We start from the raw sequence: 57,671 nt of genomic DNA, 5'->3' as shown, positions 1-57,671 counted from the left end.
GGGGTCATCAATTCATGAATAATATACCTCTATTTCAACAGTTGGCACATGATAGCTGGGTAAAGCCGTTCTTTAAGCAGTATCGTTGGACACTAGCACTTGCTATCTTCTTGGGCTTTTGCACATTCTTCTGTGCTGGTGCTTTGATGTTTAATTCTGGTTATTTGATTAGTAAATCAGCGTCTTTGCCAGAGAATATTTTGTTAGTGTATGTGCCTATCGTATTGACGCGAGCTTTTGGTATCGGTCGCCCTGTATTTCGCTATGTAGAGCGATTGGTAAGCCATAATTGGGTTTTGCGTATGACCTCGCATCTTCGCGTTAAGTTGTATAAAGCGGTTGAGCAAGACGCTATTTTCTTCAAGCGTAAGTATCGTCTTGGTGATGTGATGGGACTGTTGTCAGAAGATATTAACCATATTCAAAACTTGTATCTTCGTAGCATCTTCCCCACGCTGATTGCCTGGCTGCTTTATGTTGTTATTGTGATTGGTCTCGGCTGTTTTTCTTTGGGTTATGCACTGCTTGTGGCACTGTATTTCCTATTAATTCTTTTGGCTATGCCATTGTGGTCTATTATTGTTAATGGCGCACGCCAAAGTAAAGAGAAAACGTTAAAGAACGATCTGTATACTGATTTAACTGATAACGTGTTGGGTATTGCTGATTGGATTTTCAGCCAGCGTGGTCAAGAGTATGTTGCACTTCATGAACAGTCCCAAGATAAGCTCTCTCGTGTGCAATCATCCATGCGTAAGTTTAACCACTTACGTGATTTGCTATTCCAATATGCATTTGGACTTTTAGCACTACTCACGTTGGTATGGTGCAGCACTCAATTTATTGGCAATCATGGAGGGGCTGCCAATTGGATTGCAGCATTTGTCCTTTCGATTTTCCCACTAGTTGATGCTTTTGCTGGGTTATCTGCTGCAAGTCAAGAAACGAATACCTATGCTGATTCTATTGAGCGATTGAATGCGCTTCCTGAAGAGACTGAAGAGCAAACTTGGCATGAGACCCCTTCGCAACCTTTGCAGTTTGATATCCAAGATCTAACCTTTAGGTATGAGACAAAGGACGTACTTAATCATTTGAGTGTAACTATTCACGCTGGAGAAAAGGTGGCAATTCTCGGGCGGAGCGGCTCAGGTAAAAGTACTTTAGCAAGTCTGCTACGAGGAGACCTTATACCTAGTGATGGAACAGTTTTGCTCGGTGGCGTACCAGTGCATCATCTGCAATCCACAATTTCACAATATATTGGTGTTATTCAGCAAGAGCCGTATTTATTCAATACCACAATTTTGAATAATATTCGGCTGGGCAATGAACAAGCCAGTGTTGAAGAAGTCTGGGATGTTTTGCAACGTGTAGGACTTAAATCCATGGTTGAACAGTTGCCTGACGGGTTAGCAACTATTGTTGATGAAGCTGGATTACGTTTTTCCGGTGGTGAGCGTCATCGCTTGGCTCTGGCCCGTATTCTCTTGCAAAATACGCCTATTATCATTCTCGATGAGCCAACGGTAGGTCTTGATCCTATTACTGAACAGGCTGTGCTGCACACATTTATGCATGAGTTGCAGGATAAAACGCTTATCTGGATCACACACCATTTGCAAGGTATTGAGGCAGTAGACCGAGTGCTCTTTATTGAGGATGGTCAGCTTGAGATGCAAGGTTCCCCTGAGTATCTACAAGCGACTAATCCTCGCTACCAACGCCTCAAAGCTATCGATGATGGTGAGTGATTGCGAATCAGTGCCTAGGTATCGATACTGATAACCATATACGATATGCCGCATAGAGTGATCTGTGCGGCATATCGTATATAAACGCGTATTCCCAGCAAAAATGCTTATTTTCTGTAAATGAGTACTCTCACGCCCACACTAGCGAGTGCGATGCAACAGTTGGCGTGTGAGCTTCATGAGATTCTTACGTGCCGGAGTATGAGGTAATTGCTCAATATCATCAAGCGCACGCTGAGTAAATGATTGAGCTAATTCACGAGCCTTGTCTACTCCATGAAAATCACGAACCATACGCGCTACAGTGCGAATATCCTCATGTGAAATATTGAGCCCTTTGTCAAGATACGGCTTAAAATCCTGAGCATGACCTTCATACGCAGCTAGTAAAGGCAATGTGTAAACACCTGTTGCCAAATCTTCTAGCACAGGCTTTTGTACTTCACCTTCTTGTGCAGTGTAATCCAAAATATCATCAAGAATTTGAAATGCCAATCCAATATTAATCCCGATGCGCCCCGCTCGTTCAACAGTTGCTGTATCTGCACCACCAAAGTATGCGCCTTCTTCACAAGCCAAGCGGAATAGCTCAGCCGTTTTGCCAGTGCAGCTTTGCAAATAATTATCAACTGTCTGCTCTTGATTAAACCGCAAATACATTTGATCTAATTCACCAAGCAAAATTCTCTTCATTGCCTGCGCATTAACTGCTAAATATGGAGAGCCCTGCATGGTTTCGATGACGAGTTCAAAAAACACGGTAAACAGGAAATCACCAGTATATACAGCTACATCTTTGCCATAATGTGATTGAATACTCACTTGCCCACGACGTAACGGCGAATCATCAATAATATCGTCATGGATAAGCGTTGCCATATGGAGAATTTCTAGGGAGGCAGCAACGGCTATACGCTCGTCATCGCTATATTGCTTATGCTCCGTAAATCCTGTAAACATGAAGAAAAAAGCCGGACGCAGATATTTACCACCGGCTGCATTCATGGCAATAATAGCTGATTCAATATCGGTATTGCTTATCTGTACGCGTTGTTTAATAAACTCACGAACTGCTTGCAGCTTCACTTCAATATCCGGATATTGTCGCCAATACGATACCATGGTACTCCTCTATCACGCTTACTTCATAAGTATGCACCAGTGTTCCTACATATAACAACATAAGAATAGAGAGAAATATCACATTCCCCTTACATTATTGCGCGTACCAGTATAGTATGGTTGTGGAGATTCAGGTGTGTAAAGGAGTCGTTCATGACCATTCCAGTATTTATGGAGTTGGTAGAAATGAAGGCGAAAATAGCCAGCGTCTTACCCTGCCTTATTGGCGTGTGTTTTAGCTGGTATTATTACGGTTCCATACACTGGTATCTCACGATTGGCTTTTTTATTGCCATGTTCCTGTTCAATATGTTTGTCGATATTTGGGATAATTACAACGATTATCAACATGCTGACAATGATGTCTATCAACAACACACCAACATTATTGGGCGTGAACATCTTTCACTACGTACTATCCGCAGTTTACTTATTATATTTTTTATAGTTGCCATGGTTATTGGTTTAGCATTGGTATGGGTTGTAGGTTGGCCAATGCTGGCAATGGGAGTATTCTGTTTTGCTGTAGGGCTCGCATATTCAGCAGGCCCTCGCCCACTGTCAAGTTTGCCTTTGGGCGAGCTGTTTTCTGGTTTTACTATGGGTTTTATGATTACGCTTATTTGCGTTTATCTCAACACTTACCAGATGTTTACTTGGGATATTGCAACCCTAACAAAAATTTTCCTTATTGCTTTACCAAATACCTTATGGATTTCAAATTTAATGTTAGCTAATAATCTGTGTGATAAGGAGGAAGACGAGAGTAATCATCGATACACCATCGTCAATTATATCGGCATCAAAGGTGGTTTATATGCGTTTGCAAGTGCGAATGTGCTTGCTTTAGTAGCGGTAGTATGTCAAGCAATGCTAGGTCTTGCTCCTTATAGTGTGCTATTGACTCTATTGTTAATACCGTTTATCTACCATCAGACACGCCTGCTATGGCAACGACAAGTAAAAAGAGAAACCTTTATTTGTGCAGTACGAATTTTAGCTGTTAGCTCAGTTGTACACGCAGCAACGTACTGTGCTGGAATTATTATAAATAACTGGTTAGAGTAGGGTTTGGAACATTAGGGTAAAGGAGCCTTAAATGAAAGAAATACTAGTATTGGGGGCCGGCTACGCAGGTTTGAAGACTGTTCGTAATCTGCAAAAGCAACAGGGTGATTTCCACATCACATTGGTTGATCGCAATGACTTCCATTATGAAGCAGCGGAGCTTCATGAGGTAGCTGCAGGCTCTCAACCACGCACCAAAATTACCTTCCCAATCCAAGAAGTATTAAACGATAAAACCACGTTTGTTCAGGACGAGGTTGTTACTATTGACAGGGATGCCCAGAAGGTAACACTACGTAATCATGATGCATTACACTATGACTATTTGGTTATTGCCCTCGGCTTTGTTTCTGAAACCTTTGGCATTCCAGGTGCTGCAGAGCATGCTTTGCAAATGGTTACTATTCCAACTGCTGAACGTATCCATGAGCATATTGTTGAGACTATGAAGCATTATCGTCAGTCTCATGATCCTAACGATCTGCGTTTGCTCGTCTGTGGCGCTGGTTTCACCGGTATTGAATTGGCTGGTGCTCTCACCGATGAACGCAAAAAGTATGCTGAGCTTGCAGGGGTTGCTCCTGAGCAGATTGAAATTGTCTGTGTAGAAGCCGCAACACGTATTTTGCCAATGTTCGATGATGAACTAGCACAATATGGTTTGCAACTTATTGAAAAGCTTGGTATTAAGCTGATGACTGGTTGCAAGATTAAGGGTATCAACCCTGGCGAAGTGCTCTACACCGCTGGTGATGACGAGCAGCCTCAGACAATTAAGGCTGGTACTATTATTTGGACGACTGGTGTAAGTGGTTCTCCAGTAATGGGTGAATCTGGATTTAGCCAGCGCCGTGGTCGCGTTATTGTCAATGATGATCTTACCGATCAAGAGCACAAGAATGTGTATATTATCGGTGATGTTTCCGCATTCATGGACAAGCAGTCCAACCGTCCATATCCAACTACAGCACAGATTGCTTCCCGTATGGGCGCTCACGTAGCCAAGAATCTTGCCCACCAGTTGCGTGGTGAAGCCACTGAGCCATTCTCCTTCGTGTCTCAAGGAACGGTAGCTTCTGTAGGTAATACTCATGCTTTTGGTGTTGTAGGTAAAACTAAGGTAAAGGGCTATCCTGCATCTGCTATCAAGAAGATGATTAGGAATAAGTCCCTCAATGATTTGGGCGGCTTGAAAGAAGTACTCTCACTCGGGTGCTTCGATCTGTATCACTAAATCGTAAATTATAGGTAGTTATAGTATTGGCTCTACATCCCTCGCGGTGTAGAGCCTTTGTATTTTGAGCTTAAATCTATTTTGTATGTATGTTGTATTGAGTCCACTCACATACAATCTCTTGAGGTGCTATAGCACTTCCATCAATAGCGGAATCTCCATTTCCATCTGCGTGCGCGATCCATGCACTGCTGGAAGAGTACGCTCTTGCTCGCGCTGTGTACGTGAATCTACAATAGTATGTTGCCCTTGAGTAAGTACGAATACATCTGCAAGCCATGGCAATGTATGGGGTTGTACTGCACCAAATATACCTTGGTTGAGTGCCTCTTCTTGCGTTAGTACTACTGCCCTATCGGCTAATACTTCTTGCCATCGTTGCGCAACAGCATCTTGTTGACCCAAAGTAGTATATAGCATTGGCGCACGAGGCTCACCCGCAACAAGTTCAACTCCTTCTTGGAGCATCGGATTATCAGCTATATCAATTTGATCCTGCTCGACCATATTGACCACGCCATGATCAGCAGTAATTACTAATAATGTTCCAGGCGCAAGCATACGACGTAATGTACCAATAATCGTATCAATTTTTTCTAGCTGTGCTACCCAAGCATCGTTATCCCACCCACTTTTATGGGCTGTTTTATCAAGGTCACGAATATATAAGTATGTTAGCCCTGGGGTTTCGTTAGCAGCAAGTGCATGTTTGAGACGCATACGAGGGCTTTCACTACCAATAAACGCTCCTCCCTTAAGAGCAGCCTCAGTAAGCGCAGAGTGTTCAAAACGAGGCAATCCTATGGAAGTAACCCGCATTCCCTGCTGATCAATTTGAGAAAATATTGTCGGCTGATGCTGCACTTCACGCGGTGCAATATCATCAGTAAAGGTGATCATTTGTGCTTTGTTGCCGGTGCGTGGATTACGCTGTGTATACCCAAACATGCCAGTAAATCCAGGTGCTGTACCTGTTCCAAACGTTGGAATAGCTACACTTGTGGTACTTGGTTGTGTGGTCCATATTGGTTGGTCGTTATATTGCTGACGCAACATAGCCCGCATATTTGGTGTATGTCCTATACGCAGCACCAAATTCCAAAAACCTAAACCATCAATAAACACAACTACAGCTCGCTCACAGCTAGGAATGTGTAGGCTCTGAGCCAGTTGCTGAGGATGCGGATGCACTGGTGTTGGAATAGGGACGCCCAAGGCAGCACTTAATGCTGGAAGAACCGAAGAAAGATGCCTTTGTTGTTCTTGTCTGCAATCTATGGGGTCAAGCAAAGTATGCAGCGTTGATAATGTTGGCATCTCAAAGTTCATAGTGCTATTGAACCACTGGGGCGTGTCAAGTGCAAAACATAGTCAGGTCAATATCTCCATAAATTAGGACACGCCAGAAAAATATTTTTTTATGTGATATATATCACTTTTTATAAAAATACGTTAGACCTGAATTGCTGTTATCCACACTATGCGCAAAGGAGCACATTATGAAAGCAGCAGTTTATGAATCAGCTGGGGTTCTCAAGCTTGCTGATAAGGAACGCCCACATGTTGTGAAGCCAACTGATGCCGTAGTGCGAATGCAGAAAACCACTATTTGTGGCACTGATTTACATATTCTTGGTGGTGACGTACCAGCATGCAAACCAGGAACAACATTAGGTCACGAAGGCATCGGTATTGTCGAAGAAGTTGGTGATGGGGTCAACAACTTCAAAGTCGGCGATAGAGTTATTGTTTCCTGCGTAACTGCATGCAACACTTGCTATTACTGCAAGCACAATCTACCAAGTCATTGCGAGAACGGGGGTTGGATTTTAGGTCATTTAATCGAAGGCACTCAGTCCGAATATATTCATATTCCTCAGGCAGATGGCAGCCTGTATCATGCACCAGATTCTGTAAATGATGAAGCCTTGGTGATGTTGTCTGATATTTTGCCAACGGCATATGAGATTGGCGTACTACCATCACACGTCAAGCCAGGCGACACCGTATGTATTGTGGGTGCAGGTCCTATCGGATTGTCTGCACTGCTTTCCGTACAGTTCTACTCACCAAGCCGCATTATTATGGTTGATCTTTCACAAGCTCGTCTTGATGCTTCTCGTGAGTTTGGTGCAACCGATACTGTACTGTCAACAACTACTGAAGAAGTTAAGGCGAAAATTGCCGAAATGACTGGCGGACGAGGTGTTGACGTAGTATTCGAATGTGTCGGCTACCCTGCAACCTTTGATATTTGCCAGAATGTTGTCAGCATTGGCGGACATATTTCTAACGTAGGTGTTCATGGCAAGCCAGTTACCTTCAATTTGGATGATCTGTGGATTAAGAACATCACTCTATCCACTGGTTTGGTCAATGCCAATACCACAGAGATGCTTTTGGATGTTTTGAAGAGCGGCAAGATTGATGCCTCTAAGCTAGTAACGCATCATTTCAAGCTCTCCGAAGTAGAAGAAGCATACCACGTATTCAAGAATGCAGAAGAGAATCATACGCTCAAAGTCATTATTGAAAACAACATTACCGAATAAACACGAATACACTTTCTCAGCAGTGCTATACATCCATGTTTGTGTTTACCGTATAGCCGTTTGAGAATGAGTTACCTGCCATATTCTAGGTTTTGAGACTAGATATGGCAGGTATTTTTATGCTCGTTTCCAAGTGCAGACACGCATTAGGGCTAGTTTGTCGTATTATAGTGAGGTTGGCAATGGAAGGAGCACGCGTGGCTAGAAAGCACCGCACAACACCATCGTATGATCCACGTTCAGTGAACGAGCATATTATTGAAACCCCACTCAATGAGGAATTAAGTACCTCGTTCCTCGAATATGCATACTCTGTTATTTATGCGCGTGCTTTGCCCGATGCTAGGGATGGACTCAAACCTGTACAGCGCCGTATTATTTACCAAATGGGGCAAATGAATCTTTCCCCAACACGCCCTCATATGAAAAGTGCTCGTGTTGTGGGCGAAGTCATGGGTAAATTGCATCCTCATGGTGATTCAGCAATTTATGAAGCTATGGTTAGACTTGCGCAACCGTTTGCTATGCGCATACCCTTAGTTGATGGGCATGGTAATTTCGGATCTCTCGATGACGGTCCTGCAGCTTCGCGATATACCGAGGCTCGACTCGCTCCCCCAGCACTCGGTATGAATGCCGACATTGATGAGCATACTGTGGATTTTTCACCAAACTACGACAATCGTCTCCAAGAACCAGAGGTGCTCCCCGCAGCTATACCGAATCTTCTTGTTAATGGCTCCTCTGGTATTGCTGTTGGCATGGCAACAAATATGATTACACATAATCTTGCTGAAGTTGTTGCCGCAGCACAGTACCGTATGGCGCATCCTGATTGTACTTTAGATGAGTTAATGCAATTCGTTCCAGGTCCTGACCTGCCGGGCGGTGGCATTATTATGGGGCGCGATGGTATACGCGAAGCCTACGAGCATGGACGTGGCTCTTTCACTACGCGCGCAGTTACCCATATTGAAAATGTTACAGCACGAAAAAAAGGTATTGTTGTTACTGAGCTGCCGTATATGGTAGGTCCTGAAAAAGTATTAGAGCGCATTTCTGAAGGAGTGCGTAATAAGAAGCTCGATGGTATTAGTTCCGCAATTGATTTAACAGACCGTCATAATGGCACGCGCCTTGTTATTGAAGTAAAAACTGGCTTTAGTCCAGAAGCTGTACTCTCACAGCTTTTCAAACACACGCCTTTAGAAGATTCCTTTACTATCAATAATGTGGCACTTGTGCATGGTAGACCGCATACTATGGGTTTGGCAGCATTGCTCGATGTGTGGATTGAGCACCGTCGCATGGTAATACGACGCCGTAGCGAGTATCGCAAACAACGCGCTCAAGAGCGTTTGCACTTAGTTGAAGGTTTGCTCTTAGCACTTGTCGATATTGATGAGGTAATTCAGGTTATCCGTACCAGTGATAATGCTGATATCGCTTTAACTAGGCTGATGGCTGTATTTGATCTCGATGAAGTACAAGCACGTCATATTCTTGATTTGCGTCTGCGTAGGTTGACTAAGCTGAGCAGAATTGAATTAGATGCTGAGCGCGACGAGCTACAACGTACTATTGAAGAGCTTGACCGTATTCTCTCATCTCAAGAAGAATTAGATGCTGTTGTCAGCCAGTCAATGGATGAAGCTGTCAAACAATGGGGCGATGCTCGAAGAACGGTTATCCTCGATCAGGATGAAAACGGCGTGTGGAAACCTGTATCTTCAAAAGCACACGAGACGAGTCCTGCACATATTGCTTCTACTGCTGCCCTTGCAGTGCAACAGGCACATGTTGTGGAACATGCAGCCTCAGCTATTAAAGAGGCACGTCATGATAGTGATACGCTCCAAGAGGCACTGACAATAACTGATGAACCATGCGCAGTGCTACTCCTTGCTGACGGTCGTATTGGTCGAGTTCAAAGACAAGTTTTGGAAACTGGTAAGCTCAGCCTTCCGGTACGTAGTTTGTTTGCTACACATACTACTGCACAATTCGGGCTGATTGCTTCTAGCGGTCGCTTAGTGCTAGCGCAGGTAAGTAGCTTGCCTTTGCTTGGACTTTCAACTTCCATGAATGCTAATGAGCTGAAATCAGCTATGGCCAACGCAATTGACGCGCACGAACTGCTTCTTGGCACAGAGCACACTGATCCTGTTACTGGTGAACGAGTTATTGCTGCAGTAGATATGGAAGATACCACACCATTGGCTCTAGGTACTGCCTCAGGTGTAGTTAAGCGGTGGAATAGGCAATCGCCAACAACTATGGATTCGTGGTCTATTATCGATTTGAAAGATCAAGACGAGCTATTGGCTGCAGCGCCTGCTGATGATACCGCTCGACTTGTTTTTATCTCATCAGATGCTTCATTACTTACTTTTGAAGCAGAAAAAGTTCGTGCGCAAGGGCGTAACTCTGCTGGTATGGCTGGTATTCGTCTTGCAGATGATGCATCCTGCATATTCTTCGGCGTAGTGCGCGCTGGCACTATTGCTTGGACTACAGTCCAAAGCGAGGATGGACTTACTACACATCAATCAGGTGCTGTAGTGGTGACGATTGCTGGAGATAGTGACTCTCTCGAAGGATTGGATACGGGGGCAGCAAAAGTAACACCACTTGAGCTATTCCCAGTCAAGGGACGAGCAACAGGTGGTGTGCGTTCTCAGCGCTTCCTCAAGGGGCAAAACACGCTTCTGAATGCGTATGTTGGCTCATATCCAGTTTTCGCATGCACAGCAACGGGCACACCAGTAGAATTACCTAGTGTCGATATGCGACGTGATGGCTCTGGTATTGAGCTTACTACTTCTGTTGCTTTCCTCAGCTAAGACGCCCATACGACTGTATGTGCGGGAACATGCATGGTACTGTGTTACAACTGCTGCACAGTACCGTGATCTTGAAGGTGTACTGGCAGTATTTGCACGCGTGGATCGCGCGCAATGTGCTGGCTTGTCTCTTGTAAGCGTTCCACCATCAACGCCATTGAAGTTGTCGCCATTGAAGTTACATCTTGCACAATAGTTGTCAGCATTGCACCCAACATAAAACGCTGAGCAATAGCGTCATATCCAACAATCGATAGATCCTGTGGGACGTTAACCGCACGTTCTGCGCATCGTTGTCGTATCCCCATAGCCATATTGTCATTGCAGCAAAATACTGCGGTTATATCACTATCAATAATAGAGTCCGCACATGCATAACCACCCTCAAATTTATAGCCGCCTTCAAAAAGTTGCACTGTAGCAGGATCGTGTTTATGATTGTGCGAAAATTCTTGTACTGTCTGTACAAAACTCTGCGCCCGCTCTGCTGCACTAATAATGTCATGTTCAGCAGTAACACAAGCTAACTTTCGATGCCCATGCTCAAGCAGTGTTCGCGCAGCAAGACGACCTCCCTCTCGATGGTCAAGTCCTACTGCATCACATGGTAAGTCTGCAATCACTCGATCAACGCAAACCACCGGAGTTGTCATGGAGTTTATAGCTGCAATAAGCTGATCGCTATGATGGCACGATTGTAATGTGGGAATGATAAACGTTCCATCAATGCCTCGGGCGCTCACCTGCTGGAGTAAAGCCTGTTCCTGATCCTGCTGCTCATCAGCATTGGCTACAATCAACAAATATCCATAGTCACGTGCCGCATCCTCAAGCTGTTTTGCAAACGATGCAAAAAACATATTTTCAATATCAGGAATAATGAGCATAAGTAACTTGGATTGATGAGTAACCAATGCCTGAGCATTGACATTAGGTACATACCCAAGCTCTGCAGCAACTTCTCGAATACGTGCTCTTGTTGCTTCTGTGATGCGCATTGGCTTATTATTCAACACACGAGACACAGCAGCAACTGAAACATGTGCTTGCTGGGCAACTTCGCGGATAGTTACACGCTTGGGCAATGTGACCTCTCTATACCTATATAACGTAATACATTAGTATGTATTTACTCATTAAATAATGCAGTAATCTGTTCGACTGTACCATATGATGCTTGTGCACCATGCCCCGTAGCAGCAAATCCAGCAACATAAGATGCACAATGTGCACTGTCTTGTAATGAATATCCTGCAGCAAGACCAGCCAAAATAGTACCCATAAACGCATCACCGCACCCAGTGGTATCCACTGCTTGTACGCGAACAGAATCGATACGAGTACACGTACCATGATCGATTACTACCGATCCTTGCGCACCTAATGTGATGACCGCACACTCAATCTGAAGAGCCTGTAGTGCTTGAATAGCGCCATCCCAATCAAAATTATGCCAGTCCTCATCACTTGGTTCATCGATATGCAGCATTTGACACATTTCATGTTCATTTACTAGTAAAATATCACATGCCTCTCGCAATGCTTCTGGCAGATCTTCATGGAATGGCGAGTTATTCACTAGTACCGTCGTGTTATGAGCATGCGCAATACGTGCTGCTTCAATAACCGAATCCATAGGACTTTCTAGGCATAAGCCCAAAACAGCACTTTGAGCAATGGTCTCACTATGTTTACGCACCAACGAAGGAGTTACCTGACCGTTTGATCCTGGAGAATAGACAATTGTGTTTTCCCCTTCACTGTCGACAGTAATCACCGTTGTTCCACTTGGAGCCTCGAGGCGCTCTATAGCCTGCGTATCTACTCCAGCGTTGTGTAGGTGTGCTAACAAGAAATCTGCATTACTATCATTACCTACTGCACCTATCAGGGAAACATGGGCACCAATTTTTGCCGCGCTCGCAGATTGATTTCCAGACTTTCCTCCCGGCAAAATCACCAGTTGTCCGCCCTCTACAGTCTCTCCAGGCTGTGGCAATCGTTCAGTAAACACAGTGTAGTCTGCATTCATTGAGCCAACAACACTAATTGATTGATTATGAGTACCAATATTAACTAGTAACTCATGAATATGCTGATCCATCATATTTCAACTCCATTGTCTTATCTAGTTTCAATAGTGTTTGTATTATGGTAAAACGTTTAAGCATTCTATGCAAGCCGACGCGCTTTCAACATACCGCTTCTAGAAAACTCCACGCTCCAAAAGCTCCACTATAACCACTGATCGCCAATGAATATATCGCAAATACTCCGCTTCGCGCATTTCATTGATATTTTTTCGTGCTGCCACTACTGTATTACAATATTGCAATACCCCTTTAAGCACAGGTATCGGCACAGAATGTGCATAATAATGTTCTGCTGCAATATTGCCATCAATTTCTCGTAATTGAGTCATACATTGTTGCACTTGTAACATATCTCCAGAACATGCAGCCATATACGGACTATAGTCCGTGGACAAGTCAAATAAAACAGAACAGACTGTGCAATCATGGATAACTCACCACAATTGCACACAACCAATGTATCTAACGTACCAACATCACCTGCTCTATCAGCTCCATCGGCTATAGCACGTCGTCAAGCATTTGCACAAGCCATTCGCTATTTCCGTCATGAGCGAGGCCTAAGCCAAGAAGCACTAGCACACGCAGCAGAAATCGATCGCTCATATATGGGCAGGATTGAGCGAGCTGAACGCTCTATTAGCCTTGATAAAATTGGCGCACTCTGTGATGCCTTGCATATTAGTGAACTCGAGCTCTTCCAGCAATATACCTTGAATTTACACTAAGAGCTTGGTTAAAAGCATGCGATGGCACACCATTACTGCATATACACCTGATCTAATGGCATTGCAGAATCAATTGGACAATCCAAAGGACTTGGAGCACAGCCAGCTTCTATGAGATTGACACCAAGTTGAGCAACCATAGCACCGTTATCGGTACACAGCTTCAATTCAGGAAGCCTCACTTCAATACCGTGACGTTCACCGTACTGCTGCAAAGCAGCACGCAACTGCGAGTTTGCGCTAAATCCGCCACCAACAACTAGCGTATAGACATCAGCATCCACACATGCTGTAATTGCTTTTTTTGCAAGCACATCGGCAACAGAATATGCTAATGACGCGCACACATCATCAACAGGAATCTCATGACCTTGGGCAGTTTCTTGTTCAACCCAACGTGCAACAGCAGTTTTTACTCCAGAAAAGCTAAAATCAAATGGATGCTCAGCACCCGCCCTTCCTTGTGTCAGTCCTTGTGGAACACGTAAAGCATGTGGATCACCTAAACGCGCATGTCGATCAATATACGGACCACCTGGATATGGGAAACCCAACAACCGTGCCACTTTATCGAAGCATTCGCCTGCAGCGTCATCAAGTGTCGTACCTTTAACGCGCACATCACGAGCAATATCATGCACCTCCAACAGTGAAGTATGCCCACCAGAGACAATAAGGGCCATGGTGCGCTCTGGAAAAGCGCCAAACTGTAATTGAGTTACCGCAATATGACCAATAACATGATTAATACCATAGAGCGGCTTATTTGCAGCCAGTGCGAGTGCCTTAGCTCCGGAAACACCTACTGCCAGGCATCCAGCTAATCCCGGGCCTGCTGAAACGGCAATAGCATCAATATCATCAAGTGTAAGATGCGCATCATGCAACGCTTGTTCTACCACAGGAATAAACGATTGGGCATGTGCACGTGAAGCGATTTCAGGAATCACTCCACCATATCTCGCATGCTCCTGCATAGAAGAAGCAACCACGTTGCTGATAAGTTCTCTACCCTGCACTATTGCTGCAGCAGTTTCATCGCAAGTTGATTCAATGCCGAGTACTCGGGGTGCTTGAGCCATTTTTCCTCTATTCATATTGCCGTTAACAGTACGGTGTGGTGCGGTTATTCTACTGATGTGTTTATGGTTTCTTTATGCTGCTCACTCTACTTGAAATCCTACACGCCGAGTGTTGAGCTGTACACTCATTGTGTAGGCGTCAATACCTTCTGGCTGATAGTACCGTTTACGTATTCCCATAGTCGTAAACCCAAATTTACGATACAGACCAAGTGCAGGCTCATTATCTACACGAACTTCTAGTAACATACGATACGCTCCAAGTTGTCGAGCATAATCTACTAGCTGTTGCAGTAGTGTGCTTCCTACTTGTTGTCCTTGCACACTTTGACTTACTCCGATGGTCATGAGTTGTGCATCATCACCGTCGTACCAAAAGCCTGCATACCCAACAAGCTCTTCTTGGCGTGTGGCTACCAGATAATATCGAGCCGGCGCATGGATTTCTTGTTCTATTGCTGCTTTGCTCCACGCTTCCATGCCAAATAACTGCTGCTCAAGCTTAGCAATAGCGTCAATATCCTGATCTGTTAAAGTGCGAATAGTAAACATGGTACGTATCCGAATAAGTAGTTCCTTGTGTTCAATATAGCGTTAGTAGTAATTCCATCTGAAGTCACCATCTGAAAGCCCAGTCGTTATTCATGATGATGGACATTACCTGAACCCAACACATGTTTCAGCGGGTTTGGCACAGCAACATCTGGACGGCGCACATACAAGGGCTCAGTTGCGCACGTTCCCCCCTGTTGATGATGCGCATACGCGGTAATGGTCATATACAATGCTGCCTGTTGAGGATCAATCTGCCACAACGATTCGTCATAAATCTGCCCAAAGGCTATATCGGTATAAGCATCAATCAGGCTTGCTCTATACCGTTGCACGCCTTGTCCCATCACATGCACACAGTAAGTAGGAGCATCGGCAACAGCCGCATTACTGCCGATGTTCTCTCTTGGGAACGAGCCAAGAGCAGATGCTAGCTGTGGCATAATATCTTCAGGTTTACTAATATCAATCGCTGTAACTGGATCTGGTAATTTCAGCGACGTCTTATCAACATGATTGTCATCTGGTAGTGCTGGTATACCTGTAATATCGTATGCTCTCCAATATAGTTGCTTTCTTCTTGCATCATTTACAATTAATGCAATATCGCGCACTGTATGAGTGTGTTCCTGCTGTCCAGAACGCATTCGGTTGAGCTGCTGCGCCAACCATAATGCTTGCGGCTCTAGAATATCCTGACCAAGCAACGGCACATGCTGTGAGAACGCAAGCGCTCTCGCTGCAACAATTCCTGCTCGAAGTCCGGTAAAAGGTGCAGGCCCGATGCCAACCACGATATTGTTCAGGTCTTGAAGTTCCACATGATTGTTTTTCAATACCGTTTGAATATGAGGAACAAGTTGCTCGACATGTGCCCGTGTATCAGTTTGCGTAAGAGCACTACCGCCGACTATAGCAACAGTCGAACCATATGACGAGTCAATAACAAGAGTACGCTGATCTGGATTGTTGTGTTCTAGCATTGGAAACTCAAGCTTCTCTTTCTACCTACAGTTTTTCTTGTAAAAGATGGTGCGTTTCAACGCAATGCATAGGGTGAAATCACACATCTTGGTGCATAGTATGCTGCAGAGATGTCTGTAATTGTTGTAACCGTAATTGCAACTCCTGCCCATAAGCATTGATACTCACTGTCCGCTCACCATCAGCACTGAGTACATCTGATGCCTGTTCTGGGAGCAACGTTGGTCGATTAATATGTATTTCAAAACGTTCCGGAGCCAGCGCCGCAGCCATTTGTTCTCCCCATTCCATCAGCACCACAGTATCAGCTTGTGGACTGTCCAAAAGTTCATCGAGTCCAAGAGACTCAAGCTCATCAAGTAACCGCGATACTTCATCTTCTCCTGGAGCATAGTCATGACCTCCAAGACGGTATGCATCTACATGCACAATCGTTGCAGGATTACCGTTAGCAAACTTCCCGTGTAATTGCCTAGCAATAGTAAAGGTTGGCGAAACCATGGGGCCTTGTACCTGTAATGCTTGTCCAAATCCTTGAGCCCATGTGGTTTTGCCAGCGCCTAATGGTCCAGAAAGTACAACCACATCCCCACCTTGTACAATATGCGCAACGGCTGCACCTAAGTTTCGCATATCCTCAGCCGTCGGCACAGTCAAATTCACATGACTACTATCAGACAGTTGTGCGTCAGATTGAGGTATCTCTTGTCGAGTTTCTTGTTGCATACTTCCTCCACTACTGTCGCCAGTGTAGTCTTTGCTCTAGTACAATTGGCAGATCAGTGCCGCCAATTGCATAACCGATTTATAGATTGAATACTTAGATTGCTTATGCATTTTGATTACCACGAGTCGCGATAGCCATTACCGCTTGTTCCAGTGCGTACTGTGTATCCCCTGGTGCGCCCTTTGCAACAGCATCAGCTTGCGCAAGTAGTTCAAAGCATTTAGCCATTGCTGGCGTATTCCAACCACTAAGCTGTTTACGTGCTTTATTCATCAACCATGATGGACCGACTTCTCTACTCGCAATTAGTCCCGCCTGTGCGACAGCTGTTTTAGCCATAGTTCGTAGTGACGAAGCCAGGGCACCAATAATAGCTAAGGGGTCGGTGCCTTGGATAAGCGCTTGCCTCAACTGTACAACCGCCGCGGCACCATTGCCAGCGAGCGCCATATCGGCAATAGCAAATCCTTTAACTTGAGGAGCTGCGGTTGTATATTGTTGTACTACATCAATGTCTATCGGGTCAGTATCGAAATCATCGCAAAGCTGGTTGCTCAATGCTTGGATTTGGTCTGCTTGTCCGATAAGCACTGATGCCATAAATTGTGCGGCATTTCGTGTAATCATGCGTTTTCTTGCTGCAAAACAGGAAATTACATATTCAACAAGATCGCGTTCTTTGTTCAGATCCTGTACGGTAATTATTTGTGCACCAGCAGCTTGTAGGGTATCTTTGACTTTTTTCGCGTTGCCTTCGAGCTGTTGGCATATGATGTAGGATTGCCCGTCATGTGGCATGCTGATATATGTTGTAATCTCTTTGACAAGGTCGGTGCTTGCTTGTGCCATATTGGAGAGTATGACGATTGCAGTGTCGCTTAGCAGTGTTGGACTGGTAGCTTCACGAAAATCATAGATGCTTGATTGCGCGGCATCAAGCTCAATACGCTGTGCCTGAGGCACAAGCTGCTGTGCACGAGCAATGAGATCTTGCACCGTTTGGTTATTGAGATGCTTGTCACCTGCATAGACATACGTGACTGTGCTCAGTTGTGTGACCATACTTACCCTTATCTGCGATAACTAGCAACCAGAGTACTCGAATATCATTACTTTTCTCTTATGGCTATGTATATCCGCTACAACAACTCCCATTACACCGCTTATATTGGTAAAGTTAGTATTAGAGCATTAACCGTGTTTCTGCTATCCAAAGTTGTACGCGTTGCCATGGTGTGAGCATAGATCGATGTTGAGCATGTCCTGCATGGAACCTATGCACTATGCGAGTTTTGAGCTGTGCTGTGCAATACTTAATCACACTTACTATCAGTATTTGAATCAGTAGTATTATCCCTGCTCCCCCAACCTCAGATGGTAGGGGGATAATGTTGCCTGGTAGTTGTGTGCATACTCGGGCAACACTCGTTATCCATGAACAGCACCATGAGCAGACTACCAATATACAGTGTGCGAATACCGGTATGCACCAAGCAGTACATAATCCAAGTATTCCGCAAATGGTCGCTATTGCTATTACTGGAGTAATCAGAATATTAGCAAGCGGAGCCCAAAGTGCGTATTGCGGGTTAATAAGCGCAGTTATTGGTGTTGTTGCGAACTGTGCGCTTAAGGTAACAGCAAGTGTTGCTGCAATTGTCCGAGGCATTACCATATGGAGTGCGTGAGTAAGGCGATTACTCCAAGCAAGTATTGCTCCTACGGAAGTGCATGAAAGTGCAAATCCGAGATCAACACACAACTGTGGTTGTGCAAAGAGCAGCAGTACGATACTCCAGGAAAAACTGCTTATGGAACTACTGGGACGACCGATACAGCGTGCTGTTTGTGCAAGAGCGGCCATCATCAAGGCTCGGTCAAGTGAAGCTACTGGCATCATGATAAGCCGTAGCCCAACTAAAGCGTGACCAATAATAATCCACGTGATCCATGCGGGTAGCTGCGCAGTCCGACACAGTTGTAACCATAGAGCAAGAAGAATTACAACATGCCCTCCGGAAACAGCCATAAGATGCACTATGCCGGCATCGGTAAAAATGCGCTGCAATGATTTTGCATATGACCTGTCAATTTCCGGTGACGTTGGTGCTTGTGCAAGTATGGCATTGTTACCAAGCAATCCCATGGTTATCCCTGGGATAAGTACTGCTGATTGCGCATCAAGTAAGCGTGTTTGCTGAATAAACGCTTCATAGATGCGTTGGCGCGCCTGATTTAAATGAGAACTATCAGCGAGCACAGTAATTGGCTGGCGTACATCAAACCACGGTATTTCTTGGGAACCAAATCCTGCAGGAAACGATGATGCATGCAAGCGTCCTTGTGCTAGCACCTGTTGACCTAGAGTTGCTGAGCATAGAGAGCCTTGTGCAAAGACCTGAATAGCGGCATGTGAAGGTTCATGTACCCCATTAATTGCCACGTACTGTGCGGATACGCGCATCATACAGTCAAATCCATGTCTAAATGATGCAGTAACTGTTTGCGTCTGAAACACAATTTGAGCTGTTGATGCGCCTTGTGTCATACTATGCGCGACTGGATCATGACTACTTTCACTATGAACAACATGTGCTCGCAACAGCGCGCAACCACATGCGACGATAAGAATAACCATGTACCACAACAGTGTTCGGTGAATATACCGTGCCACGCCCCTACGAACTTCTGGTGAAATCCTAAGTGCGCTTGACTTATGATTCTCGTAAACATGTTTTACACCAGCGCGCATATGCATGCTGACCCAAAGAAGAGCGCTGACAATACCTGCTATACATATGCCAGTGATGCATAGGATCTGATATATGGGATGATGCAGCAGTTGGTGAGCTATAAAAATTTGATAAGCAAGCATACACACCCAAATCATGCCTGCAACAGGAGCAATACGTCCATCAACACTTCCCTGCTCATCGACTGTGACCAGCACCTGCCCTATACCATGCGCTTTATGCGAAGTTTGGTGAATATTCATGGAGCATCACCCACACTGATATCATCGCGAATTTTCGCTAGTGTTTTGACGCCAATTCCCTTAACCTGTTGTAACTCATCAATAGATGAAAAGTGCCCATGCTTGTTGCGATAGTCAATAATACGCTGCGCCATAGTAGGTCCAATACCCTTAAGCTGTTGCAATTGCTCAGCTGTTGCAGTATTGATGTTAATGGTCGACTGTTGTTGGGGCGCTGGCGCAATCTGCTGACTTGGTGATTCAGGCACCTGCTCAGTTCTGTCTTGCGTGTTTTGGTTTTGGTGTGCAGAGTCCACCGATTGTTGAGTATTGACATGTGTGTTTATGTCGTCTGTGCCATCTGTGGCATCTTTGCCGTCTGGATCATGTGCACCAGTATTGTCCGCGTCTTGTACAGTATGTTGCGCTAACAGTTGTTCTTGATGCTGTGCTTGCCGCACGAGCACTATACCTTGCCTGACACTAAGTGTTACGCTCAAACTTAAGGCACACATAAGAATAATAATCAGCAACACTGCATGCTGTGGCTCAAGAGAAAGTCTCATTCTCCCTCGAGGTGATATAAGGTCATTTTGTAGATCAGTCGCAGGTTCAGTATCAGAAGCTTTTACCCCGGATAACATACCTAGTAGCGAGTCCTCTCCAATTTGCTCTAATTGTTCAGTTTGGGCTCGCTCATGATCTTGCAATGCGGGCTTGTTTATCAAGGACTGCTGAATCAGCACATTCGCAGCATCGGCGGCTGAGTTTGCAACATTTTCTGCTGTAAAGGTAGAATGTTCAGACTCTAGTTCTTCTCTATACGAGTCTGTGAATGCGCTCTGGAGCTCAGGATTACTACACTGAGGCTCAACATTGCTAATGTGTAGCTTATCTGTATAGCAATCAGCCAATGTTTGCAGCCGTCGGTAGGGTACTATACTCCTATGCGCCAATAGAGCACGATTACGCTGTTGCATATATTGAGTGTGGCAAAGACGCCACACACAATACAAGCCCTGGGTTAGATGTTATCTAATGAACACCCCCTACCCACCCGACTAGCATGTCTATATACAAAAGCGCCCCATATCGCATAGATACAGGGCGCTCAACTACTGATTGCTATTCGCTATACATGTAGGTTGTACTAATGTAATTTCTTATATGCTGATCATTCTTGAGGCACAATAGAAACAATCTTTGGAGCCTTAACAATAATCTTACGTGCTGGCTTACCACCCAAACGCTCGATAACAGCAGGAAGTTCAAGAGCCATACGTTCCAGCTCATCTGGAGCAATGTCAGGACTTACTTCCAGCTTGCCACGTACTTTACCTTTAACTTGAACTACAGCAGTAACCGTATCTTGTCCCACATAGCGTTCGTCAGCAACAGGCCAATCGGCATGGGCAATAGAGCTACTATGACCTAAGCGCTTCCACAGTTCTTCACAAATATGAGGAGCAATAGGAGCTAGCATCAAAATTAATGGCTCAACTGCACGACGAGGCACCTGAGGTAAACCTGTCAAATAATTATTGAGCACAATAAGATGCGAAATGGCGGTATTCGGGCGCATACCCTCCATTTCAACAGTAACATCATGAATTGCTGTATGCACAGCCTTTAACGTAGCAGTATCGAGTTCCTGCTCACTAACTACCAGCTCGCCAGTTTGCTCATCAATGACATTACGCCACAACCTCTGTAAGAAGCGCATGCCACCAATAACATTACGCGCATTCCAAGGACGTGATTCCGCAAGAGGTCCCATACTCATTTCATATAAACGGAATGTATCAGCGCCATATTGTGCATACATATCGTCTGGTGTAATAATATTTTTCAGGCTCTTGCCCATCTTGCCAAATTCACGATGTACTGGTTCACCTTGGTAAGTGTATCCAGTATCCTCATTATCTCCGGTATGTTCCACCTCTGCTGCAGGTACGTATTGACCACGGTCATCAGTGTAGGCGTATGCTTGAATCATACCTTGGTTAAAGAGGCGATGGAATGGTTCAGATGAATCCACAATACCTAGATCAAAGAGTACTTTGTGCCAGAATCGAGCATACAGTAAGTGCAACACCGCATGCTCCACACCGCCAATATACAGATCCACGCCACCAGTTTGACCATTACCACGGTTTGGACCCATCCAATAGTCATACTCGCGCATATCAACCATTGCCTGCGTATTATTTGGATCCAAATATCGCATGTAATACCAGCATGAACCAGCCCAATTAGGCATCGTATTGGTATCGCGGTGATACGTTTTTGGACCATCTCCGAGATCAAGAGTAAGGGTTACCCACTCTTCATTACGGCTTAATGGAGCCTCTGGATTAGAATCCGCATCTTGTGGGTCGAAGGTCTTTGGAGAATAATCAGGCACATCAGGCAAATTAATTGGCAGCTGATCATCTGGAATTAAGTATGGCACTTCATCATCATCGTACACAATTGGGAATGGTTCACCCCAATAGCGTTGGCGACTAAAGAGCCAATCACGCAAGCGGTAGCTTACCGTGCCATGTCCAATATGATGCTCTTCAAGCCATGCATTAACTGCATCAATAGCAGCGTCCACTGACAGTCCATTAATAGTAAATGCAGTACCATCTTGAGCATTTGCTTCAATACTCGAATTAATGACTACACCATCATGGCTTGTATATGGAGCTACGCCCTCAATATCAGCAAGTGTTGTATCATCTTCGGCTGAAGGAGCAACAGTGTAAATTACTGGCAAATGGTAGTTCTGCGCAAAATCAAAATCGCGCTGATCGCCACCAGGAACTGCCATAATAGCACCCGTACCATAATCCATAAGCACGTAATCTGCAGTAAATACCGGAAGCTTAGCTCCGGTTATTGGATTGCTGGCATACAAACCAGTAAAGACGCCAGACTTGGAATCCTCTTGACTACCATGATCTTTCGCCGTGCGTGTCTGTGCTTTATGACGATAGGCTGCAACAGCTTCACGAGGATTTTCAAAACCACCAGTCCACGCTTCATCAACTTGTGCAGGCCACGTATCAGGCACTTCATCTAGTAATGCATGCTCTGGAGCAACCACACAGAACGTGGTACCAAAAATCGTGTCAGGTCGCGTGGTATAGATTTCAAGATCCTGATCACCGGCTGCTGTTGGCACAGTAAAGTGAATAGCAGCACCATGAGATTCACCAATCCAATTATGCTGCATCAACTTTACTTTTTCTGGCCAATCAATATACTCCAAATCCTCAAGCAAACGATGACCATACGCTGTAATACGCATGGACCACTGGCGCAATTGCTTTTGGAATACCGGATAATTACCGCGCTCAGATCGCCCTTCCGCCGTCACTTCCTCATTAGCAAGCACAGTACCCAAGCCTGGGCACCAATTGACTGGAGAATGAGAAATATAAGCAAGACGGAACTCATTAAGTACATCGCTTTGTTCTTTATGACTCAGCTCATCCCATGATTGATCAGCAAAACCAGGAATTGAACGCTTACCACTGCGGAACTCATCAATAAGCTCACTAATTGGTCGAGCACAGCCCTGAGTCCCCGATGGATTAACAGCCTCAGGGTCGTACCAAGACTCATAAATCTTGGAGAAAATCCACTGCGTCCAACGCACATATCCCGGTTCAATCGTGGCAAATGAACGCCTGTTGTCAAAACTTAAGCCCATGCGGTGAAGCTGGCGTCGCATATTAGCAATATTCTGCTCTGTAGTGATGCGTGGATGCTGACCTGTTTGTACAGCATACTGTTCTGCAGGAAGACCAAACGCATCGTATCCCATCGCATGCAGAACATTCTCTCCCTTCATACGATGGAATCGGCTGACCACATCAGTTGCTAAATAGCCGAGCGGATGACCGACATGCAGTCCTTTGCCAGAGGGGTATGGGAACATATCCATCGCAAAGAAGGAAGGACGACCTTCAGCGTGGCGTCCTTGACCATCAGTTAAATCACCAGCAACATTAGCAGCCCAGAATGTGCCATGCTCATCCCAGTACTGCTGCCAATATGCTTCAATATCCTGTGCCATTTGTGCGTTGTAACGATACGTTGGCTCTGAAGCAAGAGTCTCGTCATTGGTCGCATCCTGCGCCATAATGCTCCTTTAATTACAGTTTAAGCATTGCTGATCTACAGCATAATACAATGCAACATAGCATACGCTATGCTCAACCTATTACTGAGTTTTCACCATATAATACAGCTTGCAATATAGTGCTGTGCAAAACTGCACTATAGCTTGCTACTTATACAGTTATGCATCTTTCTTTTGCTGTTGCAAGGCTTGAGGAAGCCCCACACGTACTCCAGTACTGTGCTCGACATGTTCAGTTACTTCTTGCCAAGTACCTGTTTGCACCATATGTTCCAATGCTAATGCAATACGACTTTGAAGCGTATTTGCGCCAGTTTTAACCACCATATAATAGGCACCAGTGTCAAGAGCCTCAGTAAGCACTTGTGCATTGCGTCCACTAACCGCGTCCTCTAAACTAGTATGCGCAATCCCAGTAAGAGCAATACGCGGGGCAACTACAGCATCTGCCATACCCGACATAAGAGCCGTAGCACATTGCATAACACTTGGCTGCTGGATCACATGGGTCATCCCCGGCCATTGTCGTTTAGTTAAATCCTCCGCAGATACCGTACATACTACTTTGCCAAGAATATCTTGCGCCACAGTAATATCCTGATGCTGCTCTTCCTCGCGCTGATGGTGAATAGCCAAAATACTTTCATCATCTCGAGCATAAGCTCCAGCTAACAGTATATTCACTTGCTCTTTGATTTGCTCCAATTGACTATCTGGTACAAACAATCCAGCAGCAATATCAATATTGCCTTCTTGAAAGAGCTGCTCTAATGCTTTAGGTTGAGCCTCTACCCATTCAATTTGCCAAGGCGCATATCCGAGCTGCTTAGCAACATACTGAGCTACATCAACAGTAAAACCAGAATACGTTGATCCGGCACGTATGGACAGCGCTGGCTGATCTAGTGGAATACCGATACGAATACGTGGACCGATAATTCCAGTGTCGATATGCTCACTATCACTAAATTCAGTAGTTGACGCGCATCCAGTGCTTACCAGCATGCACATGCTAGCAAGCACCAGAGCAATAATTCTATGGATTACAGGACGAATGCGCATATACTTACACCAACACCATACGGTTATTCCAACTATTCATACTCAGCGTACCCATATTTTATATACTTATCTCAACTGCAACACATAGTAATTACTTAAATAACCGCGACCGCGTTAAGAACCAAGTCACTACCGCAGAAATAATTACAGAAACAATAACACATGCTGCAAATCCCCATGATGCGTGCGTAAATGGCATAACATCGAAGTTCATACCATACATGGAGAAAATCAGCGTTGGTATGGAAAGCGTAATTGAAATAATAGTAAAAATACGCATAACATTATTCAAATTATTGGAAACAATTGATGCAAAAGAGTCAGTCATATTAGCCAAAACTCCACTATAAATATTTGCCATCTCAATTGCCTGTTTGTTTTCAATAATAACGTCTTCCAACAAATCTTGATCATCTGGGTACTGACGAATTCTGCTTAATGTTGAAAGTTTTTCTAATACTATTTCATTAGATTTCAACGATGTAGTGAAGTACACCAACGTTTTGCTGAGTTCTAGTAGCATCAAAATTTCTCTATTATGCATAGAGTGACGCAATTTCAATTCGAGCTTATCGCTTTCACGATCAATAATGCGCAGATATCGCAAATACATCGTGGCATTGCGGTACAGAATCTGCAAAATAAAGCGTGACTTCATGAAGGTATTAAACCCTCGAATAGTACCTTCCATAAACGGGTGCATCAGCGTAGTGTCTTGCATACAAACTGTAATAATAATGTCATCAACCACAATAATCGACAAAGGGATAGTCTCGTACCAGTCCCGTCCTCCACGCTCCTCAACAGTTGGAATATCAACAATAACCATGGTGTAGTTATCCTCGACATCCACACGCGAACGTTCTTCGTCATCAAGTGGCGCTCGCAGATCTGCCAGATCCACGTCGAAGGTTTCTGCAACGGTAGCAAGCTCCACATCTGTAGGCTCGGTAAGACTTATCCATGCCCCAGGTTTTGGCTCTTGAATTTGCTCAACCTGACCACCCACGGTGCTAAAAATTCTCATCATCGTTGCATCACCTGCCTTTACCATTACTGAATTGTTGCACATTGCAAGCAGTGTAAGTAGTACTATTGTGCTTAACTTTTGCCCTCACTAGAATAGTCGAAGGTATGAGTTTTGACACGCCGTAGTTGCATCCTCATGCAAGACGCTGTATTGTATTCAACGGTTCATTTAAGAACACGGGGCTATAGCGCAGCTGGTAGCGCATCTCCATGGCATGGAGGGGGTCGGGGGTTCGATTCCCCCTAGCTCCACAAATTTGCCGCCTGTGACAATCACTTGTGATAGGCGGTTTTTCTTTTATTTGTACTGCGCTTTCACACCCTGTGTATCTCTCGGCTCAGTCTTATAAACGACTCAAAAAACGCTGTGGAATCGTTTATATCTCAAGCTGAGAACAATAAACATGCACTATTTCGCACCGTTTGTAGACGTACCTGAAGAATTTGTAGTCGAACTACCTGATGAGGTACTCCCCTGGTTCGTAGTATTTCCAGAAGAACCTGAATTAGTGCTACTGGAATCTGAACCGGAACCTGTAGACGATCCTGTACTCCCTGAATTCGACGAACCATCTGATGTCGATGTCGAGTCAGAACTATTCCCATGGTTCCCGCTCGTACTGCCGGTACCAGTATCTGAAGAACCGTTGGAGGCATTTTGCTCTGAATCTTGTGTAGTTCCTGTCGAAGATCCTGTATTATCAGATGTTTGGTCAGAGTTTGTAGTCCCTGTCGATTCATTCGACTTACCATTGTCAGCGTTACCTGAATTATTATCGGTTTCGGTTCCCAGATTACTATTATTAAGGGTACTGTCCTGATCCGTATGCTGTTTCTTTTCAGGGACAACGATAGTGCGTACTACATTATCCGTACCTTCACCGTGTGTTACTGCCAATATAACACCTGCAGTAACCCCCACAGCAAGTAAGGCACTCAAAATGGCAACCAGCATAATTTTTCGTTGCGTACGCTTATTTTGATGCGCAAAATAAGTATCCGTGGCCTTTGTATGGGCGGATTCAGTACGGCGGCTTGGGGTATGAATTACTCGGGAAGATTGCACAACCCTACCCTGCCCAGCAGCCTGACCACTGTGCTGAAGCGATGTATACTCAGTAGTCTCATCTATAGGATCCATGACCTGTGTATGCTGCGTATCAATCACAGTAGTGTGATCAAGAGCATCCGCTGAATCCTGTTGTTGGGAATTTGTACTACTGTTGGAACTGGGTAAAAAATCAAGGTTTTCTTGAAGTTTCCTACCTGATTCTCGCAACACATTTTGATACACCTGAGATGCAATGGCAGAAACAACTGAACCAATAGCAACGCCAATTACTGAACCCGCAATACCAATATGAGCAGAAAGTAGAAAAGAAGTTACTGCCGCCAATGCACCTGCAATAATTGGCACAAACGACACATCTTTAAAGAACTTCTTAAACATTAAGCCCTCTCAAATCAACGTACCCGACCGTACTAGATATAGAGTAGACCAGAATGCTTAAGAAGTCCTGAACTTTTATCGCTTTAGGTGAAGCTTTCACAAGGGTATTACGTGTGTGTTTAATTTGTAATCCCTGTATCAATCTGAGGGCAATCACGCCACAGCCGCTCAATATCATAGAATGCCCGCGCATCATCATGCATAACATGAACGACGATGTCACCGTAATCCAACAGAATCCACATACCTTCCGCGTTACCTTCACGTGAACGTGGCTTAGTCGAATATTCCACAGCAAGCTTTTTCTCAATTTCATCAGCAATCGCAATTACTTGTCGATCTGAAGAACCCGCAGTAATCACAAAAGCGTCAGTAATACCCAACGGTTCGCTTACATCAATAGCTACGGTATCATGCGCTTTTACTTCATCTGCTGCAGCAGCAACAGCTTGAACTAACTCAATGGAATGTGCGAATGCACTCATTTTTGTACCTCATGTTGTGTGTTTTCCGAATATACTGTCGCTCCATCAGCTACATCATGGCGAATAACTGCTCCAGCACCACCAGTTACACGATTTCCGATAGTGACAGGAGCCACCATCATGGTTCCAGCACCCAAATGAACACCAGCACCGATTTCTGTATGATGCTTGCGTACACCGTCATAATTTGCTGTAATAGATCCACCACCGATATTAGTGTGTTCACCCAAATGTGCGTCACCAATATAGCTGAGATGTGGAACTTTCGTGCCTTGATCAATATGCGCTTTCTTCATTTCCACAAATGCACCGGCCTTTGTATCTGCCGCCAATACATTGCCCGGTCGCAAATAGGTCCATGGACCAATATTGGCACGCTCCCCTAGCTGCGTCTCCTGAACACGAGATCGCTCAACATGTGCCTCGGCACCAACAGTGGCATCAATCAATGTCGTGTAAGGACCAACTATCGCATGATGAGCGACAGTAGTATGCCCTTGTAAGAAACTTCCTGGGAGAATGGTGACGTCATGCTCAAGTTTGACATCATCTTCAATCCATGTTGTTTCAGGATCAAGAATAGTAACACCCTGACGCATCCAATACTCGCATACGCGCATATTGTGTGCTTTGGCGAGATGGGCTAACTGTACTCGGTCATTTACACCTTGAACCGCTAATGCATCTGGAGCGGTGAATGCACCAACATTGCCATATGCTTTAGCATGCTCTAACGCATCCGTTAGGTAAAACTCACCCTGTGCATTATCATCGTCAAGCGAAGCTACTGCCTGCTGCAGCACATGTGCTTCAAATACGTATACGGATGTATTAACCTCACGTACAGCAAGCTCAGAAGAATTAGCATCTTTTTGCTCTACAATACGCAGTACGTGACCATCACTATCACGAATAATACGACCATAACCTGTTGGATCTTCAAGCATACAGGTAAGCACTGTTGCCGCATTATGAGATTGCTCGTGATCGTCCAACAATGCTTGCAATGTCGCACTATCTAATAACGGCATATCGCTTGCCGCAATAAGTATACGCCCCTCAAGTTTTTGCAAGCGGTCAAGCTCGGCTAATGCGCATTGCACTGCACGACCAGTTCCTGGAATATCATCCTGCTCAACTAATACCACATGTTGGTCAACACGTTGCGCTTCTGCACCCACGCACTCAGCCTGGTATCGCACTACTACAGATATTGTCTGACAATCTACGCCTTGCACTGCTCGGATAACTCGCTCTAAAAAGGTTTGACCAGCTAACTGATGAAGTACTTTCGGGTCGGCAGACTTCATTCGAGTACCTTCTCCAGCAGCAAGAATTATTGCAGCACCTACACTCATGGCTTTACCTTTCCATTGCAGCAACGAGCTGACACACCTGTATGTTCTATGGATGACTATAGCAAGTAGACAATACTCGAATACTCTGTGCACATCTTAGCGTAGCCAAGATAAACACAATTAGACTACTAATGCCTAATTCAAGACATTAAACATAACAAAAAAGCCCCATCTCGGGGCTCTTGCTCTCCCACCTGGATTCGAACCAAGACTAAGGGTTCCAAAGGCCCGTGTGCTGCCATTACACCATGGGAGATCGGCGCTTCATGCGCCTGGGTTATTATGTCACAACTTGAGCAAAATTTCCAATCGAAAACACAAAAGCCCTTGAAACATCAATAATTCCAAGGGCTTTACGGCATGTCGAAAAAACGAATTTCCAGAACTGACCTTTATCTATGCAAACAGGAAGCCTTGCCCATGATGCGTAGGATAGGTATCAAAGAGTTCAGCCACTGAGCCATCTGTAAACACTGCTTTAATGGCACTGGCCAATAATGGCGCAATAGACAGTACTGTTAAGCCATCCCAACGCTTTTCTGGAGCGATAGGAACAGTATCAGTAAGCACAACTTCACGAGCACCACAGTTACGCAAACGCTCAATCGCAGGACCAGAAAGTACGCCATGCGTTGCTGCAACAGTAATAGACTTTGCACCAGCCTCTTGCAGTACTTTGCATGCACCGGCAATAGTGCCAGCAGTATCAATAAGATCATCTACTAGCACACAATCCTTACCACGAACGTCGCCAACCACGCGATTAGCAACAGCTTGGTTTGGTCTGGTAATATCACGGGTTTTATGAACAAAAGCCAAAGGACCGCCGCCTAATCGCTGTGCCCACTGCTCTGCGACACGAATACGTCCAGCATCTGGAGAGACAACAGCAATGTTGTCCAAATCTAAACGGTCACGAACATAATCAACTAACACGGGCATAGCAATAAGATGATCAACAGGACCGTTAAAGAAGCCCTGAGATTGAGAAGCGTGCAAATCCACACTCATGATGCGGTCTGCGCCTGCGGTTGCCAACAAATCAAAAACCAAACGGCAAGAAATCGGTTCACGACCACGATGTTTTTTATCTTGTCGAGAATACCCCAATACTGGGCAAACCGCGGTAATAGAACGCGCTGACGCACGCTTTAATGCGTCAATCATAATCAGCTGTTCCATAATAGCTTTGTTCACTGATCCAGCGTGACTTTGCAACACAAAAACATCAGCACCACGAACTGATTCGGTGTAACGTACATACATTTCACCATTCGCAAAGTCATATGCTGTAGTTTCAAGAACATCGATACCAAGCTGATTAGCTACATCCGTAGCTAATTTTGGATGCGCTCGGCCGGTTACCAGAATGAGATTCTTGTCGGGCTTACCCTCAAGGATTACGCTCACTGTATCTCCAAACTCATGCAGATTTGAATACAGTATCCAGTCTAGTCGTTCAGCCAGACTGAATGAGCAACTCGTGTATTCTTATACAGCACTCGTTGATACGTATAATGCATACACCCTCATGCATTCACGCACAAAACTCTAGTGTGTTTCCTTGTACAAACCGTGCTTAGTAATATACTGCACTACACCATCAGGCACCAAATACCACACCGGCTCACCATGAGCACTTCTCCGCCTCACATCAGTGGAAGAAATAGCCAATGCTGGAATTTCAAGCACATCAACCGCACGTTGCGGAATATGCTGCTCTTCGATATTCGGCGAATATCCAGGACGAGTTACTGCAACAAAATGTGCTAATTGCCACATAGCATCGGCATCTTTCCAGCGCATAATTTCGGCAACAGCATCAGCACCAGTGATGAAGAATAATTCCGCATCCGGTCTTAACGCACGAATATCGCGCAGGGTGTCAATGGTGTACGTAACACCTGGACGCTCAATATCTACTCTTGATACGGTAAAACGTGGATTAGCGGCGGTAGCGATAACCGTCATTAAATAGCGATCTTCCGCATTAGTAACATTCCTATCCATTTTAAAGACTGGACGTCCAGTTGGAACGAAAATCACCTCATCAAGGTTGTATACCCATGCAACCTCAGAAGCAGCAACTAAGTGCCCATTATGAATAGGATCAAAAGTGCCACCCATAATACCAATTCTCGCACGTCGAGACTTTGTCGGGCTAATGCGTTGCCTACTTACTGATGCGCGACCATTGGCCAAATCACTCATCGTACGCACTGGAGCTATCACGCTGGTCTCCGGCATGGCGTCACGTACCACTGTTCGGCATACTGCACTGTGAATCATGTATTACTACCTGCTTTACCCGCTTTTTACGCTTAGGATTCCTGAGATTCGGATGCATCGACATCAATTTTGCCCATGGCCTCATCCCACTCATCCTGTATAACGCGACGAATTTCAGCAAAAGTTGGTAACGGGAATGTTGGCTGATAAATTTTACGAATCTCAGCAACTTGTTCAGACACTCGAATCAAAGCTGCTGTCATCTCGTCAATATGCCTTGCCCGCTCAGCTTGTCTGAAACGGTCAATATATTCCTCACCTAACCGCATATGTCGAGCAACATCTTTAGCCATCTCACTATCAATCTGAACAGCGTCGTCGTCATCCTTACTCGGCCACCCAATCAGCACAGCATCCGCATATTCTAGTGCCGACTGCTGCTCTGCGCTTGCAATACCATCTTCAATCTGCACTAAAAAGACATAGCGCACGAGACTTAGCCGTTCAGCTGCCAAACGCAGCCATACCATAGTGTCGTCGCTCTGCTCTACACGATCCATGGCAAGACGAGCAACCTCTTGAGGATTAAAATCGCTTTGATCATCAGGTAACACTTTTGAAGCATTATTGTCTGATGCTGTCTGATTATCGTGCTCCTTATTAGAACTGGGTCGAGTACTCATTATTCACGCACCTGTCCTGTTCCATAGGCAATCCACTTAGTACAGGTAAGCTCAGCTAATCCCATTGGACCACGAGCATGCATTTTTTGGGTGGAAATACCGAGTTCCGCGCCAAGACCAAACATAGAGCCATCGGTGAAGCGCGTTGAGGCATTCACCATTACTACCGCGGAATCCACTAAGTGCGTGAAAACTTCAATTCTTGTGTAGTCTTCGCTAATAATAGCTTCCGTATGCCCTGTAGAGTATCGGTTAATATGTGCAATCGCTTCTGGCATAGACTGGACAATACGAATACCAATTTCATAATCGAGGTATTCCGTCATCCAATCATCCTCTGTCGCAGGCACAATATCAAGCCCATCAATACCAACTGATGTAATAATATTCAGCGAGGCCTCATCTGCATGAATACGCACTCCATGAGCAGTTAATGCGTATGCAATATCAGGTAACAAGCTCTCTGCAACAGTATGGTGTATCAGTAGTTTTTCAGCAGCATTGCACACTCCAACACGCTGAGTTTTTGCATTAACAATAATCGGAACAACTTTGTCTGGATCTGCTGATTCATCAATATAAATGTGCACATTTCCAGAACCTGTTTCAATCACTGGTACTAGAGAATGATCAACAACTTCTCGAATCAATCCTGCGCCACCACGTGGTACGAGCACATCAATATGTCCCCTGGCCCGCATCATTGCTTGTGCGCCTGCACGACCAAACTGATCGACACTGGACACGAGAGAAGCATCGAAGCCCTGCTCAGCCATAACCTCTGCAATCACAGCTAAAATTGCTTGGTTGGTATGCTCGGCAGCATGACCACCACGCAATATTACTGCATTACCAGATTTCAAACATAATGCCGCTACATCAATGGTGACATTCGGACGCGCTTCATAAATCATTCCTACTACACCAAGAGGCACACGCACCTGGTTGAGCCTCATGCCATTAGGCATAGTATTGCCGCGAATCACCTCGCCTACCGGGTCAGCAAGGGCTGCAACATCACGTACCCCTTGTGCTGTAGTTTGAATACGATCAACAGTGAACAGTAGCCTGTCGAGTTTACCCGCATCCATGCCTTCTGCTTGTGCATTGCTGTAATCGATAGCATTAGCCTGTTCAATCTCCGAAGCATGCTCTACAAGCGCATCAGCAATAGCCAGCAGTAGTGCATTCTTCTGACCGCTATTAGCACACGATAATGCTCGCTGCGCGTCAGCAGCACGGTCCGCTTGCGCACACACTTGTGCAAATACGGTATCTGTAGTCTGTTGTGCAGGTTGGGCTTCAAGAATTACTGAAGTTTCACCATCTACTACAACTTCATATGCTTCTTCAGCAAGCTGACTCTGATCGTTCTGCTCATTCATAGTGCACACTTTACCGCATAGCGCGTAAAACAAACAAATGTATTAAAAAATTCTGGGGTAAGTAATGGCTCTTACCCCAGAAATACCTCATTTAATGAATCTGATCAAGTTGCGGATACAATGGGAATTCCGCCACAAGTCGGTTTACTCGTGCTCGCAGACTATCGACATCAGCACTCGTGCCCTGAGCAAGTGCCGTACCAATAATATCGGCAACTTCTTCATACTGATCAAGATCAAACCCACGAGTGGCAAGTGCCGCAGTACCAATACGAAGTCCTGATGCTACAGACGCCGGTCGAGGATCAAATGGCACCGTATTACGGTTGATAGTAATACCGATACTGGCAAGTAAATCTTCCCCTTGCTTACCATCCATAGCACTATTGCGCAAATCTACCATTACTAAATGCACATCAGTGCCACCGGTTAGGACACTGATGCCATTGGCTTTGACATCATCAGCCATTAGACGCTGTGCCAAAATCTGCGCTCCATCAAGCGTGCGCTGCATACGATTGCGGAAAGCATCTGTGCCAGCAAGAGCAAAACTCACTGCCTTTCCTGCAATAACATGCATTAATGGTCCACCTTGCTGACCAGGGAATACTGCGGAGTTAATCTTTTTGCCGTACTCTTCTTTGGCAAGAATAAATCCTGAACGTGGTCCACCTAAAGTCTTATGTGCTGTCGAAGAAACAACATCAGCAAATGGCACTGGACTTGGGTGAAGCCCTGTAGCTACCAAACCCGAGAAATGAGCCATATCCACCCAGAATTTTGCGCCTACTTCATCAGCAATCTCTTTCATGGCAGCAAAATCTTCTACGCGAGGGTATGCACTCCATCCGCCGATTATCAACTGCGGATGTATTTCTAATGCGCGCTGGCGAATAATTTCTGGCTCAATGCGATATGTTTGCGGATCAACGCCATAGCTCTGCGCATTGTAGAACTTACCAGAAAAATTAATTTTCATACCGTGGGTTAAATGACCACCATGGTCGAGGGCTAAACCAAGCACGGTATCTCCTGGCTTAATTAGTGCCTGATATACAGCAGCATTAGCTTGAGCACCAGAATGAGGCTGCACATTGGCGTATTCAGCACCAAATAAGCGTTTTGCACGATCGATAGCTAGTTGTTCGACCTGATCTACCTGCTCGCAACCACCATAGTAGCGCTTTCCTGGGTAGCCTTCTGCATACTTATTCGTTAGTACTGAGCCTTGAGCTTGCAATACGGCACGTGGAACAAAGTTTTCTGAAGCAATCATTTCTAGACCATCACGCTGACGGTCAAGTTCCGCGTTAAGTAACGCGGCTATTTCAGGGTCTGCTTGAGCAATTGGTGCATTAAAAAGATCTTGTGGGCTTTGAGCTAACGATGAGGCTGTCATACCAGTCCTTTCTTCATGCGCAGTTGCATGTGCACATTTGTATGGCACATGGCAATTATACGAAATAAAGCTGTCGAATGAGTAAAGCGTCCACGATGTGCAATGCTGCTGTGTTGGACGTGATTTTTTTGTACACTATGGGCAATGGCATATGCACTTGTGTATTCAAGCGCCGCAGTAAGGGAGAACACGTGAATACTTTCCATAGCACACGCTCTAATGACCAGATGGTAACAGCAAAACAAGCAATTCGCACAGGAATTGCCTATGATGGCGGGCTCTTTGTCAATGATGATTTGGGCACCGCCAATGGTCCTCATATCGATATTGCTGGTCTAATGCAAAGCTCATATCAAGATATTGCCTATAGTGTTCTCAAAGCACTGCTACCAGATTTCTCTGAGCATGAATTACGTGAGTGCATTGAGCAAGCGTACGGGGATCAGTGGGATGATACACACATTACCCCATTAAAGCCTTTAGGAGACGACTGGATTCTTGAACTTTTCCATGGTCCTACCAGTGCTTTCAAAGATGTTGCATTGCAAATTTTGCCTCGCTTCATGGCTCGCACTGCAAACACACCAGATGTTCCTGAACAGACTGCACACACCGAAGAACGTATTATGATTCTGACAGCCACATCGGGAGATACTGGAAAAGCTGCTCTTGCAGGTTTCGCAGACGCGCCGGGCACTGGTATTACGGTCTTTTATCCTGAAGGCAAAGTAAGTCAAATTCAACAACTTCAAATGACCACACAGCAGGGCAATAATGTTCACGTGTATGCTGTACGTGGCAATTTTGATGATGCCCAGAGCGCTGTTAAACGCATTTTTGCAGATCATGAGTTTGCTAACACACTACAGGATGATGCTCATGTCGCACTTTCCTCAGCTAATTCCATCAATGTCGGTCGTTTGGTGCCACAGGTAGTGTATTACTTTGCTGCATATGCCCAACTTGTGCAGCGTGGGGCTATTACTCTTGGCGATCCGGTAGAGTTTGTCGTGCCAACTGGTAATTTTGGCAATATTTTAGCCGGATATTATGCGAAACTACTTGGGCTTCCTGTAGCGCATCTCACAGTTGCCTCGGATAAAAACAATGTGCTTGTTGATTTTCTGAACACTGGTGTATACGATCGCAATCGTCCGTTCTATCAGACTACTTCTCCTTCTATGGATATTCTTATCTCTTCCAATCTAGAGCGTATGCTCTACTACTTCTCAAATAAGGATGAAGCATTAGTTGCTAAACTCATGGAGTCCTTGAGCCAAGATGGCACCTATCAGATTCCTGAGGATATGCTTAAACGCATACAAACAATATTTAGCGCTGATTGGGCTAATGAAGACGAAGTTAACGAGGCAATTGCATCATGTTTTGCAAGTACAGGAGAAGTTATTGATCCACACACCGCGTGTGGTTACACTGTCTTACAGCGCATGCCGCAGCGCGAGAATGTTGCAGCGCGTATTCTACTTGCTACGGCAAGCCCTTATAAATTCCCTCGTGTAGTCAATCAAGCACTCGGTTTCGACCATACTGGCAGTGACTTTGCATGCATGGATGTATTAAGTCAGCAAACTGGCACTCAAGCACCTGCAGCGCTTCGCGGCCTCGAACATGCCCACGAACGATTCACTGAGGTTATCGATATTGCTCAAATGCAAGACGTAGTACGTCGCGCTGCGTTTACACTATAGCTCGGCAAAGCAGCGCATACATACTAGAAGTTCCATCCTGCTTGCATTTCATATGCGCTTGCCCAGAATACTCGCTCAAGATCAACGCCTTGGACAAACATCTGTTCAAGGCGTTGAATTTCTACCTCGGTTGCTTGTTGCGCTAGGAGCGTGATGTCATCGCGTAACCATTGTGATGCATCCCAAAAATCGTCAGCAGCGTACGTACTAATCCACTGTTCATATGGGTGGCCATGCACTGCATCGCCTAATTCTTGTGCAAGACGTGCACCATAGTCTGCATACACCCAAGCACATGGAAGCAATGCCACCAAAATCTCTAATGTATTGCCGCGATATGCTGTTTCTAGCATGCTAGTAGTGTATGCTCGCGCTGCTGCGCTTTGTACAGCATGGGTAATGCGTTGCTCGCTAATACCAAAAACCTGTGTGTACGTATCATGGACTGTGGCAAGCTCGTGCGCAATATCACCTAACGCATGTGCCAAATCTTGCTGAATAGTACTGTGAGTGCAGCTTGCAAAAGCGAGCGCATGCACATTAGCATAATCATCTAAATATAAGCGGTCTTGAATCATGTACCAAGTAAATCGCTCTTGCGAGAGTATCCCCTGTCGTAATTCTTGGATAAATGGCTGCTCATAACCAGCCTGCCAGACATGGGATGCAGCACAAGCGAAACGTTCCAAAATACTGCCAGGTTGTGCACTGCGTATGAGTTGATAGGTCATGGTATTCCCCTATTTCTATAAAATATGATTTTGTTAGTTTGCTGTCACGCCGAAACTCGTTGAGATATCCTTACAGACCAGCCTTAGTCAAGGTATCTAATGTTGGTGCCTGTGAAAAGTCAGTAATGGCATAATTGGCTATTGATTGTAGCGTTTGCCACACGGGCTGGGTTCGTTGATCAAGTACCGCACATGTTTGCATGCCGATTTGTGAAGCTGAGCGGATTCCTGCCACGGTATCTTCAAAAACTATGCAATGCTGAGGCTCACATTGCAGTACGTGAGATGCATGCTGGAAAATATCTGGCTCGTGTTTACCTGCTGAACCAATATCTTCTATCAGACATACCGCGTCAGCATATTGACTCACCTGTGTAGCGTGGTTAGCCTGTTCAAAAAGCGGGCGTGAAAGACTAGTCACCAGTGCTATGGCCACTGATTGCGAGCGCAAATACTGCACATAGTGTTGAGCAAAAGGCTTATATTGCACTGTTGCATAAGCATTACGCGTGCGTTCCTGCCACTCGTGCACTAAATCTTGTGCCTGCTCATCAAGTCCAAAGCGCTTAATGGTATATTGCGCTGCTGTGTTCAAGCTCATATGTTCAACAGTTTGCGCATAATCATCTGGTAATGCGATGCCTCTGTCAGATAGAAATTCTCTATCAATGCGTTCCCAGATACCAAGTGAGTCGAACAGCGTACCGTCAAGATCAAATAGTGCTGCCCGTTGCCATGCCCTAGACCTGTTAGATTGCTCGTAGACCATGCTCATACACATCGTAGAAGTGGTGTGTCGGACCATTGCCTTCGCCAAGTTCCAAAGCATGCTCAATAGCCATAGTCACGTACCGTTTTGCTCGCGCCACAGCATCAACCGTATTCATACCCTGTGCAAGTCCTGTTGCAATTGCAGAGGAAAGCGTACAGCCTGTGCCATGAGTATTCTTGGTCTGGATGCGTGCATGAGCAAACTGATGTACTGTAATCTTGCCAGTAGAATTATCTACAAGAACATCAATTGCTTCCCCAGTGCTATGGCCGCCTTTGACGAGCACCGCTTTGCATCCCAATGCAATAATTGCGCGGCCAGCTGCCTCTTGATCTGCAACAGATTGAATCTGCATACCAGTGATTTGTTCGGCTTCTGGAATATTTGGTGTGAGCACACTTGCTCTTGGAATAATGGTCGTAATCAATTCTTGCATCGACGAGGGTTGCATCAACGGAGCTCCATTTTTTGCAACCATCACTGGATCAATAACTACATGTTCTGGCTGATAGGTATCAAGTCCAGTCGCTACAGCCCGCATAATAGTAGGCGTATTAAGCATCCCGATTTTTACAGCTTTCGGTGGAATGTCGGTAAATACTGCTTCCATTTGATCGCGAATAAGCTCATCAGAAACATCCATCACCGAAATCACACGTGCAGTGTTTTCTGCAACTACCGAGGTAACCACGCTCATCGCAAAACAACCAAGAGCGCTGATAGTTTTTAAGTCTGCTTGAATGCCAGCACCACCAGAACAGTCTGAGCCAGCAATAGATAATACGGGTATTAATATTGCCATAGATTCGTTACTCCCTACCATGGTCTTAACCAACAGGTTCTAAGGGTTAGGCTTATGCCACTCTCAACCGCAGTACAGCACTACTTTGGCTGTTGCAGTTCCCCCGACGCTTTCATCATACTCATATTGCTGACTTTTTGCACTAGCTTATGCAGTAATTGAGATACATGAAGTCAATGTCAATGCATTTATTGGCAAGCATGCGAACGTACAAGTGCCAAAACTTACAGAGTACACTGCGCTAAAAGTTCGCGAGCATGATGTAGTGAGCTTTCACTAATGCCCCCATCGAGCATACGTGCAATTTCTTCTTCACGCTGTTGCTGCTCTACGAACTGCACTGTGGTTGTAGCGCCAGATGTTTCACTCACATTTTTTTGTACAACATACTGTCGATCCGCCCACGCTGCTACTTGTGGCAAATGGGTAACAACAATAACTTGCTGATCTTGTGCCAACAGGGCTAATCGCTTGCCAAGCTCCACTGCTGCTCGGCCACCTACACCAGCATCAACTTCATCAAAGACAAAGGTTAAGCGCTCGCGCTCCCCATGTTGCGCATTATCCAGCATATCTTGGTTATCGCTTTTGTCGCTTTGTAAGTCTTTACTCTCTGCTCGTACTTGCACTGCTGCAAGCTCTAATGCCAGCATCAATCTACTCAGTTCACCGCCAGAAGCGTGTTGTCCCATAGCCATCCCAGGAGCTCCCGGAAATGGTTTGAATACAAACTCTACATCATCTATGCCATTACTATCTAACGGTTGAGCATCATCTTGAACGTGTATTTGAGCCTTTGCGGGTGAAGTATTCCTCTCATGTACCTCAATGCTTAAGGAAGCTCCTTGCATAGCGAGCGCCGCTAATTCCTGATTAACATGAGTGCTTAATTGTTGTGCCACTTGTACACGAGCCTCATGTAATTGTTGTGCATATTGCAATGCCACTTGTTGTGCTGCTTCATATTGCGCTTGTAATGCTGCAACACGCTCAGGAGAGTCATCAAGGTCTTCGAGCTCAAACTGGGCTTTTTCCTTCCACGCTAGTACATCAGCAAGTGTAGGTCCCCATCTGCGCGTTAGCTCATCGAGTTCATGAATACGTGCATTGACACTATCTAGGTCTTGACTGGTTTCTTCACTTTCTTGCAATGAACTTAATGTATAGGTAATATCGCTTAATTCTGAACTTACTGACTGCAGGCGTTCGGCAAGCTGTTCAAATGGTTGTGTTATATGCAATGCTTGTAAGGTGTCAGCAGCATGATCGACTAGGCTACGAGCTCCTTCGGCATCGTCAAAACCTGCGCCATCAAGCGCCGCTAACGCTGCTTGTACTGCGCGTGCAATATCGGCAGCATGTTCAATACGGGACCGTAGAGATCGTAATTCTTCATCTTCTCCAGTATGAGGGTCTACTCTAGTAATGCGTTCGATAGACTCACGTAAATAATCAGCACGTGCTGTCGCCTGCGAGCGAGCTGATTGTATACGTTGTAACTGTTGCCAAGCGTGGGTAAGGTCGCGCCATGCTTGTGCATATTGTTCAAGTATCTGTGGAGCAATACCGTTGTCTAAGAAGTCTCGTTGCGCACTAGGCTGAGCAATGCGTAATTGGTCTGATTGGCCATGGATTGTTAATAGCTGGCTACTTACATTTGCTAGTACTGATCGTGGTACGCTTCTGCCGTTAATTACAGCTCGTGAACGTCCATGGGATGGAACTGTTCTTGAGATGAAAAGCCCATCGGCAGCCACACTATCCATATCAATGCCTGATTCCTGTAATACAGATTGCACTGAAGTGTTAGCCGAAATATCAAAAATTCCCTGTGCCCATGCTTGTGCTTGATCTGGCTTTACCATAGTTGGCGAGCTTGTTTTACCAGAAATAAGCCCAAGTGCATTGAGTAGCATGGATTTACCTGCACCTGTTTCACCAGTAATTGCAGTCATTCCTACAGCTGGCTTCACTTGGGCATGTTCAAGAGGTCCAAGTGCGCGAATTTCTAATTCTTCGAGCATATTTCCTTATTTCTTCTCACCGTCATTGAGCGTATGTTGTGCACTACCTTGCCGCCAACCGCGTACTGGTAAATCAAATTTTGAAACTAATCTACTGCTAAATGGTATACCAATTAATCGCGCGAGTTTAACAGTTTGACTTGATTGGTGTACATCAATCGTCGAGCCTTGAGGCAAGACCTGTTGTCTTCTACCGTCTGCACAAATCCATGCTTGTGTTGCTGCTTGAGTAGACTGATCTGAATGAGGAATATGAATAGAAAAAGTAGACTGTGCGCCAATAATCAGCGGTCTTGCAAATAGCGCATGAGCTGCTAGTGGCACCAATTGCAAAGCTCCTACCTCAGGCCAGATAACAGGTCCGCCTGCAGAGAATGCGTATGCCGTAGAACCTGTCGGTGTAGATATGATTACACCATCGCAACCAAAAGAGCTGACATCAACATCATCGACTGCTATAGCGATTTCTAACATACGCCCGCGTTCTGCATTTTCAATAGTGACGTCGTTCAATGCCCAGTCCATAATCGGAGTACTCTGATGTGGTATTGTGACAGCAACTTGAGCAACTACTCGTTCGTCAATGCTATAGTCTCGACTTGCAATTTTTGCTAGCGCATCTTGTATTTGGAAGCGTTCAAATTCGGCCAGAAAACCAACGTGACCCATATTTATGCCTACAATCGGCACATCAGTGCCGTGCACAAGTTCTGCGGCACGAAGCATCGTACCATCGCCACCAAGTACTACAACAATTTCCGTGTCAGACTTGACACGAGCATGGGAGTTTGAGCCAAACAGCGGAGGATTGAAGTACTCTTCAACATTAACTTCAAACCCATGTCCAACGAGCTGGCCGATCACATCATTGACATTCAATTTACCAACTGTTTTTCGACTGGCTACAAGCACTACCTTACGGCGACTTGGCATGTTGCCTCCCTTTTTCGTACTGTGCCTATTGTCCCACATGACTATAGGTAGTATGCAAGCTCGACACCCGCTTTTCTATATTTTTCTTCGACACGCTGTAATTGCAATTAAAACTAGCCATGTATTAACATAGTTAATACATAAATTTCGCTTCAACAATGGAGTTATTATGCCAAGAACGTACGGCACTACACATTCAAGTATGGCTGAATTCAACCGTTCGCGCATTGTTCAAATCCTGCATACTCAAGGCACACGTTCTCGCGCACAACTTGCAAGACAACTTCATTTAACACCAGCAGCAATTACTAAAATTACCGCCAACCTTATCGAAGCTAATATTATTGAAGAAACAGGCGCTATTGATGGACTTATGCAACGCCGCTCGATTGGCTTGCAACTCAACAATCAAGCATGGCATGTTATTGGAATAAAAATTGCGCGCTCTAGCGTAACTCTTGCTATTTTTGACGTGCGAGGTCAAATTCAACACCAGCACACGATTGAGCATATTCACGAATCAGATGTGCAAGATATTTGCCAGACCATTAAAACCGCAGTATTTACTATGCTGCAAAATGATCCTTCCATTAAAGCTATTGGAATTGCTGTCCCTGGTCCTTATTTGCGCAACGAAGGACGTATTGCTCTTGCCACGTCAGTGTCAGGCTGGCAGTCAATAAATTTCAAAAGCGAATTTGCACAAAGTTTCCCAGTACCTACACTTATTGAGCATGATGCTCGAGCTGGCGCTGTAGCACAATCACTCTTTGGTACTTTTGAAAATCTTCCAGATACATCACCATCAACTCATGGTTCTCACACTATTAAGCAAGCAAACACCAATTATCTTGCCTACTACCTCCTTGGCGAAGGTGTTGGTCTTGGTATTATCAGCGACGGCATACTACTAAGCGGTACTCTTGGAACTTCAACTGAGCTTGGACATGTGAGCATTGATGTTCATGGTAGGCCTTGCGAATGCGGCAACTATGGCTGTTTAGAAACATATTGTAGTGCTGCCGCCGTGCACCAAACTATGATGAATCACTCTTCATATTTCCTCAAGCACTATCAAGTAGATCCACAAACGCTTACTCATGAACAAGCTGCATCTTGGTTAATTGCTCATTATCCAAGTGATGATAGTTGTATCACCGATATCATGACGAGTGCTTATGAGGCTATTGCCTACGGATGTGTCAGTATTATCAACGCTTTTAATCCATCAATTATTGTTCTCGGAGACACTCTTGCTCAAGGAGGAGACGCTCTATTATCTACTATTACTCATATTTGTAAGCAGCGTGTACTGCCAGAACTATGGCAGTCAACACATATTGTAACTTCTCATCTCCATGTTGATGCCACACTGCTGGGTGCAGGTGCTATTGCTACGCAAGAATTATTAGCCCATCCAAGCAGCGTTATGCAACATCCATAAACCACATATATCACATATATGGGCAACATATATTCATAAACCAACCACAAACCAAAGGAGCAACCAATGGAACACAACAAACCAATAGTCGTCAGCCTCGGAGAAATTTTATGGGATATGCTCCCCTCCGGCAAACGCGCAGGCGGAGCACCTGTGAACTTTACATACCACGCAACCAAGCATGGAGCAGATGGATATTCGATTAGCGCAGTTGGCGAAGACCCTTTTGGCGACGAACTTGCCCAAGCGGTACAACAAACCGGCATCAAATCTATTTTGCAGCGCAATGCCTACCCCACCGGACGTGCAGAAGTAGCCTTAATCGACGGTATTCCAGAGTGGACAATTGTAAAAAATGTGGCTTGGGATCATATCACCCTTACCGAAGAATTAATCGAACTTGTACAACAAGCTGACGCTATTTGCTTCGGTAGTCTTGCATGCCGTAGCCAAGAATCACACGATACTATTATTGCGCTGCTACAACATGCCCGACGTGATTCATTACGATATTACGATATCAATATTCGCGGTGATCACTACTCAAAAGAACTTATCGACGAACAATTACGCTTAGCTACCGTATTTAAAGTTAATGATGAGGAGCTGGTGCTCCTTCGCACGCTATTCGGACTGTCCGGAAGCGATGAAGAAGTGTGCACATGGTTTATGAACACCTATGATCTTGATTATCTTATTCTCACCGCTGGTGCGGAATACAGCACTATATGGAGCAAAAACGGCGAACACTCGACAATCAACACTCCAAAAGTTCAGGTAGCCGACACAATTGGCGCTGGTGATTCATTCTCCGGAGCATTTACCATGGGCATTTTGCAGGGCGCAAGTTTACGAGATGCACATAAGGTCGCAGTTAATACTGCCGCTTTTGTATGCACAAATGACGGTGCGTGGCCTGCTTATCCAGAGCAGATCGAAGACTACATCGGTGAACAGGGGCTATAAACGCTATAAGCCTAAGTCGAGAAACACTAACTTTATTGCCAAAATAGTTAGCACAGTAATAACGATTAGAGCTGGGATTTGTAAATATCCCAGCTCCATTCTATATAGACAACATTTCCTTGTATTAAATTCCGCGGTTATTAGCATCTGCACACAGTGTATTGACTGCATCCAACATTTTATACAAGTAAATAAATGGACCCACAATAATCAGTGCGCCAAGAATATTCCATCCCCAAAAACTCGAAGCGGAAATCATACGGTTATACCCTCTGCTTTGCAATGCATCTCCGAGGCGATTCGAGAACATATGCCACCATACCAATGGATAAATTCCGAGGGTAAGCCAGCTGAACAAAAACACCATAAGCAGAAAACTATAGGTATGTCTACCATCACGAGGAGAACAAATTTCGTTGACATCCTGCGTAATGACATACATCATTACAAGCCCGTAAATACCGAAGGTAATGATATTAAGCAAAATCCAAACTACAAAACTACGATTTGTGGTAAATTGCTTTCTTGGCATCATAGTCTGCTGATATTGCTGCTGGAAATTGGGTTGCTGGTATGCTGGTTGCTGATAATTTCCATACTGCTGGTTACCCATAGGCTGCTGATACTGCTGCCCAGCATAACCGGTCTGCGTATATTGAGCATTCGGCTGCTGATATGCTTGTTGCTGCCCATATCCTTGCCCCTGAGGCATGTTCTGCTGCGGTGTACTCATGTCAAACCCTCCCAAAACTCCTTACCATAAGCCATTACATGGCATAAACATTGTACAAAACATACTCAGAAAGACGCAACACCAGACTCATGTGTTACTGTAACACTGAACACAAGAGAGAGTTCTCAGGGAAGTACTTATTCAAATAATGAAATATAGTTTTTCCTTAACAGACACAAAAGATTCACTATGCGGAACAAACGTTCCATTATTAGTTGATCACGTATTTTTTATGGAAAACCATTGTATTTCCAAATATATTTCAGTATATTTAAGCGTAACTCCAAATCATTCAAAGGAGAAGAAATGGAGCATTCAACACAACAAACAGCACATAAAACGCCATATCAAATTGAACATGCTAAAGCATTTGCTCAATTCCTGTGGAGACAAAAAGTCATTCTTGCAGTGGCTTTCGTTGGATATGTGTGCGCATATCTCGTTCGAAATAACTTCAAGCTGATGTCCAAGTCCATGATTGATGTTTATGGATGGAATAAACTCAATGTAGCAACATTGCTCACATGCTTCGCAGTAACATATGGAATTGGCAAGTTCGTAATGGGAGCACTTGCCGATCGAGTTAGTTTACGTAAACTCTTTGGCGGAGCATTAGCAATGAGTGCATTACTTTGTATTCTTATGGGTTTCACTCATAATTTCTGGGTTATTGCCATAATTCTTATTGCCGTTGGACTTATTCAAGGTGCTCTTGCACCAAGCTCACAAGCAATGATTGCACAATATTTCCCTAATACAACACGTGGAGCCGCGGTTGCTGGATGGAATGTTTCCCAAAATGTGGGTTCTGCTCTATTACCTCTTATTATTGCAGGTCTTGCAGTAGTAGCTCCAGGAAATTTGGCCCTTGGCTTTATTCTACCTGGAGTATTTGTTCTTGTCATCGCAATTTTTATCTGGAAGTTTGGCGGAGATAACCCGCAAAGCGAAGGCTTCGGTACATTACGTGAAATGTATGGAGAACAAGGAGAACCAAATGTCGAGGGCGCTGACTCCGTCTCAACTATGCCATATTGGGAACTGATACGTAAATATGTGTTTTTAAACCCTGGAATTTTGCTTGTTGGTTTTATCAATGCAGCTTTGTATTTTGTTCGTTTTGGTATCGAAGATTGGATGCCGATTTATTTAAGTTCTCAACATTTTAGTGAACAGCAGGCACTTACTGCCGTCTCTATGCTTGAGTGGGTCGCCATACCTGGCACGTTGCTTTTTGCATGGCTTGCTGTAAAATTCGCTAATCGCATGACTGTTATTGGGGCAAGCGGGCTATTTGTAATGGCTGCATTAGTTTTCTATTACGAGTCACTTTCCAATACTGGCAACGCCTCATATATTCAATTGCTTGTAGTATCAGGGTTATTAGGTACACTTATCTACGGCCCACAACTTATCGTCAATATTCTTACCCTTAATTTTGTCCCACTTAAAGTCTCCGGCACAGCCTTAGGTTTTGTTGGGTTAATGGCCTATATTATCGGCAACTTGGGAGCGAACTGGATAATGCCGATATTGGCTGACACACTCTCGTGGACCATGTCATACCTCGTTGTTGCGCTACTTTCTGCACTTTCAGGAATCGGATATTTAGTCCTATCAAGAAAGGAGAAGAGAACTGTAACAATCGATTAGTGCAACTATTATTAATAGCATAACTTTTTTAGCGTGAGATGCACCTGTGTCATCTCACGCTAATGTATGACCATCCATCATCGTTGTAAGGAGCTCTATGAGTATACGCAGCAAAATTGCCCTTGGAACAGCACTTAGCGCTGCAGGGTTATGGGCGTACGCTCATGGCGTTGAGCACCGCTCAGCCACAAGCTGGATTGCTGAACACATCCTACCGGCAAGAAAAGCAGCAAGTATTTTTGGCACAACTTCTAAGCAAGCATTCCAAGAAAAATTAGCACCATACTATATTTCCAACGAGCGCCCAGTTGCCAATCCAAGCCTTCTAGTGGGGCAAAAAGTTGAGGAAATACACGTACACGGTATGCAGGTTTTTATATGGAATAACAAGCACAACCCTACACAGCCAGTGCTTTTATATACGCATGGAGGCGGCTATGTGCATCAGCCAAGCATAATGCACTATATCAGTGTAGCCCGCATAGCACGCCTGCTTGATGCGCGAGTAGTATTCCCCATCTACCCCAAGCTACCAAATCATACATTTGAGGAAACATTCCAAAGTCTTGATGCGCTGTATCGAATCATATTACCTACTGTAGATTCATCTGAACGCATTACCATTATGGGAGATTCTGCAGGTGGCGGTCTTGCACTTGCTTTCGCTATGTATATAAGGGACCATCATCTAGCACAGCCAAAGCATATTGTTTTACTCTCCCCATGGACGGATATTGCCACTAATAACCGTGCAATCGCACAATATGAACCGCTTGACCCAATGCTCAAAGCTTGGCCGATCCAACAGCTTGGCAAACTCTGGGCAACACCTGCTGCAACAAATCATAACAGTGTAGGCTCATCAACAGCCAAACCGACAATACATAATGAGCATAAGGATTATGCACGTAATCCATATGTCAGTCCACTGTATGGTAACTTCGACCACCTTGGAACAATTACCATCGTTGTGGGTACACATGAACTTCTGTATCCTGACTCCGAACGGCTTCATCAAGCATTATCAGCGCAAGGAATTCGCCATCACTACATTGTGGGCGACAAAATGAATCACGTGTACCCTATCTACCCTATTCCAGAAGCTTGGCGTGTGCAGCGCAACATCGCATCCATTATCGCTAAGCACTAACATTACAGTCGAATTACTATCTATGTGGGCGTGTCTTCCTTACGAACATGCCCATTAGTTTCAGTTCAGCATGAGGTTTTGCTTTTGCGCTGGTACTACCAATTATTGGTTTATGCTTAACCATGCAGGTGCACGATACAGAACATAGGTAAATTACGTTATAGTACTTGCAAAATACAGTGGACTGTTCAACCGAGTAGCCCATAATACTTTCAGCGATACTTGTTTACTGTGCCACTATTCATATACAGTAGAGTTATGGTTTTAGTATTACTTCCGCCTTCTGAAGGAAAAACTGCTCCAATCAGTGGCACCAAGTTGCAAATGGATACACTGAGCTTCCCCACATTAAATGAAATACGAGAACGTATTGCGCAATCTTTAATAACAGCTTGTGTATTACCAGATCAGGAAGTGTTAGCTATATTAAAATCTGGTGAACAAACGCTGCCTGATATACGTGCGAACTTGCATTTATACGAATCGCCCTGCGCTCCAGCAGCGCAAGTGTATACCGGTGTACTCTACGAGGCGGCACATCTACAACCTCATGACGCAGCAATTATTGTTTCTGGATTATTTGGACTTACAACAGCGCATGATAAGATCCCTCTGTATCGACTTGCTATGAATGTGCGTTTACCAGATATAGGATCAGTCGCGCATATGTGGAAACAGGCACTTAGTGGGATGACATTATCAGCAATGCAACATGCTGCTGGATCACACGATAATGTAGTTTTTGATGCACGTTCTGCAGCTTACCAAGTTTGGCCTGTAGCAAAGAATCCTCTACTCACCCATATTCCAGATGATAAAGACGATAACAATCCTTGGCCGTTTTGGACGCTTAAAGCTCTTAATAATAACGGGCGAACGATAACACACCGCGCCAAGTATTATCGCGGGCTTATGGCTCGCACGCTACTTGATGCTGGGACAATAACCAATAGTCAAGTACCACAGTATGCTCACCAAATGGCATCAACTCATGGACTAGGACGACCTAATATTGACGAGGCACAGCGTATTATCACATTAACTGTGTAACGCTATGCCTCGTACATTCGTTGCTCTTGAACTCACTGAGAATTAGTGCACATTATGCGTCCCTAAATCAGCTGTTTCAGGAGTTACTGATGGCGCATGCGTGACCAACTTATGCCCCCACCATAATGCAAAGAACACTGGAACACCAATATATGGCATCAATACTCCGCCAATCGATGCGCCTGAAGTAATTGGTTCATACGCCTGACCGATAATAATAGCAATACATGCTAGTAAAGCTACCACTGCACCAGCTGGGAAGAAACGAGAACGGTATGGCAATTCGTCTAATGAATGACCTTGTGCCTTTAATGCCATACGGAATTTCCAATGACACCACGAAATACCAGCCCAAGTAATAAAGCCAGCCAAAGCAGAAACAGTCAGCAAAAACTCATATGCTTTACCGTCACCTACAAGCGATGTAATAAAGCCTGCCAACCCAACTAAAGTAGTAGCTACAAGCGCATTAAACGGCACCTGATGCTTTGATAACTTCATCAAAAACTTTGGCGCCTGCCCGTTTTCTGCAAGCGCAAATAGCATGCGTGTAGAAGCATACAGACCAGAGGTTCCAGCAGAAAGCACAGAAGTTAGGATTACTGCGTTCATCAGTGTTGCTGCACCTAAAATACCAGCTTTTTTGAATACCAAAGTGAATGGAGAAACTGCAATATTCGTTTCCGATGACGATAATAGTGACGGATCCGTGTATGGAATGAGAAAACCAATAACAGCAATAGCACCAATATAAAAGAGCAGAATTCGCCAGAAAATAGTGCGAATTGCCCGAGGAATGGACCTGCCCGGATCAGCAGCCTCACCTGCTGCAGTACCAATCAACTCAGTACCTTGGAATGAGTATCCAGCAACGAGGAGTACCAGCAAAATCCCCTTGTAGCCACCAACGAATGGTGCTTGACCTTTAGTCCAGTTGGTAGCTCCTGGAGAGTCTCCAATAATGCCAACAATCATAGCAATACCAAGCACAAGGAATACCACAACTGCTGCAACTTTAATAGCAGCAAACCAGAATTCACTTTCACCATAAGCTCGTGCAGAAAGTGCGTTAATGATAAAAAGAATTGCCAAGAACAGTGCTGACCAAACAATAGAAGGGGTGTTGGGGAACCAGTATTTCATCACTAAGGCTGCCGCAACGAGTTCTGCTGCTACAGTTATTGCCCAATTAAACCAGTAATTCCAACCAATAGCAAAGCCAAACGATGGAGAGACAAAACGAGTGCCATATTCACCAAAGGAACCAGCAACGGGTAGATACGCTGCCATTTCTCCCAAGGACTGCATAATCAGCCATACCATAATGCCAATAGCACCATAAGCCACGAGTGCGCCACCAGGTCCAGCTTGGGCAATAGTTGCCCCTGAAGCAACGAATAACCCTGTGCCAATTGCCCCACCGATAGCAATCATGGTGAGATGGCGCTGGCGCAACGAACGACGCAATCCTTCATCTTTGCTGCCGCTACCGCTCCCTGTATCTGGCTGAGCTTGAGACGCCTGGGTAGCAGCTACTGCACTGCCACTGTTAGTATTTCCCTGCATAAAAGCCCCTTACTGCATGTATGGCAAACTTCCTCAACAGATATTGATAGCACCATACAAGTACGACACAGCACTTCGCGCGTTTATCTCATTTTTCGGCATGTGTATCTAGACGCTGTATTATTACGAAATCCAAAATACGAAAGCCAATCTCAAACCTGCCTTCGACAATTCACACGCTGCGGTAACGCTATGCTAAACCAAGCGGAAGTACAAACGACAGTAACAAGTTACGAAAGATTGTTGAAAAATCTTACGTTAAAACATCATCATGTCCGGCGTAATATCATAAGTGATACCTATATCATCACTATAGTGTGCACTATCAATGTAGCGAATGGTAAAATTACTATTGGGCACAATTTCTTGCGTGGTTAATGCGTGTTCATCTTCGAGTTTGCGAATTTCATAATCAAACAAGGTGATGGTATACGGCTGCAATTGGCGTAAAATTGCAAGCTTTTCGGATTTATCAATACTAGAATCAGCTAGCTGCTGAATAAAAGTAAGTGGTTTGCATTCTTGATCTTCCTGCGTGCTATAGAGCACTACAACAGACTGACCAGCATTTTTAATCACTCGGAAATGCTCCCCCACCGTGGCAAATGCTTGAGCGAATAGATTGAGATACTGCTTGCCAGTTGCATTGTAATACTCGCCACGTTGTTTCTTATTTACTGCTAATGCTGAATACGCATACATACGAGTACCACCAGCTTGTCTAAACTCGTAATCCATGATGCTATTCATTCCCGGTTGCACTTTATATGTGTCAAATAATATGTCATAATACAAATCTATTGCTCGGTTAGAAAGCAAATCAATCTCAGGATGCTGCCTCAAGATTTGCTCGGTTATATTTTTACCAATTTGAATCGTTGGGAGATTCTCTAAATGCTCGTCTTGTAGTGAGTACACCAACACTGGTGCTGGAGTAGCACGTTCCCCGTTACGATTACAACGTCCAGCTGCCTGAATAATACTATCGAGACCAGCTGTTGCACGCACAACACTCCTGAAGGAAATATCAACGCCTGCTTCAATCAGCTGCGTACTCACACAAATTACGTGAGCGTCCTTTGTAGCAAGTTGCTTATTTAAGAACGCAATTTTATCAGCGCGATGTGCATTGCACATATTAGTACTCAAATGTACAAGAGTGAACTCATCCTCAGCATGTAGCGATTTAAGGTGAGCCAACACTTTTTTTGCCTCATTTTTCAAATTCACAACAGCCAAACAATTACCATGGGTACGAGCAGATTCCAACACATGTTCCGCAAACTCCTCGATAGAGCACAGTTCTTGCGATGCAATAATTTGTGTTCTGCGAAAGACTTGACGCTCCTTATCGCTTAGATGCACAAGATTAGGCTTAGCACTCAATGCAAGATTATGCCTACTCGATTGCATCAAATGCGGCTGCGTAGCGGAACACAGCACAATAGTGGTATGCAATATATTTGAAAGAAAACTTACAATCTCATTGAAGAGATTAATGGTATTGGTAGGCAATGCTTGTATCTCATCGAAAATAATAATACTGTCAGCCATATTATGGAATTTACGTAGCTTCGTGCCTTGAGCAGACATTACTGTCTCCAAAAATTGCACCATAGTGGTTACGATAATTGGACTATCCCATCGTTCTGCAGCTAGTTTTTCCAGTAAAGACTCATCATCACGTTGCCCAGTTTCTGCTACATGTTCTTGACTATTCGTTCTATATGAATCCGCTCTGGAGTAATGTTCAAGAAGCACAGTATTTTCAGCGTCAAGATCAAATACCGAACGAAACACTTGCGCCGTTTGCGTAGTAATCGACAGATACGGAATTACATAAATAATGCGTCGCTTGTTCCGCTGCTTAGCATGATGTAAGGCAAAGTTCAGTGATGCAAGTGTTTTGCCACCACCAGTAGGTACTGCTAACTGGTAGATACCAGTTTCACGTTGCGAGACTTCTTGGCATTGGCTGTAAATTGAAGTGCGCACTCGGTTTATTGGTGTTGCTGTATCAAAGGTACTAGTAAAGTCCGCAAGTTTTTGAATATATGTTTCCCAATCAGGCTGCGTCTGGACAAGAGCATGTTCACGTTGAGATGCAGGCATAGTGAAAGCAGCTGCGTCAAGCCTATCTGCATCAACAAGTCTTGAATACATATATTTCACGAGCAAACCGTAATAAAACATAACCTGATCATAAGTGGCAATCGTTTGTTGATGTGCGGCAAGCGTAGAGTGAAACTCATGAATATTCGAAACAGCTTGTTGCAATATTTGATCAACATCTAGCTGTAATTCATCTAGGCGCGATCGCACCTGAGTGAAGTTATCTTGATCGACCTGGGGGATTTTTCCTGCAAATACTTCAAAAATACTATTTGCGCCATACTGGTCTTGTTGGCGGAAAATACAATCCGGCAATTCACCATGATGCCTAGCAATGGCAAGTGCAAGTATGGCATTAGCTAACTGAGCTTCGTCAGAGGTTTGGTACTGAGATTGTTGCGTTAATAACGCTCCGTGAATAGCATGATGCACACTGCCACGCTCACCTTGATTATTCAGCAAGTATGCTTGAAAATCGTCGCTAGCCTTACCAATGTCGTGAAGTACTGCTGCAGCATATGCTAGATCACTATATTCTTGTTCAAAAGATTGCGCTAATCGCCCCGCTCCCAATAAATGTTCACGAAGCGGTTGAGTATCTCCATCCTCTGATTTTCGCCCATACAGTATTGATTGCGCCATCACAACCTCAGTTCCACGGTGTTTATTTGCCATCTAGCATACTACTCAACAGCAGGCAATAATGCATTGCACCTGAAGCAGGTTTTGCTGGGCCGAGGCCCAGCACTGCACCTACATATCAATAAATAATTTTCAATTCACGCTTAATATTTTAAGCGACACGACTTTGCAAAACTCGAATGTCGTAAGCATATCAAACAATAAGAACTTCTTATTAATTGATATTATAGTCCATATAAAGTTGTACAATATGTTATATCAACGAAGATACTCCAAGGAGGCTCGATGAGCCAACATAGAAACTCTATTGAATACGAAATATCAGGAAAATATGCCCTGTTTTCAGATCCAGCAGCACGAATCGGCGGCGAAAAATTTTCCTATTCAGTACCAACATATCAAGCATTGATTGGCATTACTGAAGGAATTTATTGGAAACCTACTTTCATCTGGGTTATTGATGCTGTGCGCATTATGCATAAAATACAAACTGAAAGCAAGGGCATCAGACCAATTAAGCTCAGTGGCAGCAACGACTTATCCTATTACACATATCTTTATGACGTACGTTACCAAGTACAAGCACATTTTGTTTGGAATGAACAACGCAAAGATCTAGCGGGCGATCGCAACGAAAATAAACACCATCAAATTGCACTCCGCTCAGTAGAAAAAGGTGGAAGACGCGATATTTTCTTAGGTACACGTGAATGCCCTGGATATATCGAACCATGCGTTTTTGGCGAAAGCGCAGGTTTTTATGACGATTACGGCGACTGGGATATGGGATATATGTTTCACAGTTTCATTTATCCGGATGAAAATCCAGAACACCATTTCATAACTCAGTTTTTTAGACCAGTAATGCATGATGGTGTGATTGATTTTCATGACAAAACAACGCATCTTGAACAACGCATTATTCGTTCTCATCAGCCTATACAACAATTCCAACTTGGAACCAATGTGCAACGCGTGGAGGAAGAATATGGATATCTGGACTAATCTTCTGAACACTTACGAACACATTAAACCAGCATCAGGGCTTGTTGAATCAAGCGACAACCCCCACGACGATGTAGTGAATCAAGCATTATTGCCGCTTAATCACATGACGCTTAAGGTCAGTTTTGAAGCGACGATTAATCTTCAAGGCGAACTGGTGAATTTCAAACGCCTCGACAAGACGCAAACAGTGATTATTCCATGCACCGAAGCATCTATGGGTAGAACAAGTAAGCCCGCGCCACATGCTTTATGCGATCAATTACATTACTTGGATGCGACTCTTGATGCAGACAAAGCTAGATTATATCTTGAGCAGCTTAACCAGTGGAAAGGTGACAACGCCATACTCAATGCCCTCTACTCGTATCTTACTCAACATAGCCTCACAAAAGATGCTACTGAACGATTCAATGAGACTTTCACGGATAAAGATCATAAACTTGGTGTTTCCTTCCTTATTGAGGAACCTGACACTGCAATACAAGCTATTGCTGATAAACCTGAAATCCGTGAGCAGTGGATTGCTTTCTCCTCACATCACGGGCATGCTGTTGGTAAAGATATGTTCGGACAGGATTTCTATACCCAAGTGGAAAATTTCCCGAAGAATATTGTGAGCACTGCAGGTAATGCCAAAGTTTTATCTGCGAATGATAGTAGTGGTTTTACCTTCCGAGGTCGATTTGCTAACCGCGATGAAGCACTCTCTATTGATTCGCTTACCTCGCAAAAAATCCATAATACACTGCGCTGGCTTGTACGCACGCATGGTTTGATTACCGATACTCAAGCAATTGTAATTTGGCAGGTTGCAAAGCCACAATTACCAGTTGATGAACCTGAAATCTCTGGTATTGCTAAACCTGTTACGCTAAGCTGGCTTGCTGCCGATCAGCTTATAACATCAAATAACCCTGTTGAAGAAGCACAACAAGTCACTTATCAGGAATTTGCGAAGAAGTTTGCCAAATTACTGCAAGGGCATCATTCACCTAATTTTATGAGCCAGCATGAAGGAAGAATAGTTATACTCATCCTTGATGCTGCTTCAACTGGACGTCTGAGTGTGCGATATTACCGTGAACTTCAACCAAAAGAGTACCTTGAAAATCTTGCACGCTGGCACGCTAATATTGCTTGGGATATACCACGGTATAAGAAAACAGATGATGGATATAAACGTGAAATTATAACTAGCTCACCATCGTCTGACGATATTATCCGTGTAGCATTCGGCACTGCAGACCAAACGAGTAAGCGCTACAAACAGTTAAAGCGCGTAACACGACAACTCCTTATCGAATGCATGTTTAGTGCAAAACCAGTACCTAGAGCAATACTCGAAGAAACATTCAATCACGTCAAACATCCATTGTCCTACGACAAATTGAGCACTTGGCAGACAGATTTAGCCGTTACTTGTGGACTATGGAAACAGTATTACAACCTCAATAACAACAATCGAAGGGAGATTACTATGGCACTCGATGAGGAACGCACTGACAGGGACTACTTGTATGGACGGCTACTAGCACTCGCTGACTGCTTTGAAGAACGAGTACTCTACGTGCGTGGTAATGGCACAAATGCAAACCGTGCCACTAACGCTCTGCGTTTTATGAACAACTACAGTGCACACCCATTTGAAACATATAACACAATACGTAATAAAATAAATCCCTATATTGAATATGGGAAGAGTAATCCAAGGCTTGTACGCTTTACTCAAAGAATTTGCAATACCATCGATGAAGTTATGGACAGATTTAATCCTAAAGAATACGAATCAGATGAAGCTCTATCCGCGCTGTATTTACTGGGATATTCTCATCAGCGAAGGAACATTGCTGGTTGGAGTACAAACAGTAACGAAGAAGCTAAACATAATCCAGAATCTGCAGAGTAATTCAGTTAAAATCGAAGACCATATTACATACATTACTAAGGAGCAACTATGGAAACTCTTACCCATAAAATCGACTTTGCATTAGTATTCCGTGTACAAAATGCTAACCCTAACGGTGACCCTCTAAACGGCAATCGCCCACGCACTATTGGCAGCGGCCTTGGAGAAGTATCAGATGTAGCATTAAAGCGCAAATTACGCAACCGTTTACAGGACGCTGGTGAACGCATTTTTGTACAAGCAGAAGAACGCTCTGATGACGGGGAACGTTCACTATCTGATCGCTTCAATACTTTCAAGCAATCGCTTGACAAAGACGAGTCAAATAATAAAACCACCATGTATCATCACGTATGCAAGCAATGGTTCGATGTGCGTGCATTTGGACAAGTATTCGCGTATAAAGCAAAAGGTACTAAAGACAGTGATGCAGTTTCACTGGGCGTGCGCGGACCGGTAAGTATTCAGCCAGCATTCTCCCTCAAACCAGTAGCTATCGATGACATAGAAATCACAAAGTCGGTAAATAGTGAAACTACTGATACTGGTAAAAAATCCGCAGATACCATGGGATTCAAATACCGCATTTCAGGAAGTGCTGTGTATGCTACGTATGGCTCTATCAACACTCAGTTGTCAAGTTTAACTGGTTTCAGTGATGCTGACGCTCAAAAGGTCAAGGAAGCCCTGCTTACTATTTTTGAAAATGATGAAAGCTCTGCTCGCCCTGCGGGATCTATGGAAGTGATAGCTGTTGTCTGGTTTGAGCACAATGACCGATCAGGTCAGTATTCCTCAGCTCGTGTACATCGCGCTGTACATATTGATGATGAAGGCACGGTTACTGTTGATGAATCAACTATACCTGGACTTCATTATGAGATTATCGAAGGCAAATAACGCTCTCCTTCATCAATAGAAGATAAACCCAGTAGGCCTGATACGCTCTGAAAACATACTTATAGCACGGTGATGAGTAGTTAATTGCTAGCTTAATATGTAATGATTGTTGATGAGTTTTCAGGCCTGCTGAGTGTGCAATTCGTACGTACACTTTGTAGTCATTTGGCTGAGTCTTCAATGCTGTAGCCCTGCCAATTGTATTACAAATATTACTCTCGCTTTCAACGAAGAAAGTTGGCAAAATGGAAGTGCCAAACGTACATATTTCAACATCATACAGCGAAGATGAGTGGCTTCAACTTTCCGGAATACAGCACTACGCATTCTGTGCACGACAATGGGCTCTTATCCATATTGAGCAGCAATGGATTGATAATTACCTCACTACAGCGGGGTCTATTGAACATGAACGTGTCGATGATTATCAGCAATCAGAATCTCGCGGCAATACTCTTATCTTACGCAGTTTACGCGTGTTCAATCCCATACTTGGGATTAGCGGTATATGTGATGTTGTGGAATTTCACAGCAATCCACACGGCATACATTTGTCAAAACGGCAAGGTTCGTGGATTCCCTACCCTGTTGAATACAAGCATGGTAAACCTAAGGAAATCGACGCCGATCGTCTACAACTATGTG

The 57,671-nt window shown here is 44.5% G+C and carries 48 protein-coding genes and 2 tRNA genes (2 of these 50 only partly in view); 18 read left to right on the top strand and 32 right to left on the bottom strand.

Annotated elements, in window-relative coordinates:
* Window positions 1-22, top strand: the final stretch of a protein-coding gene (gene cydD, locus IEU85_RS02395) for a thiol reductant ABC exporter subunit CydD (RefSeq protein ID WP_188354623.1). It extends 1,700 nt beyond the left edge of the window; only the last 22 of its 1,722 coding nucleotides appear in the window; its start codon lies off the left edge, out of view; the stop codon is at window positions 20-22.
* Window positions 15-1,754, top strand: a complete 1,740-nt coding sequence (gene cydC, locus IEU85_RS02390) for a thiol reductant ABC exporter subunit CydC (protein ID WP_188354622.1) — start codon at window positions 15-17, stop codon at window positions 1,752-1,754. Before cydD ends, cydC begins: the two co-directional genes overlap by 8 nt.
* Window positions 1,755-1,895: 141 nt before the next feature.
* On the opposite strand, the gene IEU85_RS02385 is transcribed toward cydC, so the two are convergent.
* Window positions 1,896-2,876, bottom strand: a complete 981-nt coding sequence (locus tag IEU85_RS02385; RefSeq protein WP_188354621.1) for a polyprenyl synthetase family protein — start codon at window positions 2,874-2,876, stop codon at window positions 1,896-1,898.
* 153 nt (window positions 2,877-3,029) lie between these two features.
* Between IEU85_RS02385 and IEU85_RS02380 the strand changes: the two genes are divergently transcribed.
* Both IEU85_RS02380 and IEU85_RS02375 read left to right on the top strand, forming a co-directional pair.
* Window positions 3,030-3,944 carry a prenyltransferase gene (locus IEU85_RS02380; protein WP_188354620.1) on the top strand — a complete coding sequence of 305 codons (915 nt, stop codon included), beginning with the start codon at window positions 3,030-3,032 and terminating at the stop codon, window positions 3,942-3,944.
* Between the two features lie 31 nt (window positions 3,945-3,975).
* The gene (locus IEU85_RS02375) at window positions 3,976-5,178 is read left to right on the top strand and encodes an NAD(P)/FAD-dependent oxidoreductase (RefSeq protein ID WP_188354619.1); all 1,203 of its coding nucleotides are present in this window, start codon (window positions 3,976-3,978) and stop codon (window positions 5,176-5,178) included.
* Window positions 5,179-5,307: 129 nt separating this feature from the next.
* Here IEU85_RS02375 and IEU85_RS02370 read toward each other — a convergent pair whose 3' ends face one another.
* Window positions 5,308-6,507 carry an alkaline phosphatase family protein gene (locus IEU85_RS02370; protein WP_188354618.1) on the bottom strand — a complete coding sequence of 400 codons (1,200 nt, stop codon included), beginning with the start codon at window positions 6,505-6,507 and terminating at the stop codon, window positions 5,308-5,310.
* Window positions 6,508-6,677: 170 nt separating this feature from the next.
* Between IEU85_RS02370 and IEU85_RS02365 the strand changes: the two genes are divergently transcribed.
* Together IEU85_RS02365 and IEU85_RS02360 are read left to right on the top strand one after the other, a co-directional pair.
* Window positions 6,678-7,730, top strand: coding sequence for a zinc-dependent alcohol dehydrogenase family protein (locus IEU85_RS02365; RefSeq protein ID WP_188354617.1), 1,053 nt, complete (start codon window positions 6,678-6,680; stop codon window positions 7,728-7,730).
* A 182-nt stretch (window positions 7,731-7,912) separates the two neighbouring features.
* Complete coding sequence (locus IEU85_RS02360; protein ID WP_188354616.1) at window positions 7,913-10,573, top strand: DNA gyrase/topoisomerase IV subunit A; 2,661 nt, start codon at window positions 7,913-7,915, stop codon at window positions 10,571-10,573.
* A gap of 44 nt (window positions 10,574-10,617) precedes the next feature.
* Here IEU85_RS02360 and IEU85_RS02355 read toward each other — a convergent pair whose 3' ends face one another.
* The 3 genes from IEU85_RS02355 to IEU85_RS02345 all read right to left on the bottom strand — a co-directional run bounded on the left by IEU85_RS02355 (window position 10,618) and on the right by IEU85_RS02345 (window position 13,037).
* Window positions 10,618-11,658 carry a LacI family DNA-binding transcriptional regulator gene (locus IEU85_RS02355; protein ID WP_188354615.1) on the bottom strand — a complete coding sequence of 347 codons (1,041 nt, stop codon included), beginning with the start codon at window positions 11,656-11,658 and terminating at the stop codon, window positions 10,618-10,620.
* Window positions 11,659-11,702: 44 nt separating this feature from the next.
* Window positions 11,703-12,680, bottom strand: a complete 978-nt coding sequence (locus IEU85_RS02350) for a ribokinase (protein ID WP_229714691.1) — start codon at window positions 12,678-12,680, stop codon at window positions 11,703-11,705.
* A gap of 99 nt (window positions 12,681-12,779) precedes the next feature.
* Window positions 12,780-13,037, bottom strand: a complete 258-nt coding sequence (locus IEU85_RS02345; protein ID WP_188354614.1) for a hypothetical protein — start codon at window positions 13,035-13,037, stop codon at window positions 12,780-12,782.
* A 54-nt stretch (window positions 13,038-13,091) separates the two neighbouring features.
* Here IEU85_RS02345 and IEU85_RS02340 point away from each other — a divergent pair, with 54 nt between their 5' ends.
* The gene (locus IEU85_RS02340) at window positions 13,092-13,394 is read left to right on the top strand and encodes a helix-turn-helix domain-containing protein (protein WP_188354613.1); all 303 of its coding nucleotides are present in this window, start codon (window positions 13,092-13,094) and stop codon (window positions 13,392-13,394) included.
* Window positions 13,395-13,426: 32 nt separating this feature from the next.
* Here IEU85_RS02340 and tsaD read toward each other — a convergent pair whose 3' ends face one another.
* The 10 genes from tsaD to IEU85_RS02290 all read right to left on the bottom strand — a co-directional run bounded on the left by tsaD (window position 13,427) and on the right by IEU85_RS02290 (window position 25,937).
* Window positions 13,427-14,476: a tRNA (adenosine(37)-N6)-threonylcarbamoyltransferase complex transferase subunit TsaD gene (tsaD, locus tag IEU85_RS02335; protein WP_188354986.1), complete on the bottom strand. Its 1,050-nt coding sequence runs from the start codon at window positions 14,474-14,476 to the stop codon at window positions 13,427-13,429.
* Window positions 14,477-14,557: 81 nt separating this feature from the next.
* Window positions 14,558-15,028 (bottom strand): ribosomal protein S18-alanine N-acetyltransferase, encoded by a 471-nt coding sequence (gene rimI, locus IEU85_RS02330; RefSeq protein ID WP_188354612.1) that lies wholly within the window; start codon window positions 15,026-15,028, stop codon window positions 14,558-14,560.
* Window positions 15,029-15,114: 86 nt separating this feature from the next.
* Window positions 15,115-16,011, bottom strand: coding sequence for a tRNA (adenosine(37)-N6)-threonylcarbamoyltransferase complex dimerization subunit type 1 TsaB (gene tsaB / locus IEU85_RS02325; RefSeq protein WP_188354611.1), 897 nt, complete (start codon window positions 16,009-16,011; stop codon window positions 15,115-15,117).
* A 79-nt stretch (window positions 16,012-16,090) separates the two neighbouring features.
* Entirely contained in the window at window positions 16,091-16,738 is a 648-nt protein-coding gene (gene tsaE / locus IEU85_RS02320) for a tRNA (adenosine(37)-N6)-threonylcarbamoyltransferase complex ATPase subunit type 1 TsaE (RefSeq protein ID WP_188354610.1), read from the bottom strand.
* Window positions 16,739-16,841: 103 nt separating this feature from the next.
* Entirely contained in the window at window positions 16,842-17,801 is a 960-nt protein-coding gene (gene holA / locus IEU85_RS02315) for a DNA polymerase III subunit delta (protein ID WP_188354609.1), read from the bottom strand.
* A gap of 121 nt (window positions 17,802-17,922) precedes the next feature.
* On the bottom strand, window positions 17,923-19,734 hold the full coding sequence (locus IEU85_RS02310) for a ComEC/Rec2 family competence protein (RefSeq protein ID WP_188354608.1): 1,812 nt from the start codon (window positions 19,732-19,734) through the stop codon (window positions 17,923-17,925).
* The gene (locus IEU85_RS02305) at window positions 19,731-20,693 is read right to left on the bottom strand and encodes a ComEA family DNA-binding protein (protein ID WP_188354607.1); all 963 of its coding nucleotides are present in this window, start codon (window positions 20,691-20,693) and stop codon (window positions 19,731-19,733) included. The genes IEU85_RS02310 and IEU85_RS02305 overlap by 4 nt, the downstream gene beginning before the upstream one ends.
* A 194-nt stretch (window positions 20,694-20,887) precedes the next feature.
* Entirely contained in the window at window positions 20,888-23,845 is a 2,958-nt protein-coding gene (gene leuS, locus IEU85_RS02300; RefSeq protein ID WP_188354606.1) for a leucine--tRNA ligase, read from the bottom strand.
* A gap of 159 nt (window positions 23,846-24,004) precedes the next feature.
* On the bottom strand, window positions 24,005-24,907 hold the full coding sequence (locus tag IEU85_RS02295; protein ID WP_188354605.1) for an amino acid ABC transporter substrate-binding protein: 903 nt from the start codon (window positions 24,905-24,907) through the stop codon (window positions 24,005-24,007).
* Between the two features lie 91 nt (window positions 24,908-24,998).
* Complete coding sequence (locus tag IEU85_RS02290; protein WP_188354985.1) at window positions 24,999-25,937, bottom strand: magnesium transporter CorA family protein; 939 nt, start codon at window positions 25,935-25,937, stop codon at window positions 24,999-25,001.
* A 178-nt stretch (window positions 25,938-26,115) separates the two neighbouring features.
* Here IEU85_RS02290 and IEU85_RS02285 point away from each other — a divergent pair.
* Window positions 26,116-26,188, top strand: a tRNA-Ala gene (locus tag IEU85_RS02285).
* Window positions 26,189-26,345: 157 nt separating this feature from the next.
* On the opposite strand, the gene IEU85_RS08655 is transcribed toward IEU85_RS02285, so the two are convergent.
* The 9 genes from IEU85_RS08655 to glyA form a co-directional block, all read right to left on the bottom strand.
* Window positions 26,346-27,386 (bottom strand): hypothetical protein, encoded by a 1,041-nt coding sequence (locus IEU85_RS08655; RefSeq protein WP_229714690.1) that lies wholly within the window; start codon window positions 27,384-27,386, stop codon window positions 26,346-26,348.
* 119 nt (window positions 27,387-27,505) lie between these two features.
* On the bottom strand, window positions 27,506-27,871 hold the full coding sequence (rsfS, locus tag IEU85_RS02275; RefSeq protein ID WP_188354604.1) for a ribosome silencing factor: 366 nt from the start codon (window positions 27,869-27,871) through the stop codon (window positions 27,506-27,508).
* Window positions 27,868-29,229, bottom strand: a complete 1,362-nt coding sequence (glmU, locus tag IEU85_RS02270) for a bifunctional UDP-N-acetylglucosamine diphosphorylase/glucosamine-1-phosphate N-acetyltransferase GlmU (protein ID WP_188354603.1) — start codon at window positions 29,227-29,229, stop codon at window positions 27,868-27,870. The genes rsfS and glmU overlap by 4 nt, the downstream gene beginning before the upstream one ends.
* A 185-nt stretch (window positions 29,230-29,414) precedes the next feature.
* Window positions 29,415-29,485, bottom strand: a tRNA-Gln gene (locus tag IEU85_RS02265).
* A gap of 140 nt (window positions 29,486-29,625) precedes the next feature.
* A complete protein-coding gene (locus tag IEU85_RS02260) occupies window positions 29,626-30,639 on the bottom strand; it encodes a ribose-phosphate diphosphokinase (protein ID WP_188354602.1) in 1,014 nt (337 codons plus the stop codon).
* 141 nt (window positions 30,640-30,780) lie between these two features.
* A complete protein-coding gene (gene nadD, locus IEU85_RS02255) occupies window positions 30,781-31,476 on the bottom strand; it encodes a nicotinate-nucleotide adenylyltransferase (protein ID WP_229714734.1) in 696 nt (231 codons plus the stop codon).
* Window positions 31,477-31,550: 74 nt separating this feature from the next.
* On the bottom strand, window positions 31,551-32,018 hold the full coding sequence (locus IEU85_RS02250) for a phosphoribosylglycinamide synthetase (RefSeq protein ID WP_229714733.1): 468 nt from the start codon (window positions 32,016-32,018) through the stop codon (window positions 31,551-31,553).
* 122 nt (window positions 32,019-32,140) lie between these two features.
* Entirely contained in the window at window positions 32,141-33,526 is a 1,386-nt protein-coding gene (locus IEU85_RS02245; protein WP_188354599.1) for a glutamate-5-semialdehyde dehydrogenase, read from the bottom strand.
* Window positions 33,527-33,617: 91 nt separating this feature from the next.
* Window positions 33,618-34,925: a serine hydroxymethyltransferase gene (gene glyA / locus IEU85_RS02240; protein ID WP_188354598.1), complete on the bottom strand. Its 1,308-nt coding sequence runs from the start codon at window positions 34,923-34,925 to the stop codon at window positions 33,618-33,620.
* A gap of 191 nt (window positions 34,926-35,116) precedes the next feature.
* Between glyA and thrC the strand changes: the two genes are divergently transcribed.
* Entirely contained in the window at window positions 35,117-36,634 is a 1,518-nt protein-coding gene (thrC, locus tag IEU85_RS02235) for a threonine synthase (protein WP_371866602.1), read from the top strand.
* Window positions 36,635-36,657: 23 nt separating this feature from the next.
* Here thrC and tenA read toward each other — a convergent pair whose 3' ends face one another.
* The 5 genes from tenA to IEU85_RS02210 all read right to left on the bottom strand — a co-directional run bounded on the left by tenA (window position 36,658) and on the right by IEU85_RS02210 (window position 41,896).
* Entirely contained in the window at window positions 36,658-37,365 is a 708-nt protein-coding gene (gene tenA / locus IEU85_RS02230) for a thiaminase II (RefSeq protein ID WP_188354597.1), read from the bottom strand.
* Window positions 37,366-37,435: 70 nt separating this feature from the next.
* Complete coding sequence (locus IEU85_RS02225; protein ID WP_188354596.1) at window positions 37,436-38,134, bottom strand: HAD family hydrolase; 699 nt, start codon at window positions 38,132-38,134, stop codon at window positions 37,436-37,438.
* A complete protein-coding gene (gene thiD, locus IEU85_RS02220; RefSeq protein ID WP_188354595.1) occupies window positions 38,115-38,939 on the bottom strand; it encodes a bifunctional hydroxymethylpyrimidine kinase/phosphomethylpyrimidine kinase in 825 nt (274 codons plus the stop codon). Before thiD ends, IEU85_RS02225 begins: the two co-directional genes overlap by 20 nt.
* A 224-nt stretch (window positions 38,940-39,163) precedes the next feature.
* On the bottom strand, window positions 39,164-40,963 hold the full coding sequence (locus tag IEU85_RS02215) for a DNA repair protein RecN (RefSeq protein ID WP_188354594.1): 1,800 nt from the start codon (window positions 40,961-40,963) through the stop codon (window positions 39,164-39,166).
* A gap of 6 nt (window positions 40,964-40,969) precedes the next feature.
* A complete protein-coding gene (locus IEU85_RS02210; protein ID WP_188354593.1) occupies window positions 40,970-41,896 on the bottom strand; it encodes an NAD kinase in 927 nt (308 codons plus the stop codon).
* Between the two features lie 169 nt (window positions 41,897-42,065).
* On the opposite strand from IEU85_RS02210, the gene IEU85_RS02205 reads away from it, so the two are divergent.
* Together IEU85_RS02205 and IEU85_RS02200 are read left to right on the top strand one after the other, a co-directional pair.
* The gene (locus tag IEU85_RS02205) at window positions 42,066-43,340 is read left to right on the top strand and encodes an ROK family transcriptional regulator (RefSeq protein WP_188354592.1); all 1,275 of its coding nucleotides are present in this window, start codon (window positions 42,066-42,068) and stop codon (window positions 43,338-43,340) included.
* Window positions 43,341-43,406: 66 nt separating this feature from the next.
* Window positions 43,407-44,306: a carbohydrate kinase family protein gene (locus tag IEU85_RS02200; RefSeq protein WP_188354591.1), complete on the top strand. Its 900-nt coding sequence runs from the start codon at window positions 43,407-43,409 to the stop codon at window positions 44,304-44,306.
* 124 nt (window positions 44,307-44,430) lie between these two features.
* Here the strand turns inward: IEU85_RS02200 and IEU85_RS02195 are convergent, their stop codons facing one another.
* Window positions 44,431-45,039 carry a DUF4234 domain-containing protein gene (locus IEU85_RS02195; RefSeq protein WP_229714689.1) on the bottom strand — a complete coding sequence of 203 codons (609 nt, stop codon included), beginning with the start codon at window positions 45,037-45,039 and terminating at the stop codon, window positions 44,431-44,433.
* 306 nt (window positions 45,040-45,345) lie between these two features.
* On the opposite strand from IEU85_RS02195, the gene IEU85_RS02190 reads away from it, so the two are divergent.
* The 3 genes from IEU85_RS02190 to yaaA all read left to right on the top strand — a co-directional run bounded on the left by IEU85_RS02190 (window position 45,346) and on the right by yaaA (window position 48,892).
* Entirely contained in the window at window positions 45,346-46,692 is a 1,347-nt protein-coding gene (locus IEU85_RS02190; RefSeq protein WP_188354590.1) for an MFS transporter, read from the top strand.
* Between the two features lie 97 nt (window positions 46,693-46,789).
* The gene (locus IEU85_RS02185; protein ID WP_188354589.1) at window positions 46,790-47,842 is read left to right on the top strand and encodes an alpha/beta hydrolase fold domain-containing protein; all 1,053 of its coding nucleotides are present in this window, start codon (window positions 46,790-46,792) and stop codon (window positions 47,840-47,842) included.
* Between the two features lie 258 nt (window positions 47,843-48,100).
* Window positions 48,101-48,892, top strand: coding sequence for a peroxide stress protein YaaA (gene yaaA, locus IEU85_RS02180; protein ID WP_188354588.1), 792 nt, complete (start codon window positions 48,101-48,103; stop codon window positions 48,890-48,892).
* 42 nt (window positions 48,893-48,934) lie between these two features.
* Here yaaA and IEU85_RS02175 read toward each other — a convergent pair whose 3' ends face one another.
* Both IEU85_RS02175 and cas3 read right to left on the bottom strand, forming a co-directional pair.
* Entirely contained in the window at window positions 48,935-50,458 is a 1,524-nt protein-coding gene (locus tag IEU85_RS02175) for an amino acid permease (RefSeq protein ID WP_188354587.1), read from the bottom strand.
* A gap of 258 nt (window positions 50,459-50,716) precedes the next feature.
* Window positions 50,717-53,245, bottom strand: a complete 2,529-nt coding sequence (cas3, locus tag IEU85_RS02170; protein WP_229714688.1) for a CRISPR-associated helicase Cas3' — start codon at window positions 53,243-53,245, stop codon at window positions 50,717-50,719.
* A gap of 252 nt (window positions 53,246-53,497) precedes the next feature.
* Here cas3 and cas5c point away from each other — a divergent pair, with 252 nt between their 5' ends.
* The 4 genes from cas5c to cas4 all read left to right on the top strand — a co-directional run.
* Complete coding sequence (cas5c, locus tag IEU85_RS02165) at window positions 53,498-54,217, top strand: type I-C CRISPR-associated protein Cas5c (protein ID WP_188354586.1); 720 nt, start codon at window positions 53,498-53,500, stop codon at window positions 54,215-54,217.
* Window positions 54,201-56,126 (top strand): type I-C CRISPR-associated protein Cas8c/Csd1, encoded by a 1,926-nt coding sequence (gene cas8c / locus IEU85_RS02160; protein WP_188354585.1) that lies wholly within the window; start codon window positions 54,201-54,203, stop codon window positions 56,124-56,126. Before cas5c ends, cas8c begins: the two co-directional genes overlap by 17 nt.
* Window positions 56,127-56,174: 48 nt before the next feature.
* Window positions 56,175-57,026, top strand: coding sequence for a type I-C CRISPR-associated protein Cas7/Csd2 (gene cas7c, locus IEU85_RS02155; RefSeq protein WP_188354584.1), 852 nt, complete (start codon window positions 56,175-56,177; stop codon window positions 57,024-57,026).
* A gap of 245 nt (window positions 57,027-57,271) precedes the next feature.
* A protein-coding gene (gene cas4, locus IEU85_RS02150) for a CRISPR-associated protein Cas4 (RefSeq protein ID WP_188354583.1) crosses the window boundary here: on the top strand, window positions 57,272-57,671 show its 5' portion. It continues 284 nt past the right edge of the window; 400 of the gene's 684 nt are visible here — the first part of the coding sequence; its start codon is at window positions 57,272-57,274; its stop codon lies off the right edge, out of view.

Source organism: Galliscardovia ingluviei, from assembly GCF_014635685.1.
In the GTDB taxonomy this organism is placed as follows: Bacteria; Actinomycetota; Actinomycetes; order Actinomycetales; family Bifidobacteriaceae; genus Galliscardovia; species Galliscardovia ingluviei.
The sequence above is the reverse complement of the archived record's forward strand: the minus strand, read 5'-3'. Positions and strand labels throughout refer to the sequence as shown.

What these genes read in the sequence shown, in the direction of transcription:
- cydC (WP_188354622.1), top strand. Translation starts at nt 15, where the DNA reads ATGAATAATATACCTCTATTTCAACAGTTGGCACATGATAGCTGGGTA.
- IEU85_RS02385 (WP_188354621.1), bottom strand. Translation starts at nt 2,876, where the DNA reads ATGGTATCGTATTGGCGACAATATCCGGATATTGAAGTGAAGCTGCAA.
- IEU85_RS02380 (WP_188354620.1), top strand. Translation starts at nt 3,030, where the DNA reads ATGACCATTCCAGTATTTATGGAGTTGGTAGAAATGAAGGCGAAAATA.
- IEU85_RS02375 (WP_188354619.1), top strand. Translation starts at nt 3,976, where the DNA reads ATGAAAGAAATACTAGTATTGGGGGCCGGCTACGCAGGTTTGAAGACT.
- IEU85_RS02370 (WP_188354618.1), bottom strand. Translation starts at nt 6,507, where the DNA reads ATGAACTTTGAGATGCCAACATTATCAACGCTGCATACTTTGCTTGAC.
- IEU85_RS02365 (WP_188354617.1), top strand. Translation starts at nt 6,678, where the DNA reads ATGAAAGCAGCAGTTTATGAATCAGCTGGGGTTCTCAAGCTTGCTGAT.
- IEU85_RS02360 (WP_188354616.1), top strand. Translation starts at nt 7,913, where the DNA reads ATGGAAGGAGCACGCGTGGCTAGAAAGCACCGCACAACACCATCGTAT.
- IEU85_RS02350 (WP_229714691.1), bottom strand. Translation starts at nt 12,680, where the DNA reads ATGATGGATCAGCATATTCATGAGTTACTAGTTAATATTGGTACTCAT.
- IEU85_RS02345 (WP_188354614.1), bottom strand. Translation starts at nt 13,037, where the DNA reads ATGGCTGCATGTTCTGGAGATATGTTACAAGTGCAACAATGTATGACT.
- IEU85_RS02340 (WP_188354613.1), top strand. Translation starts at nt 13,092, where the DNA reads ATGGATAACTCACCACAATTGCACACAACCAATGTATCTAACGTACCA.
- tsaD (WP_188354986.1), bottom strand. Translation starts at nt 14,476, where the DNA reads ATGGCTCAAGCACCCCGAGTACTCGGCATTGAATCAACTTGCGATGAA.
- rimI (WP_188354612.1), bottom strand. Translation starts at nt 15,028, where the DNA reads ATGTTTACTATTCGCACTTTAACAGATCAGGATATTGACGCTATTGCT.
- tsaB (WP_188354611.1), bottom strand. Translation starts at nt 16,011, where the DNA reads ATGCTAGAACACAACAATCCAGATCAGCGTACTCTTGTTATTGACTCG.
- tsaE (WP_188354610.1), bottom strand. Translation starts at nt 16,738, where the DNA reads ATGCAACAAGAAACTCGACAAGAGATACCTCAATCTGACGCACAACTG.
- holA (WP_188354609.1), bottom strand. Translation starts at nt 17,801, where the DNA reads ATGGTCACACAACTGAGCACAGTCACGTATGTCTATGCAGGTGACAAG.
- IEU85_RS02310 (WP_188354608.1), bottom strand. Translation starts at nt 19,734, where the DNA reads ATGAATATTCACCAAACTTCGCATAAAGCGCATGGTATAGGGCAGGTG.
- IEU85_RS02305 (WP_188354607.1), bottom strand. Translation starts at nt 20,693, where the DNA reads ATGCAACAGCGTAATCGTGCTCTATTGGCGCATAGGAGTATAGTACCC.
- leuS (WP_188354606.1), bottom strand. Translation starts at nt 23,845, where the DNA reads ATGGCGCAGGATGCGACCAATGACGAGACTCTTGCTTCAGAGCCAACG.
- IEU85_RS02295 (WP_188354605.1), bottom strand. Translation starts at nt 24,907, where the DNA reads ATGCGCATTCGTCCTGTAATCCATAGAATTATTGCTCTGGTGCTTGCT.
- IEU85_RS02290 (WP_188354985.1), bottom strand. Translation starts at nt 25,937, where the DNA reads ATGATGAGAATTTTTAGCACCGTGGGTGGTCAGGTTGAGCAAATTCAA.
- IEU85_RS08655 (WP_229714690.1), bottom strand. Translation starts at nt 27,386, where the DNA reads ATGTTTAAGAAGTTCTTTAAAGATGTGTCGTTTGTGCCAATTATTGCA.
- rsfS (WP_188354604.1), bottom strand. Translation starts at nt 27,871, where the DNA reads ATGAGTGCATTCGCACATTCCATTGAGTTAGTTCAAGCTGTTGCTGCT.
- glmU (WP_188354603.1), bottom strand. Translation starts at nt 29,229, where the DNA reads ATGAGTGTAGGTGCTGCAATAATTCTTGCTGCTGGAGAAGGTACTCGA.
- nadD (WP_229714734.1), bottom strand. Translation starts at nt 31,476, where the DNA reads ATGCCGGAGACCAGCGTGATAGCTCCAGTGCGTACGATGAGTGATTTG.
- IEU85_RS02250 (WP_229714733.1), bottom strand. Translation starts at nt 32,018, where the DNA reads ATGGATCGTGTAGAGCAGAGCGACGACACTATGGTATGGCTGCGTTTG.
- IEU85_RS02245 (WP_188354599.1), bottom strand. Translation starts at nt 33,526, where the DNA reads ATGAATGAGCAGAACGATCAGAGTCAGCTTGCTGAAGAAGCATATGAA.
- glyA (WP_188354598.1), bottom strand. Translation starts at nt 34,925, where the DNA reads ATGACAGCCTCATCGTTAGCTCAAAGCCCACAAGATCTTTTTAATGCA.
- tenA (WP_188354597.1), bottom strand. Translation starts at nt 37,365, where the DNA reads ATGACCTATCAACTCATACGCAGTGCACAACCTGGCAGTATTTTGGAA.
- IEU85_RS02225 (WP_188354596.1), bottom strand. Translation starts at nt 38,134, where the DNA reads ATGGTCTACGAGCAATCTAACAGGTCTAGGGCATGGCAACGGGCAGCA.
- thiD (WP_188354595.1), bottom strand. Translation starts at nt 38,939, where the DNA reads ATGGCAATATTAATACCCGTATTATCTATTGCTGGCTCAGACTGTTCT.
- IEU85_RS02215 (WP_188354594.1), bottom strand. Translation starts at nt 40,963, where the DNA reads ATGCTCGAAGAATTAGAAATTCGCGCACTTGGACCTCTTGAACATGCC.
- IEU85_RS02210 (WP_188354593.1), bottom strand. Translation starts at nt 41,896, where the DNA reads ATGCCAAGTCGCCGTAAGGTAGTGCTTGTAGCCAGTCGAAAAACAGTT.
- IEU85_RS02205 (WP_188354592.1), top strand. Translation starts at nt 42,066, where the DNA reads ATGCCAAGAACGTACGGCACTACACATTCAAGTATGGCTGAATTCAAC.
- IEU85_RS02200 (WP_188354591.1), top strand. Translation starts at nt 43,407, where the DNA reads ATGGAACACAACAAACCAATAGTCGTCAGCCTCGGAGAAATTTTATGG.
- IEU85_RS02195 (WP_229714689.1), bottom strand. Translation starts at nt 45,039, where the DNA reads ATGAGTACACCGCAGCAGAACATGCCTCAGGGGCAAGGATATGGGCAG.
- IEU85_RS02190 (WP_188354590.1), top strand. Translation starts at nt 45,346, where the DNA reads ATGGAGCATTCAACACAACAAACAGCACATAAAACGCCATATCAAATT.
- IEU85_RS02185 (WP_188354589.1), top strand. Translation starts at nt 46,790, where the DNA reads ATGAGTATACGCAGCAAAATTGCCCTTGGAACAGCACTTAGCGCTGCA.
- yaaA (WP_188354588.1), top strand. Translation starts at nt 48,101, where the DNA reads ATGGTTTTAGTATTACTTCCGCCTTCTGAAGGAAAAACTGCTCCAATC.
- IEU85_RS02175 (WP_188354587.1), bottom strand. Translation starts at nt 50,458, where the DNA reads ATGCAGGGAAATACTAACAGTGGCAGTGCAGTAGCTGCTACCCAGGCG.
- cas3 (WP_229714688.1), bottom strand. Translation starts at nt 53,245, where the DNA reads ATGGCAAATAAACACCGTGGAACTGAGGTTGTGATGGCGCAATCAATA.
- cas5c (WP_188354586.1), top strand. Translation starts at nt 53,498, where the DNA reads ATGAGCCAACATAGAAACTCTATTGAATACGAAATATCAGGAAAATAT.
- cas8c (WP_188354585.1), top strand. Translation starts at nt 54,201, where the DNA reads ATGGATATCTGGACTAATCTTCTGAACACTTACGAACACATTAAACCA.
- cas7c (WP_188354584.1), top strand. Translation starts at nt 56,175, where the DNA reads ATGGAAACTCTTACCCATAAAATCGACTTTGCATTAGTATTCCGTGTA.